A 54378-nucleotide genomic window follows, 5' to 3' on the forward strand; every position below is an offset into this window, starting at 1 on the left:
ACCATACGAATCGCCCGCTGACGGACTTCGGGGGAAAAACGAGTATTTTTAGTCATCCTGTTTACCTCTTTCTCAGGGAGTTTAGTCTCCAGGATTTCCGGGGCGGTTCACAATGACTGGCAGTTCTTCAAAGGTGCGCAGAAGCTGGGCGAACTGGGACAGCCGGTGCTGGTGCACTGCGAAAACGCGCTGATCTGTGACGAACTGGGCGAAGAAGCGAAACGTGAAGGTCGCGTAACCGCACATGACTATGTGGCTTCGCGTCCGGTATTTACCGAAGTGGAAGCGATTCGCCGCGTGCTGTATCTGGCGAAAGTTGCTGGTTGCCGTCTGCACGTTTGCCATATCAGCAGCCCGGAAGGCGTTGAGGAAGTGACTCGTGCACGTCAGGAAGGCCAGGATGTTACCTGTGAATCCTGCCCGCATTACTTTGTGCTGGATACCGATCAGTTCGAAGAAATTGGCACCCTGGCGAAGTGTTCACCGCCGATCCGCGATCTGGAAAACCAGAAAGGCATGTGGGAAAAACTGTTTAACGGTGAAATCGACTGCCTGGTTTCCGACCACTCTCCATGCCCGCCGGAAATGAAAGCCGGTAACATTATGAAAGCATGGGGCGGTATCGCCGGTCTGCAAAGCTGCATGGACGTGATGTTCGATGAAGCGGTACAGAAACGCGGTATGTCTCTGCCGATGTTCGGCAAATTAATGGCGACTAACGCAGCAGATATTTTCGGTCTGCAGCAAAAAGGCCGTATCGCCCCAGGAAAAGATGCCGACTTCGTCTTCATTCAGCCGAATAGCAGCTATGTTCTTACCAATGACGATCTGGAATATCGCCACAAAGTCAGCCCGTATGTTGGCCGTACCATTGGCGCGCGTATCACGAAAACCATCTTACGTGGAGATGTGATTTACGACATCGAACAGGGCTTCCCTGTTGCGCCGAAAGGTCAATTTATCCTTAAACATCAGCAGTAATCTGGCCCCTGCAATGCCCGTCCTTGCGGCGGGCATTCTCCGGTTAAGGTGTGTTTATGTTCAATTTTGCAGTCAGCCGCGAAAGCCTGTTATCAGGATTTCAGTGGTTTTTCTTTATTTTTTGCAACACTGTTGTGGTTCCTCCTACGCTACTTTCTGCTTTTCAGTTGCCGCAAAGTAGCCTGCTTACGCTCACCCAATATGCTTTTCTTGCTACCGCACTGGCCTGCTTCGCTCAGGCGTTCTGCGGTCATCGTCGCGCTATTATGGAAGGACCGGGTGGCCTGTGGTGGGGAACCATCCTTACTATCACCCTTGGCGAAGCATCGCGCGGGACACCGATCAACGATATCGCTACCAGCCTGGCGGTGGGAATTGCGCTCTCTGGCGTGCTGACGATGTTGATTGGTTTTAGCGGATTAGGTCATCGTCTGGCGCGGTTATTTACGCCGTCGGTGATGGTCTTGTTTATGTTGATGCTGGGCGCGCAGCTGACCACTATCTTTTTCAAAGGTATGCTCGGGCTGCCGTTTGGCATAGCCGACCCGAATTTTAAAATTCAGTTACCGCCGTTCGCGCTCTCGGTGGCGGTGATGTGCCTGGTACTGGCGATGATTATCTTTCTGCCGCAACGTTTTGCCCGTTATGGCCTGCTGGTCGGTACCATAACCGGCTGGTTGTTGTGGTACTTTTGCTTTCCTTCTTCGCATTCGCTCTCCGGTGAGTTGCACTGGCAGTGGTTCCCGCTCGGCAGTGGCGGTGCTTTGTCGCCGGGGATTATTCTGACGGCGGTGATTACAGGTCTGGTAAATATCAGCAATACCTACGGTGCGATTCGTGGCACGGATGTTTTTTATCCGCAGCAGGGCGCGGGGAATACACGTTATCGTCGCAGCTTTGTGGCGACCGGATTTATGACGCTGATAACCGTGCCGCTGGCGGTAATTCCATTTTCACCGTTTGTTTCATCCATTGGTTTATTAACCCAGACTGGCGATTACACGCGGCGTTCGTTTATTTATGGCAGCGTTATTTGCCTGCTGGTGGCGCTGGTTCCGGCACTCACACGACTGTTTTGCAGTATCCCTTTACCCGTGAGTAGCGCGGTCATGCTGGTTTCTTATCTGCCTTTACTCTTTTCCGCGCTGGTGTTTAGCCAGCAAATCACGTTTACCGCTCGCAATATTTATCGACTCGCATTGCCGTTATTTGTCGGCATATTTTTAATGGCATTACCGCCTGTGTATCTGCAAGACCTTCCATTAACGCTTCGTCCTCTGCTCAGTAACGGCTTACTGGTCGGAATTTTACTGGCTGTTCTTATGGATAATCTTATTCCGTGGGAACGCATCGAATAATTTGTTGAAAAAGGATTGATAATGAAGATTGTCATTGCGCCAGACTCTTTTAAAGAGAGCTTAAGTGCAGAAAAATGTTGTCAGGCAATTAAAGCCGGGTTTTCGACCCTCTTTCCCGATGCGCACTATATCTGTTTGCCGATAGCGGATGGCGGCGAAGGGACGGTGGATGCGATGGTCGCCGCGACGGGCGGCAACATCGTGACGCTTGAAGTCTGCGGGCCGATGGACGAAACAGTGAATGCTTTTTATGGCCTTACCGGCGACGGGAAAACGGCGGTGATTGAGATGGCTGCGGCAAGCGGCCTGATGCTGGTCGCGCCTGAAAAGCGTAATCCGTTGCTGGCCTCGAGTTTTGGTACGGGGGAGTTAATTCGTCATGCGCTGGATAACGGCATTCGCCATATTATTCTCGGCATTGGCGGCAGTGCGACGGTCGACGGCGGTATGGGCATGGCGCAGGCGCTTGGTGTGCGTTTCCTTGATGCCGACGGTCAGGTGCTGGCGGCTAACGGCGGCAATTTAGCACGCGTGGCAAGTATTGAGATGGATGAATGCGATCCGCGTCTGGCAAATTGTCATATCGAAGTGGCGTGTGATGTTGATAACCCGCTGGTGGGGCCACGCGGTGCGGCGGCGGTGTTTGGTCCGCAAAAAGGGGCAACGCCGGAAATGGTCGAAGAGCTGGAGCAGGGGCTGCAAAATTACGCCCGTGTTTTACAACAGCAAACTGAAATCAACGTCTGCCAGATGGCGGGCGGCGGCGCGGCGGGCGGGATGGGCATTGCGGCGGCGGTATTCCTCAATGCGGATATTAAACCGGGTATTGAGATTGTACTGCGGGCGGTCAACCTGGAGCAGGCGGTGCAGGGTGCAGCGCTGGTGATCACCGGGGAAGGGCGCATCGATTCGCAAACGGCAGGTGGTAAAGCACCGCTGGGCGTGGCGTCGGTGGCGAAGCAGTTTAATGTCCCGGTGATTGGGATTGCTGGCGTATTGGGTGATGGCGTGGAAGTGGTGCACCAGTACGGCATTGACGCGGTGTTCAGCATTTTGCCACGTCTGGCACCTTTAGCCGAAGTGCTCGCCAGCGGTGAAACCAATCTCTTCAACAGCGCACGAAATATTGCCTGCGCCATTAAAATAGGTCAGGGAATTAAAAACTGACTCTTGCCATTAGAGCGGATGCATTTTATCCCGCATCCGTTTTTTACCTGAATTTACCGCAAAAAAAGCCACGGTATAAACCGTGGCAAAATCCAACATAGCTAAAAATAATCAGGCGAGTGGTATGACTTAAATCTCAACGTCGCGGTTGCAATCTTTTGAGTAAATATAACTAAACGCTTCACCACGCCCTACGCCATAACCGGCCTGTAAGGAATAAGCGCCCATAAAGATGTAATCGCCTTTTTTCACCGGGATCCAGTTATTGTCGAGGTTATAAACCCCCTGACCGGAAAGAATATAGGCACCGTGTTCCTGGACGTGAGTTTCGATATAACCGTGGCTGGCACCTGGCGCAAAAGAGAGGATATGCATGTTCATATCAAAACCTAACTCTTTGGGCAGAAAATCCAGCAGAATAACATCGTCCATGCCTTCATAATGAATGCGTTCGAGTTCGCTGGCATTGCCAGAAACCAGCCACGGCGCATGACCTTCTACCGGAACATAGCGACGCTTATATAAAAAGATTTGGCTGTCTTCGGCCTGGGCGTTAACAAACGTCATTAAGGAGCCTGGTGGGCAATAAAGATAGCCACCTTCGCTTAAGGCAAATGTTTTACCTTCGGCTTTGGCAGTGATATTTCCAGAGATCACATACAGGAACGTTTCAATGCCTTCGCCCCCGAAGCCCTGTTGGTTGCCACCGTTTTGATGCAGTGTGACCAGATAATCAACAAAAGAGGCACCCAGCTTTGGCGTGGAGAGGATTGTCGCGTCACAATTTTCAAAGCCCGGAATAATATTTTTTACCAGACCGTCCGGGGTTAGCAGCGCGAAATTACCGTGTTTCACAATCGCACGGTTAGCCAGTAAATCATCGCGGTAACCGGTGACGTTATTTAAATATCCCATTTATAACTCCTTATTTCTGCCAGGCAAGTTGATAAAGCATGAGTGCCAACGTTTTGACCCCTTCGGCAAGGTCGGTAATATTGGTGCGTTCTGCCGGGTTATGGCTGATCCCGTTGATGCTGGGGATAAAAATCATGCAGGTCGGCACGCGCGGCGCGAAAATTTGTGCGTCGTGCCCGGCACCACTGTGCATCACCCGGTAATTCAGTTTTTCGCGTTCACACAATTCTGTCAGGGTGGCGACCAGTTCCTTGTTCATCGGCACGGGTTCTTCGTCCATCCATAAATCGATATCAATACCAATGTCCATTTCATCGCAAATCGCCCGCATGTCGTTTTCTAACTGTTGGGTGAAATCGCGCAGCACGGCAGCATCGGTATGGCGACAATCAATGGTGAACGTGGTTTTACCCGGCACCACATTCACCGTATTCGGGCGCGGCTCTACTTTGCCAAAGGTCAGAACCAGCGGATCGCCCATCTTTTTCGCTTTTTCGACAGACTGATGGCAAATGCGACTGAAAGCGTAAACCGTATCACGACGATAACCCATCGGCGTGGTGCCTGCATGGTTTGATTCGCCGTTCAGCGTCACCGTATAGCGACGCTGCCCGACAATTGCATTCACCACGCCAATTGACTGCCCATTGCTTTCCAGCACACAGCCCTGTTCAATATGCAGTTCAACAAAGGCTTTAATATCCTGACGCGGAGTTAGTGGGGCGTTCGGCAGAGTAAATCCGCAAGCCTTCATCGCATCGACAAAACTATTTCCTTTGGCATCACAGATATTCCGCACGTCGTCAGGATTCGCCAGCCCAAAGATATTTTTACTGCCCCAGAAGACATACGGGAAGCGGCTGCCTTCTTCTTCTGCCATCGCCACCACTTCGACCGTACGTAACGGCGCGCCGTATTGCGTTTTCAGCCAGTCAATTGCCAGCCACGCCGCCAGCGCGCCGAATTGCCCGTCGAGGTTACCGCCGTTAACCACGGTATCGATATGCGAACCGCTCAGAACCACTTCTTGTGGATATTCGGTGCCACTCAGGCGACCATATAAATTCCCCACTTCATCGAAACGTGTTTCCAGCCCGCTTGCTGCCATTCTTTTTTTAAATTGCTGCTGAGTTTCCAGCCATTCCGGCGAATAAAGTAAACGGGTCATCCCACCCGTTGGGTCAGCGCCAAAAGAGGAAAGCCAGGGCAGCGTTTCTTCTATGGCTTGACGGAAATGTGTAATCATAAGAAAGTCCTGTCTCAATAATTATTGCGCAAAGGGATTTTTCGTTTCGTATGACGTGTTATAAAGCGCGTCAGAAATTAAATACTGGTAAATATCATCAACAATTTCGATGCCTTCGACGGCGGCTTTGCGTTGTTTAATATCCTGATCCTGTCCGGGATAATAAACCTGGTTAAAACCGGGCGCGGGGGTTATGGCATTTAATTCGCGCATGGTCTGGCTAAGATGTTGACGGAATAGTTCGCTGGAGGAGAAAAAGTTCGGGTTAATAACGATATGTAATTGCCCCAAATTACGCCCGGCGTGTAAATCGTCATACATCGAACTAACCTGTCGCCCGAACGGTAAACCGAGTAAGACGCCTGAGAGGACGTCAATCATCATCATCAGGCCATACCCTTTCGGTCCGGCGGCAGGGAGCAGGGCGTTAACTGCAAATGGATCGGTTGTTGGTGCTCCGTTTTTATCGACCGCCCAGGTATCCGGGATAGACATATTACGCGAGCGGGCGTCGAGCACTTTTCCCCATGCCTGTACGGTAGTCGCCATATCAAAGGTAAGGATCTCGTCGCCTTCTCCCGGCGCGGCAAAGGCCAGTGGGTTAGTACCGTAGTAAATTTCCGCGCCGCCAAACGGCACCACCATTGGATCGGACTGGCACATCGAAATGCCAATTAACCCGGCGCGAGCTGCCTGCTGTACAAAATAAGAGATTGCGCCGCTGTGACCCATCCGGCTGATACCGACCACCGCAACGCCTTTTTGCTGGGCGGTTTTGATGGCATGTTCCATACCCATTTTCGCCGCGACCTGTCCGGCAGCATTGTCGGCATGTAAAATTGCCGAACACGGCCCGGTTTCCTCAAGACGAAACTCCGGTTCGCGGTTGGTGCCGCCTTTTGAAATGCGTTCCGCGTAGTATTCCACGCGCACCGCGCCATGAGAGTGGATCCCTCTGGCATCGGCGTAAACCAATACTTCAGCCACGGTTGCAGCGTGCTCACGTTTTAACCCAGCCTGGCAGAGTTTATTCTCGATTAGCTGGTGGAGTGTTTCCCGACTGATTTTCATCTGTCTTCCTTTTTAACGACGGTGTGAAGCATGACTGCAATTAACATACAGGGAAAATATCTGGATTATGTGATCCAGACAGGCAAAAAAATATAGTTAGAATTTATTTGATAATCCGCTCGCTTTTAACCTGGTTTTTAAAACAACCACGCTTATTAAAAAATAACACGTAATAGCCTGGCGGTTATTTGAATTCTTTTGTTAATAATCCCTATGTGATATTCATCACCTTATTTACTCGTTGTCATCGATACCGTAATCGCCACATTAACACTGCTCGTGCAATTGCCATGGGTGCAATTTTTAAGGAGTTGTTATGATCCACGCCTTTATTAAAAAAGGGTGTTTTCAGGATTCGGTCAGTTTAATGATTATTTCACGAAAACTCAGCGAATCAGAAAATGTTGATGATGTTTCCGTAATGATGGGTACGCCCGCCAATAAAGCGTTATTAGATACCACAGGTTTCTGGCATGACGATTTTAATAACGCCACGCCGAACGATATTTGCGTGGCAATTCGTAGCGAAGCGGCGGATGCGGGGATCGCGCAGGCGATTATGCAACAGCTTGAAGAGGCGCTAAAACAACTGGCGCAGGGTTCAGGCAGCAGCCAGGCGTTGACGCAGGTGCGTCGCTGGGACAGTGCCTGTCAGAAATTACCCGACGCCAGTCTGGCGCTGATTTCAGTGGCTGGCGAGTATGCGGCGGAGCTGGCGAATCAGGCGCTGGATCGCAACCTCAACGTGATGATGTTCTCTGATAACGTCACGCTGGAAGATGAAATCCAACTTAAAACCCGCGCGCGGGAAAAAGGCTTGCTGGTGATGGGGCCGGACTGCGGTACGTCGATGATTGCCGGCACGCCGCTGGCTTTTGCTAACGTGATGCCGGAAGGCAACATTGGCGTCATTGGCGCTTCCGGTACCGGGATTCAGGAGCTGTGCTCACAGATTGCGCTGGCAGGGGAGGGTATTACCCACGCGATTGGTCTTGGCGGGCGCGACCTCAGCCGTGAAGTGGGCGGCATCAGTGCGCTAACGGCGCTGGAAATGCTCAGCGCAGACGAGAAAAGCGAAGTGCTGGCATTTGTTTCAAAACCACCTGCCGAAGCTGTGCGTCTGAAAATTGTTAATGCCATGAAAGCAACTGGCAAACCGACGGTGGCGCTGTTTTTAGGTTATACCCCGGCGGTGGCCCGCGACGAGAATGTCTGGTTTGCCTCCTCGCTTGATGAGGCCGCACGCCTGGCTTGCCTGCTTTCACGCGTCACGGCGCGACGTAACGCAATAGCACCTGTCAGCAGCGGATTTATTTGCGGTTTGTATACCGGCGGTACGCTGGCTGCTGAAGCGGCGGGATTACTTGCCGGACACCTTGGCGTGGAAGCCGACGATACCCATCAACATGGCATGATGCTCGACGCCGACGGACATCAGATCCTCGACCTGGGCGATGATTTTTACACCGTCGGGCGTCCCCATCCGATGATCGACCCGACCTTACGCAACCTGTTAATTGCCGATCTCGGCGCTAAACCGCAAGTGCGCGTGTTGCTGCTTGATGTCGTGATTGGCTTCGGTGCGACTGCCGATCCTGCCGCCTCGCTGGTGAGCGCCTGGCAAAAAGCCTGTGCCGCGCGTCCAGACAATCAACCACTGTATGCCATTGCCACGGTGACAGGCACCGAACGTGACCCGCAATGCCGCTCGCAACAAATCGCCACGCTGGAAGATGCGGGGATCGCGGTCGTGAGTTCGCTGCCGGAAGCCACCTTGCTGGCGGCAGCGTTAATTCATCCGCTCTCGCCTGCCACACAGCAACACACACCGTCATTACTGGAAAACGTCGCCGTGATTAACATCGGATTACGCAGCTTTGCGCTGGCGCTACAAAGCGCCAGCAAACCGGTTGTGCATTACCAATGGTCGCCAGTCGCCGGCGGCAATAAAAAACTGGCTCGTTTATTAGAACGTTTGCAATAAGGGGTTCCCATGTTTACATCAGTGGCGCAAGCCAATGCTGCGGTTATCGAACAAATTCGTCGTGCTCGTCCACACTGGCTGGATGTGCAACCGGCTTCTTCACTTATCAGCGAACTAAACGAGGGCAAAACACTGCTTCACGCCGGGCCGCCAATGTGCTGGCAGGAGATGACCGGACCCATGAAAGGGGCATGTGTGGGCGCATGTCTGTTTGAAGGCTGGGCGAAAGATGAAGCGCAGGCGCTGGCAATGCTGGATCAGGGGGAAGTGAACTTCATTCCTTGTCACCATGTGAATGCCGTCGGGCCAATGGGCGGCATTACTTCTGCCAGTATGCCGATGCTGGTGGTCGAGAACGTGACCGACGGCAACCGGGCGTACTGCAACCTCAACGAAGGTATCGGCAAAGTGATGCGTTTTGGCGCTTACGGCGAAGATGTCCTGACTCGCCATCGCTGGATGCGCGATGTGTTAATGCCAGTATTAAGCGCGGCGCTGGGGCGCATGGAGCGCGGTATCGATCTCACCGCGATGATGGCGCAGGGCATTACCATGGGCGATGAGTTCCATCAACGCAATATTGCTTCCTCAGCACTGTTAATGCGTACGCTGGCCCCACAAATTGCTCGCCTCGATCATGATAAACAGCACATTGCGGAAGTGATGGATTTCCTCAGCGTGACCGATCAGTTCTTCCTCAACCTCGCGATGGCCTACTGCAAGGCGGCGATGGATGCTGGCGCGATGATCCGCTCAGGCAGCATCGTCACGGCTATGACCCGCAACGGCAATATGTTCGGGATTCGGGTCAGCGGGCTGGGCGAACGCTGGTTTACTGCGCCTGTAAACACTCCCCAAGGTCTGTTTTTCACCGGTTTCTCGCAGGAGCAGGCGAACCCGGATATGGGCGATAGCGCAATTACCGAAACCTTTGGTATTGGCGGAGCGGCGATGATCGCAGCGCCTGGCGTAACGCGCTTTGTCGGTGCGGGTGGCATGGAAGCGGCCAGAGCGGTATCTGAAGAGATGGCGGAAATCTTCCTTGAACGCAATATGCAGTTGCAGATCCCCGGCTGGGATTTTCAGGGCGCGTGCCTGGGGCTGGATATTCGTCGCGTGGTAGAAACCGGCATTACGCCACTCATCAATACCGGTATCGCCCATAAAGAGGCGGGGATCGGGCAGATTGGCGCAGGCACTGTGCGGGCACCGCTGGCGTGCTTTGAACAGGCGCTGGAAGCACTGGCTGAAAGCATGGGGATTGGTTGAGGAACGCACAATGACGATCATCCATCCTCTGCTTGCCAGCCGTAGTGCACCGAATTATCGCCAGTCCTGGCGGTTAGCGGGCGTGTGGCGGCGGGCGATTAACCTGATGACGGAAAGCGGTGAATTGTTAACACTGCATCGTCAGGGTAGTGGTTTCGGCCCCGGAGGATGGGTGCTTCGCCGCGCGCAATTCGATGCGTTATGCGGTGGATTATGCGGCAATGAACAACCGCAGGTTGTGGCACAAGGGATTCGCCTCGGACGTTTCACGGTTAAACAGCCACAGCGTTATTGTTTGCTGCGTATTACGCCGCCTGCGCATCCTCAACCGCTTGCAGCGGCATGGATGCAACGCGCGGAGGAAACCGGGCTTTTCGGGCCACTGGCGTTGGCGGCAGGCGATCCGCTTCCTGCTGAATTACGCCAGTTTCGCCACTGTTTTCAGGCCGCGCTCAATGGCGTGAAGACCGACTGGCGGCACTGGCTGGGCAAAGGTCCGGGATTAACGCCGAGTCATGATGACACGCTGAGCGGAATGCTGCTGGCGGCCTGGTATTATGGCGCTTTAGATACGCGCTCCGGTCGCCAGTTTTTTGCCTGTTCCGACAATCTTCAACTCGTTACCACAGCGGTGAGCGTCAGTTATTTACGTTATGCCGCGCAAGGATATTTCGCCTCGCCACTCCTGCACTTTGTCCATGCTCTGAGTTGCCCGAAACGTACCGCTGTTGCGATTGATTCGCTGCTGGCGCTGGGGCATACGTCAGGGGCAGATACGCTGCTGGGGTTCTGGCTTGGTCAACAATTATTACAAGGAAAACCATGAAAACACTGGTTGTGGCTCTTGGGGGCAACGCCTTACTCCAGCGCGGCGAAGCGCTGACGGCAGAAAATCAATATCGCAATATTGCCAGTGCTGTACCCGCGTTGACGCGCCTGGCCCGTTCTTATCGGCTGGCGATTGTTCACGGCAACGGGCCGCAGGTGGGGCTGCTGGCGTTACAGAATCTGGCGTGGAAAGAGGTAGAACCGTATCCGCTGGATGTGCTGGTAGCGGAAAGCCAGGGGATGATTGGCTATATGCTGGCGCAGAGCTTGAGCGCACAGCCGCAGATGCCGCCTGTCACGACGGTGCTGACGCGCATTGAGGTTTCGCCTGATGATCCGGCGTTTTTGCAGCCAGAGAAGTTTATCGGTCCGGTTTATCAGCCAGAAGAACAAGAGGCACTGGAAGCGGCTTATGGCTGGCAGATGAAACGTGATGGTAAATATTTGCGCCGGGTGGTGGCGTCTCCGCAACCGCGTAAAATTCTCGACAGCGAAGCCATTGAGTTGTTGCTCAAAGAGGGGCATGTGGTGATTTGCAGTGGCGGCGGCGGTGTGCCTGTGACGAAAGACGGGGCAGGGAGTGAAGCAGTGATTGATAAAGATCTCGCCGCTGCGTTGCTCGCTGCGCAGATTAACGCCGATGGGCTGGTGATCCTCACCGATGCTGACGCGGTTTATGAAAACTGGGGAACGCCGCAGCAACGCGCCATTCGCCGTGCCACACCGGATGAGTTAGCGCCATTTGCCAAAGCCGATGGTTCGATGGGGCCGAAGGTAACGGCGGTGAGTGGCTATGTCAGAAGCCGTGGCAAACCTGCGTGGATTGGGGCGTTATCGCGGATTGAAGAGACGCTGGCGGGCGAAGCGGGGACCTGTATTTCGCTGTAGTCGTAGGCATTAGACATTTGTGCCTGATGCGACGCTTGACGCGTCTTATCAGGCCTACAATGGGTACCGGAGCGTTAAGCCGGATAAGGCGTTCACGCCGAATCCGGTAAGAATATGTGCACCAGGTTAACTGAACTTACTCTGCGCCCAAATCACGCCACTGGCATACTCCGGCGGCAGCAGCGGGATTAAGGCTTCCAGCGTCGCGGTCAGACGCGATGTGTCGCTGTCGGTCAAATTCAGATGCCCCACTTTACGCCCCGGACGGACTTCTTTGTCGTACCAGTGCAGATGCACTAGCGGCAGTTTCAGCCAGTCATAATTCACATCGCTACCAATCAGGTTGATCATCACCGACGGGCTATTCACTACCGGTTGCGGTAACGGCAGATCGGTAATCGCCCGCAGATGCAGCTCAAACTGGCTGATGCTGGCACCGTTTTGCGTCCAGTGACCACTGTTATGCACACGCGGAGCTAGTTCGTTGATCAGCAGACCTTGCGGGGTGACAAAACACTCCATCGCCATCACGCCCACATAGCCCAGCTCCTGCATAATCGCCGACAGCATCTCTTCGGCCTGCGCCTGCTGCTGCGCGTTGGCCTGCGGGAAAGCGACGCTGGTGCGCAAAATACCGTCCTGATGCAGGTTATGCGTCAGCGGATAAAACACGGTGCTACCATCAAAGCCGCGCGCGCCAACCAGCGACACTTCGCCAGAGAAGTTTATGCCCTGCTCGACAATACATTCGCCGTAGCATTCAGCCGGTAACTGTTCGGTTTCATCGGCGCGTAAACGCCATTGACCGCGTCCGTCATAGCCACCAGTGCGACGCTTAACAATCGCCAGCTCACCTAAACGATCAAACACCGCAGGCCACTCGCTGCGATCGGCAAGTAACTGCCACGGTGCGGTCGGTAGGTGAAGCTTGTCGAAAAGCTGCTTCTGAGTCAGACGGTCAGCAATAATCGGGAATACATCGCGGTTCACAAAGGCCGGATGGCGCGCCAGCTCGCGGGTTAATGCGGTTTCCGGCCAGCGTTCGATCTCAGCGGTAATCACACTTTGTTGAAAAGGCACCGCCGCCGGTTCAGCGTCCAGCCCGACTGGCCAGACAGCAATGCCTAACGGTTCGCCTGCCTGACGCAGCATACGGCCTAACTGCCCGTTACCGAGGACGCAAACCTGTTTCATGCCGCACCTCGCGGGTCCGGGTTTTCCAGCACTTCGTCAGTCTGGGCTTTGCGCCAGTCATTCAGACGCTGGTGCAGTTCTTTATCATGAGTCGCAAGAATTTGTGCTGCCAGTAACGCCGCGTTTGCCGCGCCAGCTTTACCAATCGCCAGCGTACCCACCGGAATGCCGCGTGGCATTTGTACGATGGAGTAGAGGCTATCGACACCGCTCAGTGCGGCGCTCTGTACTGGCACGCCCAGCACCGGCACCAGCGTTTTGGCGGCAATCATACCTGGCAGGTGCGCTGCGCCGCCTGCGCCCGCAATAATCACCTGATAACCGTTCTCTTCGGCGCTTTCGGCGAAGCTGAACAGTTTATCGGGGGTGCGGTGAGCAGAAACCACTTCAACGTGGTGCGGGACATTCAGGATTTCGAAGATTTCGGCGGCGAACTGCATGGTAGCCCAGTCGCTTTTGGACCCCATCACGATGGCGACACGCGCCGGATTATTGCGGGAAGACATGCGTCTTAAAACTCCTGTGGTGCACAACTCTCGGCTTTAGAGGGTACAGAGAATAGCACGGAAAGAGAGCAAGGAAAACGGTTGCGTGGCTGTGAAATCAGCAAAGTTGCGGGTTTTTTAAAACGGAAAATGAATCAGCTCAACGTCATCCGCCGTGACTTTCACCATTGAACCTTCAGTATGCCAGGCTCCCAGCACGACGCGGAAAGCAGGTTGCTGATTGGCGATAAGTTCATGTACTGCCGGGCGATGGGTATGCCCGTGAATCAGCCATTGCACCTGATGTTTTTCCATCGCACTGACTACCGCGTTTTGGTTAACGTCCATGATCGCCAGCGATTTACTGCTGTTGGCTTCTTTGCTGTTCGCTCGCATTCGCGCGGCAATGCGTTTGCGCACAAACAACGGCAGGGCGAGGAATAGCGTTTGCAGCCAGGGTTTGTGGACTTTGGCGCGAAAAGCCTGATAACCGGCGTCATCGGTGCACAGCGTGTCGCCATGCATAATCAATACCCGGCGACCATACAGTTCGAGCACCTTTTCTTCCGGCAATAACGTCATGCCGCTTTCACGGGCAAAGCGTTTGCCGAGCAGAAAATCACGGTTGCCATGAATGAAATAACAGGGAACACCGGAATCGGACACCGCTTTGATCGCTGCCGCCATCTGGCGATGGAGTGGGTTGGGATCGTCGTCGCCAATCCACGCTTCAAACAGATCGCCAAGAATATACAGCGCGTCGGCCTTGCGGGCTTCTCCCGCTAAAAAACGCAGAAAACCGGCGGTGATCGCCGGTTCTTCCACGCAGAGATGAAGATCTGCAATAAAGAGTGTCGCCACGATTACTCGCTAACGGTCACGCTTTTAATGATGACATCTTCTTTTGGCACGTCCTGATGCATACCGCTACGACCGGTTGCGACACCTTTGATTTTGTCTACCACGTCCATGCCTTCAACCACTTCAGCAAACACGCAGTAGCCCCAACCTTGCAGGCTTTCGCCAGAGAAGTTCAGGAAGTCGTTATCAACCACGTTGATGAAGAACTGTGCAGTTGCAGAGTGCGGTGCCTGAGTACGGGCCATTGCCAGTGTACCACGGGTATTTTTCAGACCGTTGTTGGCTTCGTTTTTGATCGGTTCTTTGGTGGCTTTTTGTTTCATGCCCGGTTCAAAACCGCCGCCCTGAATCATAAAGCCGTTGATAACACGGTGGAAAATGGTGTTGTTGTAAAAACCTTCGCGGCAGTAGTCCAGGAAGTTTTTAACTGTTTCAGGTGCTTTATCGTCAAAAGTTTTGATGACAATATCGCCGTGATTGGTGTGGAAAGTAACCATTTTTGCATCCTGTTCCGTTTGATTGGTGCTTCAACCCGGTTCGGGTCATATATAGGGTGGTGTTATAGCATAACCGCACGATCGGATCATCTCGCAATGTATGCTGATTCGCGCGGGAAATATGGGTATTATACGCAACTCAATTACCCACACATGTCTAAACGGAATCTTCGATGCTAAAAATCTTCAATACTCTGACACGCCAAAAAGAGGAATTTAAGCCTATTCACGCCGGGGAAGTCGGCATGTACGTGTGTGGAATCACCGTTTACGATCTCTGTCATATCGGTCACGGGCGTACCTTTGTTGCCTTTGACGTGGTCGCGCGCTATCTGCGTTTCCTCGGCTATAAGCTGAAGTATGTGCGCAACATTACTGATATCGACGACAAAATCATCAAACGCGCCAATGAAAATGGCGAAAGCTTTGTGGCGCTGGTGGATCGCATGATCGCCGAAATGCACAAAGATTTTGATGCTTTGAACATTCTGCGCCCGGATATGGAGCCGCGTGCGACGCACCATATCGCCGAAATTATTGAACTCACTGAACAACTGATCGCCAAAGGTCACGCTTATGTGGCGGACAACGGCGACGTGATGTTCGACGTCCCGACCGATCCGACATATGGCGTGCTGTCGCGTCAGGATCTCGACCAGCTGCAGGCAGGCGCGCGCGTTGACGTGGTCGACGACAAACGCAACCCGATGGATTTCGTTCTGTGGAAGATGTCGAAAGAGGGCGAACCGAGCTGGCCGTCTCCGTGGGGCGCGGGCCGTCCTGGCTGGCACATTGAATGTTCGGCAATGAACTGCAAGCAGCTGGGTAACCACTTTGATATCCACGGCGGCGGTTCAGACCTGATGTTCCCGCACCACGAAAACGAAATCGCGCAGTCCACCTGTGCCCATGATGGTCAGTATGTGAATTACTGGATGCACTCCGGGATGGTGATGGTTGACCGCGAGAAGATGTCCAAATCGCTGGGTAACTTCTTTACCGTGCGCGATGTGCTGAAATACTACGATGCTGAAACCGTGCGTTACTTCCTGATGTCGGGCCACTATCGCAGCCAGCTGAACTACAGCGAAGAGAACCTGAAGCAGGCGCGTGCGGCGCTGGAGCGTCTCTACACTGCGCTGCGCGGCACCGATAAAACCGTTGCGCCTGCGGGTGGTGAAGCGTTTGAAGCGCGCTTTATTGAAGCGATGGACGACGATTTCAACACCCCGGAAGCCTATTCCGTACTGTTTGATATGGCGCGTGAAGTGAACCGTCTGAAAGCAGAAGATATGGCAGCGGCGAATGCAATGGCATCTCACCTGCGTAAACTTTCCGCTGTATTGGGCCTGCTGGAGCAAGAACCGGAAGCGTTCCTGCAAAGCGGCGCGCAGGCAGACGACAGCGAAGTGGCTGAGATTGAAGCGTTAATTCAACAGCGTCTGGATGCCCGTAAAGCGAAAGACTGGGCGGCGGCAGATGCGGCGCGTGACCGTCTGAATGAGATGGGGATCGTGCTGGAAGATGGCCCGCAAGGGACCACCTGGCGTCGTAAGTAATTGCGCTATTGCCGGATGCGAGTTTTCGCATCCGGTTATCGCCTGCGCCACCACAACATTCCCATCAGTAGCATCCCCGGCAACCACACCCACATTAATTCAGAAATAATCACCTGATGCCCGTACGGCGTGGTGTAACGAGACAATGCAAACGGCGCGACTTTAATCACCTGCCAGGGGGCGAAAAAGCGTTCATCTGACCACGGCCACAGCCAGCCAACCCCTTTACCACCAGTGGTTACAGAATCCAGCAAGCTGTGCGATAGCAACGAGACGGTTAAAAACACCCAGCAGCGAATCAGCCCAGCCCTGAACCATCGGCGTCCAATCAGCACACATAACAGCGGGACAACAAACGCAAACACCAGCGAATGGGTAAACCCGCGATGACCAAAAACATTGCCATAAGCAACGCCAAATTTAAACGACAACACGTCGGCATCGGGCAGCATCGCCAGGATGATTCCGGCAAATAACAGACGCGGAGGGATGACTTTCGAACCCAACCCTAAAGCAATGCAAAGGGGAACGGCGGCGTGCGTAACAACGGTTGGCATGATGGTCGCTTCGGCAAAATGTCGATGCTATCAGCATGGATGAACGGGGCGTAGAGGGCAAAAGTCTGAAAAGAGAACCGGCCTGTTGTTACAGGCCGGGAAAGGGATCAGGCAACAACCTGTATGCTGTGACCGGCAAAACTCACTGTCTGCCCGGCAACGATTTTGCAGCGTTTGCGCGTTTCAACCGCACCGTCGACTTTCACCTGGCCTTCGGCAATCGCGATTTTCGCCTGCGCGCCGCTTTCGCTCCAGCCTTCCAGTTTCAGCAAGTCGCACAGCTCAACGTGCGGATGTTTACCTAAAGAAAATGTCGCCATGTTACTCACCCTGTGGATCATGATATTCAACGCACGCCTGTAGCGTGTTTTCAATCAGCGTGGCAACCGTCATCGGGCCAACGCCGCCGGGAACAGGCGTAATGTATGAGGCGCGTTTAGCCGCGTCTTCAAACACGACGTCGCCCACAACTTTGCCATTTTCCAGACGGTTGATGCCGACATCAATCACAATTGCGCCTTCTTTGATCCAGTCACCGGGAATAAAGCCTGGCTTACCGACGGCAACGATCAATAGATCGGCATTTTCTACGTGGTGACGCAGATTTTTAGTGAAACGGTGAGTCACGGTAGTGGTGCAACCTGCCAGTAGCAGTTCCATGCTCATCGGGCGGCCAACGATATTCGATGCGCCAATCACCACGGCGTTGAGGCCGAAGGTATCAATGTTGTAACGCTCAAGCAGCGTGACAATACCGCGCGGGGTGCAGGGACGCAGACGCGGCGCGCGCTGGCACAGGCGACCGACGTTATAAGGATGGAAACCGTCTACGTCTTTGTCCGGGTGTATACGTTCCAGCACTTTGACGTTATCAATACCCGCCGGTAACGGCAGTTGAACCAGAATGCCATCGATGGTGTTGTCGGCATTCAGCGTATCGATAAGCTCCAGCAGCTCCGCTTCGCTGGTGGTTTCCGGGAGGTCGTAAGAGCGGGAGACGAACCCGACTTCTTCACAAGCCTTGCGTTTGCTTGCGACATAAATTTGCGATGCAGGGTTACTACCCACCAGCACAACGGCCAGTCCTGGTGCCCGCAGTCCGGCTGCAATACGCGCCTGAACTTTTTGAGCAACTTCAGAGCGCACCTGCTGCGCAATCGTTTTACCGTCAATAATCTTTGCTGCCATCAGAGAGAGGATTCCATCTGTTACGTAGGTCGAAGGGGATGCGCCTATTTTGTCAGAAGCGGGGCGCGCTGTCAGGTTTCGTTTCAGATTTATCGTGTGAAGCGACCTCGTTCGAAGGTGAGGCGCACTGTCGCTGAGATTGAAAGCTTCATTTTTCGTCCATGATGGCGTTGTAAATCTGGAACTGACTTATTTCCTTGTCAAAGGATTAAGATAATTTAAGAAATACCTGACAATATAAAAAGAATTTTCAGCCTGGTAATTTACCGCTTCAGGTCTATATTTGTGTTGAATATATTTTGCGCGGAAGTATTCATCTAACGGGGCTCTCTATTTTTTAGAATAGAGTGCATATTTTCAATTAAGACATTCTTAGAGGATAAAAAGGAATTTACTACTATCAGTGTCTTAAATAAAGTAATCGGTTATATACGGATGTGGAGTCGATAAATGAGATTGAAGGAATATATATGAAATTAAGATTTATTTCGTCTGCGCTGGCCGCCGCACTATTCGCCGCTACGGGTAGTTATGCTGCCGTTGTAGATGGCGGTACAATTCACTTTGAAGGCGAACTGGTGAATGCTGCCTGTTCAGTGAATACTGACTCGGCAGACCAGGTTGTCACACTCGGTCAATATCGTACCGATATTTTCAATGCTGTTGGTAATACCTCTGCATTAATTCCATTCACTATACAGTTGAACGACTGCGATCCTGTCGTTGCCGCTAATGCTGCCGTTGCATTTTCTGGTCAGGCGGATGCAATCAATGATAATTTATTGGCCATTGCATCCAGTACTAATACAACAACAGCAACGGGTGTCGGTATTGAAATACTTGATAATACATCCGCAATTCTCAAACCTGATGGGAATAGCTTCTCAACCAACCAGAACTTGATCCCCGGGACCAACGTTCTTCATTTTTCTGCACGTTATAAAGGCACCGGTACAAGTGCATCAGCAGGGCAAGCAAATGCTGACGCGACTTTTATTATGAGATACGAATAATCAAAACCACGTTGTTTTGAATTATATATCACGTCTTATAACAAAGTAATGTACCGGTTGTCTGAAGCGGTATGGTGGCAATGTAAATCGAAATCATGTTCACTTTGTATCATGCCGCTTTATTAAATGAAAAGGGAATGATGTGTTGTAAGAAACCAAAGCAATCATTTCTTTATACTCCTTATTTTTGCCGTCAGGAATACACAAGGCGTATTAACTATGATGACTAAAATAAAGTTATTGATGCTCATTATATTTTATTTAATCATTTCGGCCAGCGCCCATGCTGCCGGAGGGATCGCATTAGGTGCCACGCGTATTATTTATCCCGCTGATGCTAAACAGACTGCGGTATGGATTAGAAATAGCCATACCAATGAGCGCTTTCTGGTCAATTCGTGGATTGAAAACAGCAGCGGTGTAAAAGAAAAGTCATTCATCATTACACCGCCACTGTTTGTTAGTGAACCCAAAAGCGAAAATACCTTGCGTATTATTTACACCGGTCCACCGCTGGCGGCAGATCGTGAGTCTCTGTTCTGGATGAATGTTAAGACGATCCCTTCGGTAGATAAAAATGCATTGAACGGCAGGAATGTTTTGCAACTGGCGATTTTATCGCGCATGAAGTTATTTCTCCGTCCAATTCAATTACAAGAATTACCCGCAGAAGCGCCGGACACACTCAAGTTTTCGCGATCCGGTAACTATATCAATGTTCATAATCCATCACCTTTTTATGTCACCCTGGTTAACTTGCAAGTGGGCAGCCAAAAACTGGGGAATGCTATGGCTGCACCCAGAGTTAATTCACAAATTCCCTTACCCTCAGGAGTGCAGGGAAAGCTGAAATTTCAGACCGTTAATGATTATGGTTCAGTAACCCCGGTCAGAGAAGTGAACTTAAACTAACCGAATCATCTGACAATATCAGAGCTAATTATGAAAATACCCACTACTACGGATATTCCGCAGAGGTATAGCTGGTGTCTGGCCGGAATTTGTTATTCATCTCTTGCCATTTTACCCTCCTTTTTAAGCTATGCGGAAAGTTATTTCAACCCGGCATTTTTATTAGAGAATGGCACATCCGTTGCTGATTTATCGCGCTTTGAGAGAGGTAATCATCAACCTGCGGGCGTGTATCGGGTGGATCTCTGGCGTAATGATGAGTTCATTGGTTCATAGGATATCGTATTTGAATCGACGACAGTAAATACAGGTGATAAATCAGGTGGGTTAATGCCTTGTTTTAATCAGGCACTCCTTGAACGAATTGGCCTTAATAGCAGTGCATTCCCCGAGTTAGCCCAGCAGCAAAATAATAAATGCATTAATTTACTGAAAGCTGTACCTGATGCCACAATTAACTTTGATTTTGCAGCGATGCGCCTGAACATCACTATTCCTCAGATAGCGTTGTTGAGTAGCGCTCACGGTTACATTCCGCCTGAAGAGTGGGATGAAGGTATTCCTGCTTTACTCCTGAATTATAATTTCACCGGTAACAGAGGTAATGGTAACGATAGCTATTTTTTTAGTGAACTCAGCGGGATTAATATTGGCCCGTGGCGTTTACGCAACAATGGTTCCTGGAACTATTTTCGCGGAAATGGATATCATTCAGAACAGTGGAATAATATTGGCACCTGGGTACAGCGCGCCATTATTCCGCTGAAAAGTGAACTGGTAATGGGAGACGGTAATACAGGGAGTGATATTTTCGATGGCGTCGGATTTCGAGGTGTACGGCTTTATTCTTCCGATAATATGTATCCTGATAGCCAGCAAGGGTTTGCCCCAACGGTACGTGGGATTGCCCGTACGGCGGCCCAGCTAACGATTCGGCAAAATGGTTTTATTATCTATCAAAGCTATGTTTCCCCCGGCGCTTTTGAAATTACAGATTTACACCCGACATCTTCAAATGGCGATCTGGACGTCACCATCGACGAGCGCGATGGTAATCAGCAGAATTACACTATTCCGTATTCGACAGTGCCAATTTTACAACGCGAAGGGCGTTTCAAATTTGACCTGACGGCGGGTGATTTTCGTAGCGGTAATAGTCAGCAATCGTCGCCTTTCTTTTTTCAGGGCACGGCACTCGGCGGTTTACCACAGGAATTTACTGCCTACGGCGGGACGCAATTATCTGCAAATTACACCGCCTTTTTGTTAGGGTTGGGGCGCAACCTCGGGAACTGGGGCGCAGTGTCGCTGGATGTAACGCATGCGCGCAGTCAGTTAGCCGACGACAGTCGTCATGAGGGGGATTCCATTCGCTTCCTCTATGCGAAATCAATGAACACTTTCGGCACCAATTTTCAGTTAATGGGTTACCGCTATTCGACACAAGGTTTTTATACCCTTGATGATGTTGCGTATCGTCGAATGGAGGGGTACGAATATGATTACGATTATGACGGTGAGCATCGCGATGAACCGATAATCGTGAATTACCACAATTTACGCTTTAGCCGTAAAGACCGTTTGCAGTTAAATATTTCACAATCACTTAATGACTTTGGCTCGCTTTATATCTCTGGTACCCATCAAAAATACTGGAATACTTCGGATTCAGATACCTGGTATCAGGTGGGGTATACCAGCAGCTGGGTTGGCATCAGTTATTCACTCTCATTTTCGTGGAATGAATCTGTAGGGATCCCCGATAACGAACGTATTGTCGGACTTAATGTTTCAGTGCCTTTCAATGTTCTGACCAAACGTCGCTACACCCGGGAAAATGCGCTCGACCGCGCTTATGCCTCCTTTAACGCCAACCGTAACAGCAACGGGCAAAATAGCTGGCTGGCAGGCGTTGGTGGGACCTTACTGGAAGGCCACAACCTGAGTTATCACGTAAGCCAAGGCGATACCTCGAATAATGGGTATACGGGCAGCGCCACGGCAAACTGGCAGGCCGCTTACGGTACGCTGGGGGTCGGGTATAACTACGACCGCGATCAACATGACGTTAACTGGCAGCTGTCTGGCGGTGTGGTCGGGCATGAAAATGGTATAACGCTGAGCCAGCCTTTAGGGGATACCAATGTTTTGATTAAAGCGCCAGGCGCAGGCGGTGTACGCATTGAAAATCAAACTGGAATTTTAACCGACTGGCGCGGCTATGCGGTGATGCCGTATGCCACGGTTTATCGGTATAACCGTATCGCGCTTGATACCAATACGATAGGGAATTCCATCGATGTTGAAAAAAATATTAGCAGCGTTGTGCCGACGCAAGGCGCGTTGGTTCGTGCCAATTTTGATACCCGCATAGGCGTGCGGGCGCTCATTACCGTTACCCAGGGCGGAAAACCGGTGCCGTTTGGATCACTGGTACGGGAAAACAGTACCGGAATAACCAGTATGGTGGGTGATGACGGGCAAGTTTATTTAAGTGGTGCGCCATTGTCTGGTGAATTACTGGTTCAGTGGGGAGACGGCGCGAACTCACGCTGCATTGCGCACTATGTATTGCCGAAGCAAAGCTTACAGCAAGCCGTCACTGTTATTTCGGCAGTTTGCACACATCCTGGCTCATAAAGGAAATTATCAATGAAGATAATCTGCAGATTATTATTGGCGATGGCATGTTTGTGGTTAACAAACATATCCTGGGCTACTGTTTGTGCAAATAGTACTGGCGTAGCAGAAGATGAACACTATGATCTCTCAAATGTCTTTAATAGCACCAATAACCAGCCAGGCCAGATTGTTGTTTTACCGGAAAAATCCGGCTGGGTAGGTGTGTCAGCAATTTGTCCACCCGGCACGCTGGTGAATTATACATACCGTAGTTATGTCACCAACTTTATTGTTCAGGAAACTATCGATAATTATAAATATATGAAATTAAATGATTATCTATTAGGTGCGATGAGTCTGGTTGATAGCGTGATGGATATTCAGTTTCCCCCGCAAAATTATATCCGTATGGGAACAGATCCTAACGTTTCGCAAAACCTTCCGTTCGGGGTGATGGATTCTCGTTTGATATTTCGTTTAAAGGTTATTCGTCCCTTTATTAACATGGTGGAGATCCCCAGACAGGTGATGTTTACCGTGTATGTGACATCAACGCCTAACGATCCGTTGGTTACACCTGTTTATACCATTAGTTTTGGTGGCCGGGTTGAAGTACCGCAAAACTGCGAATTAAATGCCGGGCAAATTGTTGAATTTGATTTTGGTGATATCGGCGCATCGTTATTTAGTGCGGCAGGGCCGGGGAATCGACCAGCTGGTGTCATGCCGCAAACCAAGAGCATTGCGATCAAATGTACGAATGTTGCTGCGCAGGCTTATTTAACAATGCGTCTGGAAGCCAGTGCCGTTTCTGGTCAGGCGATGGTGTCGGACAATCAGGATTTAGGTTTTATTGTGGCCGATCAGAACGATACGCCGATCACGCCTAACGATCTCAATAGCGTTATTCCTTTCCGTCTGGATGCAGCTGCGGCAGCCAATGTCACACTTCGCGCCTGGCCTATCAGTATTACCGGTCAAAAACCGACCGAAGGGCCGTTTAGCGCGCTGGGGTATTTACGCGTCGATTATCAATGAGGTACGGAGAATGAGAAGAGTACTCTTTAGCTGTTTCTGCGGGCTACTGTGAAGTTCCAGTGGATGGGCAGTTGACCCTTTAGGAACGATTAATATCAATTTGCACGGTAACGTTGTTGATTTCTCCTGTACCGTAAACACAGCGGATAAGGATAAGACGGTAGATTTAGGCAGATGGCCTACGACACAATTACTGAGCGCTGGCGATACCACGGCACTCGTCCCTTTTAGCCTGCGGCTGGAGGGATGTCCTCCGGGTTCAGTTGCGATTTTATTTACGGGAACGCCGGCATCTGATGCCAACCTGCTGGCTCTGGATGATCCCGCAATGGCACAAACCGTCGCCATCGAATTACGTAATAGCGATCGCTCCCGGCTCGCACTGGGGGAGGCGAGCCCGACTGAGGAAGTAGATGCAAATGGCAATGTCACACTAAACTTTTTTGCCAATTATCGAGCGTTAGCCAGCGGTGTTCAGCCAGGTGTGGCGAAAGCGGATGCGATATTTATGATCAATTATAATTAATATTATATTAATTCATATAATTTGGCATAGTCGATAAGCTCTACAATTGAATGCAAACCTAGCTTGCCATAAATATTAGATTTATGCGCACTAACTGTTTTATTGCTAAGTAATAACTTATCGGCAATTTCTTTATTGGATAATCCGCTAACCAGATAACGTAATATGGTCACTTCACGATTAGATAGCACCGTGACCGTTGAACTATTCGTACTGCATTTATTGCTTTTTATATAGTTGAGCGTTTCGCTGGGGAAAAAAGTGTATCCGGAGAGGATCATCTGAACGGCGTGAAAAATATCATTTTGATCATTGCATTTACTGACAAAACCGTTAGCACCAGCTTGTATCGCTCTGCCAGCATAAAAGCATTCTGATTTCGATGATAAAAATAATACTTTCACTGTGCTCTGGATTTGTTTGATCCTTTTCAGGAAGGAAAAACCGTCTGTTCCGGGCAAGTCTATATCCATAATGATTAAATCAACAGGACGGGTTCGGAGATAATCGATGGTTATGCGATAATCATCCGTTTTCAGGACAATTTGCAATTCATTGTTTTTTTGCAACAGAACTTCAATAGACATTCTGATGATAGGATGAGTATCCATAATGATCACCGACGTTGGTTTCATAGTTACCAGTCTCATTGGATCGGACAATTTTCCGTTAGGGCGGGAAATTGTACTTTGATACATGAAAATACGGGTTTTCTTGATTCAGACGCGCAGCGATGTGCGTTTGTTTGCCGCTATAGCGAAATAAATCAGAAAATCAGACGCGGTCGTTCACTTGTTCAGCAACCAGATCAAAAGCCATTGACTCAGCAAGGGTTGACCGTATAATTCACGCGATTACACCGCATTGCGGTATCAACGCGCCCTTAGCTCAGTTGGATAGAGCAACGACCTTCTAAGTCGTGGGCCGCAGGTTCGAATCCTGCAGGGCGCGCCATTACAATTCAATCAGTTACGCCTTCTTTATATCCTCCATAATTCCAGAGTGGGACATATTTGGGACATTATCACCAAAAATGTCGTCTATTTTCCTCGCATGCTCTGTCAAATGATTAGGCGCAAGGTGAGCATACCTACGAACCATTTCTATGGACTCCCATCCGCCCATTTCCTGAAGCACTGATAATGGGACGCCTGACTGAATCAACCAGCTTGCCCAGGTGTGTCTGAGGTCATGGAAACGGAAATCTTCAATTCCTGCACGACGACAAGCTGATAGCCATGATGTCTTGCTGTCGATGCGCATCTTCCTGACCGCAGGCGTTGATGTTCCATCTGCTCGCTTAGCCGCCTTGGTATGTACAAACACCCATTTGTGATGCTTGCCTATTTGATCACGCAACACTTTACAGGCGGTATCGTTCAGCGCCACACCAATGGCGCGGTTTGATTTGCTCTCTTCTGGATTCACCCAGGCAACTCGTCGCTGCATGTCGATTTGTTGCCATTCCAGATTTATGATGTTCGACTTTCTCAGACCAGTTGCCAGCGCAAACTTGACGACAGATTTCAGTGGTTCGGGGCACTCATCAATAAGGCGTTTTGCTTCCTCCTTTTCCAGCCATCTGACTCGCTTGTTTCTGACCGCTGGTATCTTGATGACAGGCGCTTTTTCCAGCCACTTCCAGTCGCGTTCTGCAGCACGGAGAATGGCCTTTATCATGGCAAGATGCTTTGCCTTTGTCTGAGTTGATACTGGCTTTGGTTCATAAACAGGCAGTTCTTTACCTTTCCTGATGGCGGCCTGAACTTTCTGTTTCCATATTTCTTTCGTCTTTCTGTTATGCATTCTGCTTACAGCAGAGTAAATCTTTGCCTCCGAGATATCTTTAAGCCTTATACCCTCAAAATGTTCAAGCCAGAACTCAATCCGGCTTTTATCTGAATCGAGAGATTTTTTATCAGCTTTTTCCTCAAGCCATCTTAGGCAGGCCTCTTCAAAAGTGACATCAGGTAAATCCCCTAGCTTTTCTACTCGCCAGAGTTCTGCTTTTCGCTTGTCGTGCAACTCCTGAGCTTGCCGCTTGTCCTTTGTGCCAAGAGATTCCTTAATTCGTTTCCCGCCCGGGAGCGAATACGAGGCATACCATATTTCATTTCTGCGGAAGAGTGACATTTTCTTTCCTCTGTTATGCCATCACCCGCGCTCACCTGGACAGTATGCAGCGGAGACTGAAGCGCCGCAATGCAGGCTTGCCGTGTTGTGAGGTAAGGAGATTTTGGCTTGGTTGGATCTTTACGTGTTGCCTGTAGGCGGCCTGTTCGTATCCAGTTGGTGGCGGTTGGTCTGGATATCTTAAGAAACTGACAGGCCTCATCGAGTGTGAGGCTGTATGATTCCATGGTTACCTCTGCTTTTTGAACGCATGTCACGTAACTTCTTAATGTGTTCTGCCGTTTCGATCTCTTCTGCTATCCGATCTGCATCAGCTTTATTCACAGGTTCAAAGTCATGATTAAAGCGGAACATGCTGGCGATACATGTTCTGCCTTTTCGGATGTAGTGAACTTTGTTGTGGGTAGAACGCAGGATTTTGCAGGGAGTGCCGTGGTGGTCGACGTACCAGGTGTTAGGAAAAATGATTCTGAACATTTTTACACCTCAGTTGGACGATGTTGAAATTTGCTGCTTTGAGGCCATCACAGTCCCCATTGTTTGTTCTTAAGTTCGATCTCCTCCTGGCAACTTGCACAAGTCCGACAACCCTGAACAGCCAGGCGTCTTCGCTCATCTATCGGATCGCCACACTCACAACAATGAGTTGCGGATACAGTCTGGTAGTTCTGACGACGCATTTTTATTGCTGTATTGCGCTGTAATTCTTCGATTTCTGATGCTGAATCAATGATGTCTGCCATCTTCCATTAATCCCTGAATTGTTGGTTAATACGCTTGAGGATGAATGCGAACAATAAAAAAGGAGCCTGTAGCTCCCTGATGATTTTGCTTTTCATGTTCACCGTTCCTTAAAGACGCCGTTTAACATGCCGATCGCCAGGCTTAAATGAGTCGGTGTGAATCCCATCAGCGTTACCGTTTCGCGGTGCTTCTTAAGTACGCTACGGCAAATGTCATCGACGTTTTTATCCGGAAACTGCTGTCTGGCTTTTTTGATTTCAGAATTAGCCTGACGGGCAATGCTGCGAAGGGCGTTTTCCTGCTGAGGTGTCATTGAACAAGTCCCATATCGGCAAGCATAAGCACACAGAATATGAAGCCCGCTGCCAGAAAAATGCATTCCGTGGTTGTCATGCAGCCTCCCGACGGGCAAGAATCCTTGAGCCGAACGCCATCAACTCTCCACGATCAACGGTCGTAAAGTGGCAGTGTGTACGGGGGTATGGGTGCCAGATAATGAGCATCGAGCCTTTATTATTTCCACTGACGGGTTTCTCAGTGAGTGGGTTAATAAATGCCAGTCGTCCTGCCGTGATGAATCTGACCTCACTGGCGGTTTGTATCGCTTCATGAAACCATCCGACAGATGTGTCAGCAGGCAATAACATTACACATCCCACACTACTGAATTTGTTTTCAGTGGCTGCCTTTTTCACAAAAGGGGAAATATTGCTGTATGGTGGATTCAACCAGACATAACCAGAGGCATATCCCATTGCTTCAGGCCATGAAGTGGTTAATGTGTTCTGCTCCTGTGAGATAAAAAGCCGACATAGTCGGTTTTTTTCGCTGGCGGCAGCATCAAGTTGAAAAACGAACTCTGCATTAAGCGCAGCAAAAATCTCTGGTGGTGTGCGCCAGCTGTCGCGATGTTCGGCAGGAGTATTGCTTCCGGTGAAATCAGTCATACAGCCCCCGTTTATTATTTATCGCCTCAGCCAGCCGCTGTGCTTTCAGTGGATTTCTGATAACAGAAAGGCCGGGAAATACCCAGCCTCGCTTTGTAACGGAGTAGATGAAAGTGATCGCGCCTACCCGGATATTATCGTGAGGATGCTTCATCGCCATTGCTCCCCAAATACAAAACCAATTTCAGCCAGTGCCACGTCCATTTTTTCGATGAACTCCGGCACCATCTCGTCAAAATTCGCCATGTACTTTTCATTCCGCTCAATCACGACATAATGCAGGCCTTCACGCTTCATACGCGGGTCATAGTTGGCAAAGTACCAGGCATCTTTTCGCGTCACCCACATGCTGTACTGCACCTGGGCCATGTAAGCCGATTTTATGGCCTCGAAACCACCGAGCCGGAACTTCATGAAATCCCGGGAGGTAAACGGGCATTTCAGTTCAAGGCCGTTGCCGTCACTGCATAAACCATCGGGAGAGCAGGCGGTGCGCATACTTTCGTCGCGATAGATGATCGGGGATTCAGTAACATTCACGCCGGAAGTGAATTCAAACAGGGTTCTGGCGTCGTTCTCGTACTGTTTTCCCCAGGCCAGCGCCTTAGCATTAACTTCCGGAGCCACACCGGTGCAAACCTCAGCCAGCAGGGTGTGGAAGTAGGACATTTTCATGTCAGGCCACTTCTTTCCTGAGCGGGGCTTTGCTATCACGTTGTGAACTTCTGAAGCGGTGATGACGCCGAGCCGTAATTTGTGCCATGCATCATCCCCCTGTTCGACAGCTCTCACGTCGATCCCGGTACGCTGCAGGATAATGTCCGGTGTCATGCTGCCACCTTCTGCTCAGTGGCTTTCTGTTTCAGGAATCCAAGAGCTTTCACTGCTTCGGCCTGTGTCAGTTCTGACGATGCGCGAATGTCGCGGCGAAATATCTGGGAACAGAGCGGCAATAAGTCGTCATCCCATGTTTTATCCAGGGCGATCAGCAGAGTGTTAATCTCCTGCATGGTTTCATCGTTAACCGGAGTGATGTCGCGTTCTGGCTGACGTTCTGCAGTGTATGCAGTATTTTCGACAATGCGCTCGGCTTCATCCTTGTCATAGATACCAGCAAATCCGAAGGCCAGACGGGCACACTGAATCATGGCTTTATGCCGTAACATCCGTTTGGGATGCGACTGCCACGGCCCCGTGATTTCTCTGCCTTCGCGAGTTTTGAATGGTTCGCGGCGGCATTCATCCATCCATTCGGTAACGCAGATCGGATGATTACGGTCCTTGCGGTAAATCCGGCATGTACAGGATTCATTGTCCTGCTCAAAGTCCATGCCATCAAACTGCTGGTTTTCATTGATGATGCGGGACCAGCCATCAACGCCCACCACCGGAACGATGCCGTTCTGCTTATCAGGGAAGGCGTAAATTTCTTTCGTCCACGGATTAAGGCCGTACTGGTTGGCGACGATCAACAATGCGATGAACTGCGCATCGCTGGCATCACCTTTAAATGCCGTCTGGCGAAGAGTGGTGATCAGTTCCTGTGGGTCGACAGAATCCATGCCGACACGTTCAGCCAGCTTCCCTGCCAGCGTTGCGAGTGCTGTACTCATCCGTTTTATACCTCTGAATCAATATCAACCTGGTGGTGAGCAATGGTTTCAACCATGTACTGGATGTGTTCTGCCATGCGCTCCTGAAACTCAACATCGTCATCAAACGCACGGGTAATGGCTTTTTTGCTGGCCCCGTGGCGTTGCAAATGATCGATGCATAGCGATTCAAACAGGTGCTGGGGCAGGCCTTTTTCCATGTCGTCTGCCAGTTCTGCCTCTTTCTCTTCACGGGCGATCTGCTGGTAGTGACGCGCCCAGCTCTGAGCCTCAAGACGATCCTGAATGTAATAAGCGTTCATGGCTGACCTCCTGAAAATGGCTGTGAAAATATCGCCCGCGAAATGCCAGGCTGATTAGGAAAACAGGAAAGGGGATTAGTGATTCAGGCCGTTACCGCGTCCGTCGAGAAAAACTTCCACGAGCAAATCACGGGTATAAGTGCGCTCGATGCCGCGATGCAGATAAAGCCGTCCGCGTAAATTAGCTGATGCAGTCCAGGTACCATCTTTGTGTTTGACCAGCATTCCTGGCATGACCGCACCTCGATTAACGGTCTGCGTTCCATAATGTTGATGAACCATAAAAACTCCTGCCCGTAAGCTGGGCTGCTGAACATATAGAGACTTCTGCGCGTATTCAGGCGGTGGATGGCCGCCGGTTGTCATAACTAAGCCGCCTCGTTGAAGCGACTAAGGTATGAAATGTTGAGTTAATTTCAGCTGGTCACACCGACGTTCACGCGTCCGTTTCACCCCTCGCACTCCCCGAAGCCTGCTGAAATTCAAACTGCGGATCTAAGCGGTCATCGCAACGGTGAATCAGGTAGTTGCCGTATCGTTGTGTTGTTGCGATGAACTTATTTAAAACTATAGTTGTTTTATCGTCAACAACAAAAGTTGTTTTATTGGTTGCTTTAGATATAACTGGTTGTATTTAGGATGGATTTATTTTGTGACTTGAATCGCATAGCGATAACTGAAGCGAGGTTATGGTGGTTTTTTTAACGGTGTGTGTGATGAGGGGAGGCAAAAGAAAACCCGGCACGACGGCCGGGGAAATCATTTCGCATCTACAATAAATAACCTGTTTATCTGGCCTTTTTTAACAGTAGCCTTTGCGGTTATAGTGAATACTGCAGATGGATCACCTTTGGTTGATATATATGCACTAAGAGCTCTAATATACGGGTTATTCTTCTTTTCTGCAGCTGGATCGCTAATTTCAGCAGTGATTCTCTTTTTTGAGTCATCACCATCTAAAATTATTTTAGCTGTCATATTTTGTGCATCAAATTCTGTAAGAAAAGCACGATACTCACGAAGACCGAGAACTTCATCATCATCAAGCCTATCAATTTCAGCTTTATCTCTCTCGTTAACTTTTAGAAGGCAGCCGTCAACATTTGTTGCAACACTTATCTGATCGCAAGTATTACCAATAGGTGATACTGCCTGCCTTACAGAGGGGCGAAGCTCTACAGCCATTCGGTCAATCAAAGAGATCAACTTATCAATGGTTCCAGCATCCTTGTTTCCTAGTGCCTCTATGGCCTTTTCAAGTGACTGCTGCAAAGCTTTCATTTCATCTTTCTTGTTAGAATTTCTCGCAAAAATATATTGTAGTATTGCGCCAAGTATAGTTGCGGCGATCCCCGAGAACAACTGGTTCTGAGTGGCGAAGTTAAGAACTGCTTCAAGAGTAAAGCAGTTAGCTTTTGCTTCGCGTGCGTAAACCTTAACTTCCTGATAATTAATGTATTTACTATATTTTTGTGTAACAGAGAAAGAAGCTGCTGTTGAGAGAACTTTAGAAAAACCCTTTAGGGATTCTCCTAGGCAGTTCAAATCTATTTCATGATTTAAAGCATCTTTTCCGTCATACCTAAGAGAGATTTTTATATCCTGTAAAGCGTCACAATCCATAAATCGCTCTCGTCTAATTCTAATTAAATTTACTATCCCCTAAACGACTCATCAGCACAGTACTGATTATCCATGTTTCCTGTACGTCTGGGGCATGCTCCCAATAACCTTACCGAAGATGAACACCCGGTTCATCTCGTCTTTCTCGATCGGGTCCCACGGTGAGTAGCTCTTGTTATCAGAGATAACCAGCAGCTTATCCTTCATCATTTGCAGGCGCTTTACATGGGCGGTGTCGTCGTACAGAAACGCATAGATGCCATCACCGTCGAAAGATTTAACCGTGATATCAACGAACAGCAGATCACCTGGTTCGATCGTTCCTGACATGCTGTCACCACGCACGTTAATGATGCGGATATTTTCTGCCTTCCTACCATCGAACATGTGACGAGCATCGTCAAACGAGTACTCAACCGAGCGTAGAACTTCTACAAACTCACGGTTGATGACTCCCGGCCCAGCACTGACTTCTATATCAAGAACGTCAATCTTGAAGTATTTGGAATGGCTGACAGTTGATTGTATTGGTTGCACTGTACTGTCTGACATATTTCCAACGCCAGAAGATAACCATTCTGCGCGCACACCCAAAGCGTTCGCGATCTCCACGATTTTAGTTGTTTGATTAGCTTTCCCTGTTTCGATTTTCTGAATAGCAGCCTGGCTAACCCCGACCAAATCCCCAAGCGCCTTTTGTGTAAGGCCTCGCGCTAATCTGGCTTCTTTAAGTCTTTCTGAGAGTGTTGTTTTCATAGTCCAAATGTACAACCAAGGTTTTATTCCATCAAACGAAAATGGTTGTTGACTAAAAACAACCATAGTTTTAATCTTGATTCAAATTAACCACGGAGGTTGTTATGAACCCAGCTATCAAAACAGCGATCAATATCGTTGGTTCACAAAAGAAACTGGGCGCTGCTTGCGAAGTTTCACAGCAGGCCGTCTATAAGTGGCTTCACAACAAAGCAAAGGTATCCCCTGAACATGTCGGCAGCATTGTTACGGCTACTGGTGGAGTAGTGAAGGCATACCAGATTCGCCCGGATCTTCCGAAGTTGTTTCCACACACCGAAAAGAACGCAGCTTAAATTTCCATTTCACGCTCTTTAACAATAAGCAATCAACTTAACAGTCAATTCAAACTAAAGGAGCAATTATGCAACCACTTACATACCAACAGACTAGCGGATTTAGCCCGACTGCGGTGATAAATCGTTCTCAAACAAAACAGGTGCCAGGCCACGAAAAAATCCGTGATGCCGTCCGCGCCTGGTCGGCTGTAGATAATCAGGATGTCGTTGCCACACTCATTGTGAATGAGTATCGGGAGCAGGGCGGCGGCACCATCGATTTCCCTGATGATGTCAGCCGTGCACGCCAGAAGCTGTTCCGCTTCCTCGATAACAAATTCGATTCTGAAAAATACCGAAATAACGTGCGTGAACTGACCCCGGCAATTCTGGCGGTACTACCGCTGGAATATCGCGGTTACCTGGTTGAGCAGGATAGCTTCATGGCTAGGTTGGCTGAAATGGAAAAGGAACTCAGTGAGGCAAAACAGGCTGTCATTCTCAACGCACCACGCCACCAGAAACTGAAGGAAATTAGTGAAGGTATTGTGTCGATGTTTCGTGTGGACCCAGATCTGGCTGGTCCATTGATGGCGATGGTTACTACCATGCTGGGGGCGATATGACAGGTTCAGAAATGGCGAAAGCCGGTCTGCTGGAACAGAACCGACTTTCAGGTGCAAATCGTAACACACTCATTGCGGGAGGAATTATGGCAAACACTGCTGAGATATTCAATTTTCCAGTGCCGGATGCGGCACAAAAGGAGCCGCGCGTGGCAGATCTCGATGATGGTTATACGCGCATTGCAAATGAGTTGCTGGAAGCTGTGATGCTGGCCGGATTAACACAGCACCAGCTTCTGGTCTTTCTGGCTGTCATGCGCAAAACATATGGCTTTAATAAAAAACTGGATTGGGTTAGCAACGAGCAACTTTCCGAATTAACCGGGATATTGCCGCACAAGTGTTCTGCTGCAAAAAGTGTTCTGGTAAAGCGTGGGATTTTTATTCAGAGCGGGCGGAATACCGGCATTAATAATGTGGTCAGTGAATGGTCAACATTACCCGAATCAGGTAAGAAAAATAAAGTTTACCTGAAAGAGGTAAATTTACCTGAATCAGGTAAAAAAAGTTTACCCAAATCAGGTAAAGGCGTTTACCCGAATCAGGTAAACACAAAAGACAAACTAACAAAAGACAATATAAAACCTTTTTCGTCCGAGAATTCTGGCGAATCCTCTGACCAACCAGAAAACGATCTTCCTGTGGTGAAACCGGATGCTGCAATTCAGAGCGGCAGCAAGTGGGGGACAGCAGAAGACCTGACCGCCGCAGAGTGGATGTTTGACATGGTGAAGACCATCGCGCCATCAGCCAGAAAACCGAATTTTGCAGGGTGGGCTAACGATATCCGCCTGATGCGTGAACGTGACGGACGTAACCACCGCGACATGTGCGTGCTGTTCCGCTGGGCATGCCAGGACAACTTCTGGTCCGGTAACGTGCTAAGTCCGGCCAAACTCCGCGACAAGTGGACCCAGCTCGAAATCAACCGAAACAAGCAACAGGCTGGCGTGACAGCCGGCAAACCAAAACTCGACCTGACGAACACTGACTGGATTTACGGGGTGGAGCTATGAAAAACATCGCCGCACAGATGGTTAACTTTGACTGTGAGCAGATGCGCCGGATCGCCAACAACATGCCGGAACAGTACGACGAAAAGCCACAGGTACAGCAGGTAGCGCAGATCATCAACGGTGTGTTAAGCCAGTTACTGGCAACTTTCCCGGCGAGCCTGGCTAACCGTGACCAGAATGAACTGAACGAAATCCGCCGCCAGTGGGTTCTGGCTTTCCGGGAAAACGGGATCACCACAATGGAACAGGTTAACGCTGGAATGCGCGTAGCCCGTCGGCAGAATCGACCATTCCTGCCATCACCCGGGCAGTTTGTCGCCTGGTGCCGGGAAGAAGCATCCGTTACCGCCGGGCTGCCAAACGCCAGCGAGCTGGTTGATATGGTTTACGAGTATTGCCGGAAGCGCGGGCTGTATCCGGATGCAGAGTCTTATCCGTGGAAATCAAACGCGCACTACTGGCTGGTTACCAACCTGTATCAGAACATGCGGGCCAATGCGTTGACTGACGCGGAATTACGGCGCAAGGCTGCCGATGAACTGTCCTGTATGACCGCACGAATTAACCGTGGTGAGGCTATACCTGAACCAGTAAAACAACTTCCTGTCATGGGCGGTAGACCTCTAAATCGTGCACAGACTCTGGCGAAGATCGCAGAAATCAAAGCTAAGTTTGGGCTGAAAGGAGCAAGGGTATGACGGGCAAAGAGGCAATTATTCATTACCTGGGGACTCATAAGAACTTCTGTGCGCAGGACGTTGCCGCGGTAACAGGCGCAACCGTAACCAGCATAAATCAGGCTGCGGCTAAAATGGCGCGGGCAGGAATCCTGGTCGTTGATGGTAAGGTCTGGCGAACGGTGTATTACCGGTTCGCTACCAGAGAAGAACGGGAAGGAAAGGTGAGCACGAATCTGATTTTTAAGGAGTGTCGCCAGAGTGCCGCGATGAAACGGGTATTGAGGGTATATAAAAGAACATCAATGGGTACACAATGATGAAACAGGTGAGTTGAGTTCAAACTGTAGTACAATTCTCTCCAGTTTGAACAGGAAAGAATATGCTATGAACCCTTATATTTATCTTGGTGGTGCAATACTTGCAGAGGTCATTGGTACAACCTTAATGAAGTTTTCAGAAGGTTTTACACGGTTATGGCCATCTGTTGGTACAATTATTTGTTATTGTGCATCATTCTGGTTATTAGCTCAGACGCTGGCTTATATTCCTACAGGGATTGCTTATGCTATCTGGTCAGGAGTCGGTATTGTCCTGATTAGCTTACTGTCATGGGGACTTTTCGGCCAACGGCTGGACCTGCCAGCCATTATAGGCATGATGTTGATTTGTGCCGGTGTGTTGGTTATTAATCTATTGTCACGAAGCACACCACATTAAAAATAATTTGTTTCTAAACTACTAAAATATGGAGGCTCTTATATTTATATGAGCCTCGTTTTATGCTTTTTGTTAATGTCTTTATTTTTTTATGTATTCTTTTGTGCTTTCAAGATTATGGCGTAAGAAAATTGCAATACGATTATTGTTGTATATTCAAGATAATGTGACCTTAATTGTCTTTTTAAATAAAAATTAAACAAAAATTATATCCCACCACTAATGTTTATAAAAGCATACGTTAGCAGGTGTCACCATGAAAAAAGCCATAGCATATATGCGATTTTCATCACCAGGTCAGATGTCTGGCGACTCATTAAACCGACAGAGAAGACTTATTGCTGAATGGTTAAAGGTAAATAGTGATTATTATCTTGATACCATAACATATGAAGATTTAGGATTAAGTGCATTCAAAGGAAAGCATGCACAATCAGGAGCTTTTTCGGAATTTTTAGATGCTATAGAGCATGGTTATATATTGCCAGGAACTACATTGTTAGTTGAAAGTCTGGACAGACTTTCAAGAGAAAAAGTCGGTGAAGCGATTGAACGTCTGAAATTGATTTTGAATCACGGTATTGATGTTATAACTCTTTGCGACAATACAGTCTATAATATTGACTCTTTGAATGAGCCATATTCATTAATAAAAGCCATACTTATAGCACAAAGGGCAAATGAAGAAAGCGAGATAAAGTCAAGTCGGGTTAAATTATCATGGAAGAAAAAACGGCAGGATGCACTGGAATCAGGTACGATTATGACGGCGTCTTGTCCGAGATGGCTCTCCTTAGATGACAAAAGAACGGCTTTTGTTCCAGACCCCGACAGGGTGAAAACTATTGAGCTAATTTTTAAACTCAGGATGGAAAGGCGCTCATTGAATGCAATAGCCAAGTATTTAAATGATCATGCTGTAAAGAATTTCTCAGGAAAAGAAAGTGCATGGGGACCTTCTGTAATTGAAAAATTATTAGCGAATAAAGCTCTGATAGGTATATGCGTACCTTCATATCGTGCAAGAGGGAAAGGAATAAGTGAAATCGCGGGCTATTATCCCAGAGTCATATCAGATGATTTTTTTTACGCTGTACAGGAAATTCGGTTGGCACCTTTTGGTATTAGCAATAGTAGCAAGAATCCTATGCTAATAAATCTACTTCGAACAGTTATGAAGTGTGAGGCTTGTGGTAATACCATGATTGTTCATGCGGTATCTGGAAGTTTGCATGGCTATTATGTTTGTCCGATGAGAAGATTACATCGATGTGACAGGCCATCAATAAAAAGAGATTTGGTTGATTATAATATCATTAATGAATTGCTTTTTAATTGTAGCAAAATTCAACCAGTTGAAAACAAGAAAGATGCTAATGAAACTTTAGAGTTAAAAATTATTGAGCTTCAGATGAAAATTAATAATTTAATCGTTGCATTGTCTGTCGCGCCTGAAGTTACCGCTATAGCAGAGAAAATAAGACTATTAGATAAGGAATTACGAAGGGCTTCGGTATCATTGAAAACTTTGAAGAGTAAAGGTGTAAATTCATTCAGTGATTTTTATGCTATTGACTTAACCAGTAAAAATGGACGAGAGTTATGCCGTACACTTGCCTATAAAACATTCGAAAAAATCATAATTAATACGGATAATAAAACCTGTGATATCTATTTTATGAATGGCATTGTTTTTAAACACTATCCTTTAATGAAAGTAATATCCGCCCAGCAGGCGATAAGTGCTCTCAAATATATGGTTGATGGTGAGATTTATTTCTAAATAATGATCTTGGATTTTAAGTTATGCTATGATGATAAAGTGCAAGACAGAATTAATTATCTTTAACGAAACTTAATGGGTAATTACTTTGTTTGCTCCCACAAGCGAGTTTTGTACGGCTGTATTGGGGTAGTAAATGAGCTATACAATCTTAATCATTTGTTAGGTGAGAACTCTTGGTCGCAGATTCAAATACTGAAAATACGTGACAAATTATTATGAGCAAAATGGTGTATGTCACGTATTTTGAATGGTAGGTTAAAAAATAACACCGACTTTCGTAGGTGTTACTAATAATAAAGCAGAGTTTTTAATAGTATCAATGTGCTTTGTGTATATTGTGGCAAATAATTGGGTTGGGGGTACAATTGTGATTGCTTTTGCATGAACATTGCGCCTTTATGCATAATGAGATAAAGGAATATCAAATAAAATAACGATAGGTCATAACAAAGAGGTTTTTATGAAAACACTTATCGTTTCAACTGTATTGGCATTCATAACATTTTCTGCGCAGGCTGCAGCATTTCAGGTCACTAGTAATGAAATAAAAACAGGAGAGCAACTTACAACGTCTCATGTCTTTTCTGGATTTGGGTGTGAAGGTGGTAATACATCGCCCTCATTAACCTGGTCTGGTGTTCCTGAAGGTACCAAAAGCTTTGCCGTAACTGTATATGATCCAGATGCACCTACAGGCAGTGGTTGGTGGCATTGGACTGTTGTTAATATTCCAGCAACAGTAACATATTTGCCCGTTGATGCAGGAAGACGTGATGGAACAAAACTGCCGACTGGTGCTGTTCAAGGCCGAAATGATTTTGGCTATGCTGGGTTTGGTGGCGCATGTCCTCCTAAAGGAGATAAACCACATCATTACCAGTTTAAAGTATGGGCTCTAAAAACTGAAAAGATTCCTGTAGATTCTAACTCCAGCGGAGCGTTAGTTGGTTATATGCTTAATGCTAATAAAATCGCAACCGCTGAGATAACACCAGTTTATGAGATAAAGTAGGGTGAGAGTATGCTGGCAAGAGGTAAGACTAACTTAAAGATCGAAGAAATACGGATGCATAAACATCATGAGATTCATAGGGTTAAGCCTCTTATGCCAGCTTTGTGTCGTATCCGTCAGGGAAAGAAAGTTATCAATTGGGAGACGCATACTTTAACTGTTGATAATAATCAAATAATATTATTTCCTTGTAGTTATGAATTTTATATTGAGAATTATCCTGAAGCAGGGCTTTATCTTGCAGAAATGCTTTACTTACCCATTGATTTAATTGAGAGGTTCCAAAAACTTTATACGGTAACTGATCAAATACGTAACAAAACAAGTTTCTTTTTACCTCAGAATCCTGAGTTAATATATTGTTGGGAGCAACTAAAAACATCTGTTTCCCGAGGTTTCTCAACTAAAATTCAGGAGCACTTAGCAATGGGCGTTCTACTTTCGTTAGGAGTGAATCATGTTAATCATTTACTTTTATCATATAGTAAACAATCATTGATAAGTCGTTGTTATAACCTGCTGCTATCCGAACCCGGCACAAAATGGACAGCAAACAAGGTTGCACGATATCTCTACATTTCTGTTTCTACATTACATCGCCGTCTAGCAAGCGAGGGGGTAAGTTTCCAAAGTATACTGGACGATGTGAGGTTAAATAATGCGTTGTCTGCTATACAAACGACGGTAAAACCTATAAGCGAGATTGCCAGAGAAAATGGTTATAAGTGTCCTTCTCGTTTTACTGAAAGATTTCATAATCGTTTTAATATAACACCAAGAGAGATAAGAAAAGCTTCCAGAGAGTAAAAGTGTTTTAAGAAGGAGCAATTCTATCGATTTTGATTTTGGGAAATCAACACGGCATAATTATGTCACCGGAGCCTGAACAACTCCGGTGACTTCTGCGCTAAACGGGGACGTTTATGCGCACATACAATCCAACCTCTCTTCTCCATTCACAGATGCAGAAATGCACCTGCGATATTTTGCATCCAGCGTTTGATCTCTGCGGAGGTGAAGCGTGAACCTCCCACAAGATGGTATCAAATTGCATCGCGGTAACTTCACCGCTATCGGTCGGCAGATCCAGCCTTGTCTGGAGAACGGCAAATGCTTTCGCATGGTGCTTAAACCGTGGCGCGAGAGACGCAGTCTTTCCCAGAATGCACTCAGCCACATGTGGTACAGCGAAATCAGTGAATACCTCATCAGCAAGGGTAAAACGTTCGCCACTCCAGCTTGGGTAAAAGATGCTCTCAAACACACATATCTCGGTTATGAAACCAAAGACCTGGTTGATGTCGTAACCGGTGATATCACCACTATCCAGTCGTTACGCCATACCTCCGATCTTGATACCGGAGAGATGTATGTCTTCCTGTGTAAGGTTGAAGCCTGGGCGATGAATATTGGTTGCCATCTGACTATTCCGCAGAGCTGCGAGTTCCAGCAGCTCCGTGACAAGCAGGAGGCGTAATGGCTACACCGCTTATTCGTGTCATGAACGGACACATCTACAGAGTACCAAATCGTCGTAAGCGTAAACCGGAGCTGAAGCCTTCCGAAATACCAACACTGCTCGGATATACCGCCAGCCTGGTTGATAAAAAATGGTTGCGACTGGCAGCAAGGAGGAATCATGGCTGATTTGAGAAAAGCAGCGCGTAGTCGGGAATGCCAGGTAAGAATCCCTGGCGTATGTAATGGCAATCCTGAAACGTCAGTACTGGCACATATCCGGCTGGCTGGATTGTGCGGCACCGGTATTAAACCGCCAGACCTTATTGCCACCATTGCCTGTTCTGCCTGTCACGACGAAATCGACCGCCGCACACATTTTGTCGATGCTGCATATGCAAAAGAATGCGCGCTGGAAGGTATGGCGAGAACACAGGTTATCTGGCTGAAAGAGGGGGTTATTAAGGCGTGAATACCTACAGTATCACATTACCCTGGCCTCCGAGCAATAATCGCTATTACCGCCATAATCGCGGGCGCACGCACGTCAGCGCAGAGGGGCAGGCATACCGCGATAACGTCGCCCGAATCATTAAAAACGCAATGCTGGATATCGGCCTGGCTATGCCTGTGAAAATCCGCATTGAGTGCCACATGCCGGATCGCCGTCGCCGTGACCTGGATAATCTGCAAAAAGCCGCTTTTGACGCACTCACTAAAGCAGGTTTCTGGCTGGATGATGCTCAGGTCGTTGATTACCGCGTTGTGAAGATGCCTGTTACCAAAGGTGGGAGGCTGGAACTGACCATCACCGAAATGGGGAATGAATGATGTTTGAGTTTAATATGGCAGAACTTCTTCGCCACCGCTGGGGGCGTCTGCGCTTATATCGTTTCCCCGGTTCTGTTTTGACCGATTACCGAATACTGAAGAATTACGCCAAAACCCTGACAGGAGCAGGAGTATGAAGTCAGAGATAACAATCAACTAATACTGTTTTGTTGATTTTTGCTTGTAATTGGCGTTCTGGTCTGATTTTTGTGGAGTAAGTTGATGCGTGATATTCAGATGGTTCTTGAGCGTTGGGGAGCGTGGGCGGCTAATAATCATGAAGATGTGACCTGGTCGTCCATTGCCGCCGGTTTTAAGGGATTAATTCCTTCAAAAGTAAAATCTCGCCCGCAATGTTGTGACGATGACGCGATGATCATTTGCGGGTGCATGGCCCGTCTGAAAAAGAACAACAGCGATTTGCACGATTTATTAGTAGATTATTATGTAGTCGGTATGACATTCATGTCACTGGCAGGTAAGCATTGCTGCTCTGATGGTTATATCGGGAAAAGGTTACAGAAGGCTGAGGGCATAATTGAAGGGATGTTAATGGCATTAGATATCCGGTTAGAGATGGATATCGTTGTTAATAACTCTAATTAATATGCCAATTGTTTACTAAAAATTATTAAAAATGGGGCGTTGCAACGCCCCCAAAAATAAAGGGTAATATATAACAGAAGGTTTATATAGTTAGAAGCAAGGTTGTGCTCCTAAAGGAAGTGGCTTGAGGGAGCCACTTATATGTTGGGGAGGCAAAGCCTCCCGCAACATATCTTTTTCGTAATCAGATTAGAACTGGTAAACCAGACCTACAGCAACGATGTCATCAGTGCTTACACCGAGTGCTTTAGTGAAGTCATTTTTGTCAAGCAGGTTGATTTTGTAATCAACGAAAGTAGACATATTTTTGTTGAAGTAATAGGTTGCACCTACATCAACATATTTGACTAAGTCCTGATCGCCCCATACTCCAAGATCCTTACCTTTAGATTGCAGGTAAGCAACGGACGGACGCAGACCGAAATCGAACTGATATTGTGCAACAGCTTCGAAGTTTTGAGCTTTATTAGCAACGAAGTGATCAGCAAATACAGTCATATTCTGGGTTTCAGAATAGGTAGTGGCCAGGTAAATGTTGTTAGCGTCATATTTCAGACCTGCGGCCCAAACTTCTGCATTTTTACCGGAAGCAAATACTTCAGGAAGAACTTTCCCTGCATTAACTTGAGTGTCGGTACGATCAGATTTCGCATAAGTTGCACCGATACCGAACCCTTCGTATTCATAGGTAGCAGAGAAACCGAAGCCATCACCGTTACCTTCGGTGTAGTTATCGAAATCGCTACGATCGTTTTTGCCTTGGTACTGAGCAGCAAAGTTCAGACCATCAACCAGACCAAAGAAGTCGTTGTTACGATAGGTTGCAACACCAGTGGTGCGACCAGTCATGAACACATCTGTTTGGGTCCAGGTATCGCCACCGAATTCTGGCAGAACGTCAGTCCACGCACCGATGTCGTATGCTACACCGTAGTTACGGCCGTAATCGATTGAGCCGTAGTCACCGAATTTCAGGCCTGCAAATGCAAGACGGGTTTTGTCTTTGGAGGAACCTTGAGATTCAGCGCGGTTGCCTTTGAATTCATATTCCCACTGACCGAAACCAGTCAGCTGATCGTTGATTTGGGTTTCGCCTTTGAAGCCCAGACGAACATAAGTAGTATCACCATCATCTGCATCGTTAGAGGAAAAGTAGTGCTTGGCATTAACTTTTCCGTACAGATCCAGCTTGTTACTGTCTTTATTATAAATTTCAGCTGCCTGAGCAGACATCGCCATCAGTACTGATGCAGCTACAGCAGAAATTGCCACTGTTAATTTTTTCATCGTGAGCCCTTTTTTTTGAACTATTATTAAAAAATGATGTCACTGCGCGATAAATATTCATCTAATCAATGTGATTATTTCAAGATGTAAGTTTTAGTTTCTCATTTAATTTGTGAAGTAGATCTCTATTTTTATCTGAACTTTTTCTATCGAAACCTATTTATGGCTCTTATTTGAACAAAAATAAACCTATTAGCTAATTTATATTAATGGCTGTTATTTATGGGGGGGGTATAATTCGGTGGTTTAATTTAAATTAACTAAAAATAACGCCGGAAATTATTTATTGGTTATTTGTTGAGGTTTTCTTATGTATTTGTGGTGGTGTTTTGAACACTCGGTAGCATTCTCATAAATATCATTCAGTGGTTTACGTACGTAAAAAATTGGTTATGCTGTTAAGAGTGGTTACTTCGTCACACAGCTTAAACCCGCCGTCGAGCTGGTTTTTCCATTTTTTGAGTCTCGATGTTAGCTGATAACTCAATACCTGAGTTATTCACTGACTCCGAGTCTGTTACGTTTCTGCTTTTTTGCGATACGTTGTATTCCCTCAATTTACACCCGCTTTGTCTGCGAGGTGGGGTTATGAAATCCATGGATAAGTTAACAACGGGTGTCGCCTATGGCACCTCAGCAGGTAGTGCCGGTTACTGGTTTTTACAGCTGCTCGATAAAGTCACGCCCTCACAGTGGGCAGCAATAGGTGTGCTGGGTAGCCTGGTATTTGGCCTGCTGACGTACCTGACAAACCTTTATTTCAAGATTAAAGAAGATAAGCGCAAGGCTGCGAGAGGTGAATAATGCCTCCATCATTACGAAAAGCCGTTGCTGCTGCTATTGGTGGCGGAGCAATTGCTATAGCATCAGTGTTAATCACTGGCCCAAGTGGTAACGATGGTCTGGAAGGTGTCAGCTACATACCATACAAAGATATTGTTGGTGTATGGACTGTATGTCACGGGCATACAGGAAAAGACATCATGCTCGGTAAAACGTATACCAAAGCAGAATGCAAAGCCCTCCTGAATAAAGACCTTGCCACGGTCGCCAGACAAATTAACCCGTACATCAAAGTCGATATACCGGAAACAATGCGCGGCGCTCTTTACTCATTCGTTTACAACGTGGGTGCTGGCAATTTCAGAACATCGACGCTTCTTCGCAAAATAAACCAGGGCGATATCAAAGGCGCATGTGATCAGCTACGTCGCTGGACATATGCTGGCGGTAAGCAATGGAAAGGTCTCATGACTCGTCGTGAGATTGAGCGTGAAATCTGTTTGTGGGGTCAGCAATGAACAGAGTAACCGCGATTATCTCCGCTCTGGTTATCTGCATCATCGTCTGCCTGTCATGGGCTGTTAATCATTACCGTGATAACGCCATTACCTACAAAGCCCAGCGCGACAAAAATGCCAGAGAACTGAAGCTGGCGAACGCGGCAATTACTGACATGCAGATGCGTCAGCGTGATGTTGCTGCGCTCGATGCAAAATACACGAAGGAGTTAGCTGATGCGAAAGCTGAAAATGATGCTCTGCGTGATGATGTTGCCGCTGGTCGTCGTCGGTTGCACATCAAAGCAGTCTGTCAGTCAGTGCGTGAAGCCACCACCGCCTCCGGCGTGGATAATGCAGCCTCCCCCCGACTGGCAGACACCGCTGAACGGGATTATTTCACCCTCAGAGAGAGGCTGATCACTATGCAAAAACAACTGGAAGGAACCCAGAAGTATATTAATGAGCAGTGCAGATAGAGCTGCCCATATCGATGGGCAACTCATGCAATTATTGTGAGCAATACACACGCGCTTCCAGCGGAGTATAAATGCCTAAAGTAATAAAACCGAGAAATCCATTTACGAATGTTTGCTGGGTTTCTGTTTTAACAACATTTTCTGCGCCGCCACAAATTTTGGCTGCATCAACAGTTTTCTCCTGTCCAATTCCCGAAACGAAGAAATGATGGGTGATGGTTTCCTTTGGTGTTACTGCTGTCGGTTTGTTTCCAACAGTAAACGTCTGTTGAGCACATCCTGTAATAAGCATTGCCAGAGCGGCAGAAAACAACATTTTTTTCATCTTATTATCCTGCATTGTTAAAAACGGCAGAATCCTATGTGACAACAATTAAACGATAGTTAAATGGATTGATGAAAATTAAAACTATATAGGTGGATGCTCAGCCTATTGGAGGAGGGGGGCACTCAGAATCCTGTGGAATGAAATAAACCGCTCTATCTGTCCATTACCCTTTTAGCTGCGCTGTATCGTCGCCGTATTCCCGCATTAACCATGACCGTAGCCCGACGGGGAATTCCTTCTGCGTGAGTGTGCGGGAATAATCAAAAACGATGCACACCGGGTTTTACTGTGCTGACAGACGCAGGGTTACCCTCATAGTCGCTTTTCCGGTGCGATGGTGGAAGAAACCGGGATGTTCATCCATCATCACTTTGGATTGATGTATATGCTCTCTTTTCTGACGTTAGTCTCCGACGGCAGGCTTCAATGACCCAGGCTGAGAAATTCCCAGACCCTTTTTGCTCAAGAGCGATGTTAATTTGTTCAATCATTTGGTTAGGAAAGCGGATGTTGCGGGTTGTTGTTCTGCGGGTTCTGTTCTTCGTTGACATGAGGTTGCCCCGTATTCAGTGTCGCTGATTTGTATTGTCTGAAGTTGTTTTTACGTTAAGTTGATGCAGATCAATTAATACGATACCTGCGTCATAATTGATTATTTGACGTGGTTTGATGGCGTAGATGCACGTTGTGACATGTAGATGATAATTATTATCATTTTGCGGGTCCTTTCCGGCGATCCGACAGGTTACGGGGCGGCGACCTCGCGGGTTTTCGCTATTTATGAAAATTTTCCGGTTTAAGGCGTTTCCGTTCTTCTTCGTCATAACTTAATGTTTTTATTTAAAATACCCTCTGAAAAGAAAGGAAACGACAGGTGCTGAAAGCGAGCTTTTTGGCCTCTGTCGTTTCCTTTCTCTGTTTTTGTCCGTGGAATGAACAATGGAAGTCAACAAAAAGCAGCTGGCTGACATTTTCGGTGCGAGTATCCGTACCATTCAGAACTGGCAGGAACAGGGAATGCCCGTTCTGCGAGGCGGTGGCAAGGGTAATGAGGTGCTTTATGACTCTGCCGCCGTCATAAAATGGTATGCCGAAAGGGATGCTGAAATTGAGAACGAAAAGCTGCGCCGGGAAGTTGAAGAACTGCGGCAGGCCAGCGAGACAGATCTCCAGCCAGGGACTATTGAGTACGAACGCCATCGACTTACGCGTGCGCAGGCCGACGCACAGGAGCTGAAAAATGCCAGAGACTCCGCTGAAGTGGTGGAAACCGCATTCTGTACTTTCGTGCTGTCGCGGATCGCAGGTGAAATTGCCAGTATTCTCGACGGGATCCCCCTGTCGGTGCAGCGGCGTTTTCCGGAACTGGAAAACCGACATGTTGATTTCCTGAAACGGGATATCATCAAAGCCATGAACAAAGCAGCCGCGCTGGATGAACTGATACCGGGGTTGCTGAGTGAATATATCGAACAGTCAGGTTAACAGGCTGCGGCATTTTGTCCGCGCCGGGCTTCGCTCACTGTTCAGGCCGGAGCCACAGACCGCCGTTGAATGGGCGGATGCCAATTACTATCTCCCAAAAGAATCCGCATACCAGGAAGGGCGCTGGGAAACACTGCCCTTTCAGCGGGCCATCATGAATGCGATGGGCAGCGACTACATCCGTGAGGTGAATGTGGTGAAGTCTGCCCGTGTCGGTTATTCCAAAATGCTGCTGGGTGTTTATGCCTACTTTATAGAGCATAAGCAGCGCAACACCCTTATCTGGTTGCCGACGGATGGTGATGCCGAGAACTTTATGAAAACCCACGTTGAGCCGACCATCCGCGATATTCCGTCGCTGCTGGCGCTGGCTCCGTGGTATGGCAAAAAGCACCGGGATAACACGCTCACTATGAAGCGTTTTTCCAATGGTCGTGGCTTCTGGTGCCTGGGCGGTAAAGCGGCAAAAAACTACCGTGAAAAGTCGGTGGATGTGGCGGGTTATGATGAACTTGCTGCCTTTGATGAGGATATTGAACAGGAAGGCTCTCCGACGTTCCTTGGCGACAAACGTATTGAAGGCTCGGTCTGGCCAAAGTCCATCCGTGGCTCCACGCCCAAAGTGAGAGGCACCTGCCAGATTGAGCGTGCAGCCAGTGAATCCCCGCATTTTATGCGTTTTCATGTTGCCTGCCCGCACTGCGGGGAGGAGCAGTATCTTAAATTTGGCGACAAAGAGACGCCGTTTGGCCTCAAATGGACGCCGGATGACCCCTCCAGCGTGTTTTATCTCTGCGAGCATAATGCCTGCGTCATCCGCCAGCAGGAGCTGGACTTTACTGATGCCCGTTATATCTGCGAAAAGACCGGGATCTGGACCCGTGATGGCATTCTCTGGTTTTCGTCATCCGGTGAAGAGATTGAGCCGCCGGACAGTGTGACCTTTCACATCTGGACGGCGTACAGCCCGTTCACCACCTGGGTGCAGATTGTCAAAGACTGGATGAAAACGAAAGGGGATACGGGAAAACGTAAAACCTTCGTGAACACCACGCTCGGTGAGACATGGGAAGCGAAAATTGGCGAACGTCCGGATGCTGAGGTGATGGCGGAGCGGAAAGAGCATTATTCAGCGCCCGTTCCTGACCGTGTGGCTTACCTGACCGCCGGTATCGACTCCCAGCTGGACCGCTACGAAATGCGCGTATGGGGATGGGGGCCGGGTGAGGAAAGCTGGCTGATTGACCGGCAGATTATTATGGGCCGCCACGACGATGAACAGACGCTGCTGCGTGTGGATGAGGCCATCAATAAAACCTATACCCGCCGGAATGGTGCAGAAATGTCGGTATCCCGTATCTGCTGGGATACTGGCGGGATTGACCCGACCATTGTGTATGAACGCTCGAAAAAGCATGGGCTGTTCCGGGTGATCCCCATTAAAGGGGCATCCGTCTACGGAAAGCCAGTGGCCAGCATGCCACGTAAGCGAAACAAAAACGGGGTTTACCTTACCGAAATCGGTACGGATACCGCGAAAGAGCAGATTTATAACCGCTTCACACTGACGCCGGAAGGGGATGAACCGCTTCCCGGTGCCGTTCACTTCCCGAATAACCCAGATATTTTTGATCTGACCGAAGCGCAGCAGCTGACTGCTGAAGAGCAGGTCGAAAAATGGGTGGATGGCAGGAAAAAAATACTGTGGGACAGCAAAAAGCGACGCAATGAGGCGCTCGACTGCTTCGTTTATGCGCTGGCGGCGCTGCGCATCAGTATTTCCCGCTGGCAGCTGGATCTCAGTGCACTGCTGGCGAGCCTGCAGGAAGAGGATGGTGCAGCAACCAACAAGAAAACACTGGCAGATTACGCCCGTGCCTTATCCGGAGAGGATGAATGACGCGACAGGAAGAACTTGCCGCTGCCCGTGCGGCACTGCATGACCTGATGACAGGAAAACGGGTGGCAACGGTACAGAAAGACGGACGGAGAGTGGAGTTTACGGCCACTTCCGTGTCTGACCTGAAAAAATACATTGCGGAGCTGGAAGTGCAGACCGGCATGACACAGCGACGCAGGGGACCTGCAGGATTTTATGTATGAAAACGTCCACCATTCCCACCCTTCTGGGGCCGGACGGAATGACATCGCTGCGTGAATATGCCGGTTATCACGGCGGTGGCAGCGGATTTGGTGGGCAGTTGCGGGCGTGGAACCCACCGAGTGAAAGTGTGGATGCAGCCCTGCTGCCCAACTTTACCCGTGGCAATGCCCGCGCAGACGATCTGGTACGCAATAACGGCTATGCCGCCAACGCCATCCAGCTGCATCAGGATCATATCGTCGGGTCTTTTTTCCGACTCAGTCATCGCCCAAGCTGGCGCTATCTGGGCATCGGGGAGGAAGAAGCCCGTGCCTTTTCCCGCGAGGTTGAAGCGGCATGGAAAGAGTTTGCCGAGGATGACTGCTGCTGCATTGACGTTGAGCGAAAACGCACGTTTACCATGATGATTCGGGAAGGTGTGGCAATGCACGCCTTTAACGGTGAGCTGTTCGTTCAGGCCACCTGGGATACCAGTTCGTCGCGGCTTTTCCGGACACAGTTCCGGATGGTCAGCCCGAAGCGCATCAGCAACCCGAACAATACCGGAGACAGCCGGAACTGCCGTGCCGGTGTGCAGATTAATGACAGCGGTGCGGCGCTGGGATATTACGTCAGCGAGGACGGGTATCCTGGCTGGATGCCGCAGAAATGGACATGGATACCCCGTGAGTTACCCGGCGGGCGCGCCTCGTTCATTCACGTTTTTGAACCCGTGGAGGACGGGCAGACTCGCGGTGCAAATGTGTTTTACAGCGTGATGGAGCAGATGAAGATGCTCGACACGCTGCAGAACACGCAGCTGCAGAGCGCCATTGTGAAGGCGATGTATGCCGCCACCATTGAGAGTGAGCTGGATACGCAGTCAGCGATGGATTTTATTCTGGGCGCGAACAGTCAGGAGCAGCGGGACAAGCTGACCGGCTGGATTGGTGAAATTGCCGCGTATTACGCCGCAGCACCGGTCCGGCTGGGAGGCGCAAAAGTGCCGCACCTGATGCCGGGTGACTCACTGAACCTGCAGACGGCTCAGGATACGGATAACGGCTACTCCGTGTTTGAGCAGTCACTGTTGCGGTATATCGCTGCCGGGCTGGGTGTCTCGTATGAGCAGCTTTCCCGGAATTACGCCCAGATGAGCTACTCCACGGCACGGGCCAGTGCGAACGAGTCGTGGGCGTACTTTATGGGGCGGCGAAAATTCGTCGCATCCCGTCAGGCGAGCCAGATGTTTCTGTGCTGGCTGGAAGAGGCCATCGTTCGCCGCGTGGTGACGTTACCTTCAAAAGCGCGTTTCAGCTTTCAGGAAGCCCGCAGCGCCTGGGGGAACTGTGACTGGATAGGCTCCGGTCGTATGGCCATCGATGGTCTGAAAGAAGTACAGGAAGCGGTGATGCTGATAGAAGCCGGACTGAGTACCTACGAGAAAGAGTGCGCAAAACGCGGTGACGACTATCAGGAAATTTTTGCCCAGCAGGTCCGTGAAACGATGGAGCGCCGTGCAGCCGGTCTTAAACCGCCCGCCTGGGCGGCTGCGGCATTTGAATCCGGGCTGCGACAATCAACAGAGGAGGAGAAGAGTGACAGCAGAGCTGCGTAATCTCCCGCATATTGCCAGCATGGCTTTTAATGAGCCGCTGATGCTTGAACCCGCCTATGCGCGGGTTTTCTTTTGTGCGCTTGCAGGCCAGCTTGGGATCAGCCGCCTGACGGATGCAGTATCCGGCGACAGCCTGACTGCCGGAGAGGCACCCGCGGCGCTGGCGTTATCCGGTGATGATGACGGACCACGACAGGCCCGCAGTTATCAGGTCATGAACGGCATCGCCGTGCTGCCGGTGTCCGGTACGCTGGTCAGTCGGACGCGGGCGCTGCAGCCGTATTCGGGAATGACCGGTTACAACGGCATTATCGCCCGTCTGCAACAGGCTGCCAGCGACCCGATGGTGGACGGCATTCTGCTCGATATGGACACGCCCGGCGGAATGGTGGCAGGGGCATTTGACTGCGCTGACATCATCGCCCGTGTGCGTGACATAAAGCCGGTATGGGCGCTGGCCAATGACATGAACTGCAGTGCAGGGCAGCTGCTTGCCAGCGCCGCCTCCCGGCGTCTGGTCACGCAGACCGCCCGGACAGGCTCCATCGGCGTCATGATGGCTCACAGTAATTACGGTGCTGCGCTGGAGAAACAGGGCGTGGAAATCACGCTGATTTACAGCGGCAGCCATAAGGTGGATGGCAACCCCTACAGCCATCTTCCGGATGACGTCCGGGAGACACTGCAGTCCCGGATGGATGCAACCCGCCAGATGTTTGCGCAGAAGGTGTCGGCATATACCGGCCTGTCCGTGCAGGCTGTGCTGGATACCGAGGCTGCAGTGTACAGCGGTCAGGAGGCCATTGATGCCGGACTGGCTGATGAACTTGTCAACAGCACCGATGCGATCACCGTCATGCGTGATGCACTGGATGCACGTAAATCCCGTCTCTCAGGAGGGCGAATGACCAAAGAGACTCAATCAACAACTGTTTCAGCCACTGCTTCGCAGGCTGACGTTACTGACGTGGTGCCAGCGACGGAGGGCGAAAACGCCAGCGCGGCGCAGCCGGACGTGAACGCGCAGATCACCGCTGCGGTTGCGGCAGAAAACAGCCGCATTATGGGGATCCTCAACTGTGAGGAGGCTCACGGACGCGAAGAACAGGCCCGCGTGCTGGCAGAAACCCCCGGTATGACCGTGGAAACGGCCCGCCGCATTCTGGCCGCAGCACCACAGAGTGCACAGGCGCGCAGTGACACTGCGCTGGATCGTCTGATGCAGGGGGCACCGGCACCGCTGGCTGCAGGTAACCCGGCATCTGATGCCGTTAACAATTTGCTGAACACACCAGTGTAAGGGATGTTTATGACGAGCAAAGAAACCTTTACCCATTACCAGCCGCTGGGCAACAGTGACCCGGCTCATACCGCAACCGCGCCCGGCGGATTGAGTGCGAAAGCGCCTGCAATGACCCCGCTGATGCTGGACACCTCCACCCGTAAGCTGGTTGCTTGGGATGGCACCACCGACGGTGCTGCCGTTGGCATTCTGGCGGTTGCTGCTGACCAGACCAGCACCACACTGACGTTCTACAAGTCCGGCACGTTCCGTTATGAGGATGTGCTCTGGCCGGAGGCTGCCAGCGACGAGACGAAAAAACGGACCGCGTTTGCCGGAACGGCAATCAGCATCGTTTAACCTGACCCTTCATCACTAAAGGCCGCCTGTGCGGCTTTTTTTACGGGATTTTTTTATGTCGATGTACACAACCGCCCAACTGCTGGCGGCAAATGAGCAGAAATTTAAGTTTGATCCGCTGTTTCTGCGTCTCTTTTTCCGTGAGAGCTATCCCTTCACTACGGAGAAAGTCTATCTCTCACAAATTCCGGGACTGGTAAACATGGCGCTGTACGTTTCGCCGATTGTTTCCGGTGAGGTTATCCGTTCCCGTGGCGGCTCCACCTCTGAATTTACGCCGGGATATGTCAAGCCGAAGCATGAAGTGAATCCGCAGATGACCCTGCGTCGCCTGCCGGATGAAGATCCGCAGAATCTGGCGGACCCGGCTTACCGCCGCCGTCGCATCATCATGCAGAACATGCGTGACGAAGAGCTGGCCATTGCTCAGGTCGAAGAGATGCAGGCAGTTTCTGCCGTGCTTAAGGGCAAATACACCATGACCGGTGAAGCCTTCGATCCGGTTGAGGTGGATATGGGCCGCAGTGAGGAGAATAACATCACGCAGTCCGGCGGCACGGAGTGGAGCAAGCGTGACAAGTCCACGTATGACCCGACCGACGATATCGAAGCCTACGCGCTGAACGCCAGCGGTGTGGTGAATATCATCGTGTTCGATCCGAAAGGCTGGGCGCTGTTCCGTTCCTTCAAAGCCGTCAAGGAGAAGCTGGATACCCGTCGTGGCTCTAATTCCGAGCTGGAGACAGCGGTGAAAGACCTAGGTAAAGCGGTGTCCTATAAGGGGATGTATGGCGATGTGGCCATCGTCGTGTATTCCGGACAGTACGTGGAAAACGGCGTCAAAAAGAACTTCCTGCCGGACAACACGATGGTGCTGGGGAACACTCAGGCACGCGGTCTGCGCACCTATGGCTGCATTCAGGATGCGGACGCACAGCGCGAAGGCATTAACGCCTCTGCCCGTTACCCGAAAAACTGGGTGACCACCGGCGATCCGGCGCGTGAGTTCACCATGATTCAGTCAGCACCGCTGATGCTGCTGGCTGACCCTGATGAGTTCGTGTCCGTACAACTGGCGTAATCATGGCCCTTCGGGGCCATTGTTTCTCTGTGGAGGAGTCCATGACGAAAGATGAACTGATTGCCCGTCTCCGCTCGCTTGGTGAACAACTGAACCGTGATGTCAGCCTGACGGGGACGAAAGAAGAACTGGCGCTCCGTGTGGCAGAGCTGGAAGAGGAGCTTGATGACACGGATGAAACTGCCGGTCAGGACACCCCTCTCAGCCGGGAAAATGTGCTGACCGGACATGAAAATGAGGTGGGATCAGCGCAGCCGGATACCGTGATTCTGGATACGTCTGAACTGGTCACGGTCGTGGCACTGGTGAAGCTGCATACTGATGCACTTCACGCCACGCGGGATGAACCTGTGGCATTTGTGCTGCCGGGAACGGCGTTTCGTGTCTCTGCCGGTGTGGCAGCCGAAATGACAGAGCGCGGCCTGGCCAGAATGCAATAACGGGAGGCGCTGTGGCTGATTTCGATAACCTGTTCGATGCTGCCATTGCCCGCGCCGATGAAACGATACGCGGGTACATGGGAACGTCAGCCACCATTACATCCGGTGAGCAGTCAGGTGCGGTGATACGTGGTGTTTTTGATGACCCTGAAAATATCAGCTATGCCGGACAGGGCGTGCGCGTTGAAGGCTCCAGCCCGTCCCTGTTTGTCCGGACTGATGAGGTGCGGCAGCTGCGGCGTGGAGACACGCTGACCATCGGTGAGGAAAATTTCTGGGTAGATCGGGTTTCGCCGGATGATGGCGGAAGTTGTCATCTCTGGCTTGGACGGGGCGTACCGCCTGCCGTTAACCGTCGCCGCTGAAAGGGGGATGTATGGCCATAAAAGGTCTTGAGCAGGCCGTTGAAAACCTCAGCCGTATCAGCAAAACGGCGGTGTCTGGTGCCGCCGCAATGGCCATTAACCGCGTTGCTTCATCCGCGATATCGCAGTCTGCGTCACAGGTTGCCCGTGAGACAAAGGTACGTCGAAAACTGGTAAAGGAAAGGGCCAGGCTGAAAAGGGCCACGGTCAAAAATCCGCAGGCCAGAATCAAAGTTAACCGGGGGGATTTGCCCGTAATCAAGCTGGGTAATGCGCGGGTTGTCCTGTCCCGCCGCAGGCGTCGTAAAAAGGGGCAGCGTTCATCCCTGAAAGGTGGCGGCAGCGTGCTTGTGGTGGGTAACCGTCGTATTCCCGGCGCGTTTATTCAGCAACTGAAAAATGGCCGGTGGCATGTTATGCAGCGTGTGGCCGGGAAAAACCGTTACCCCATTGATGTGGTGAAAATCCCGATGGCGGTGCCGCTTACCACGGCGTTTAAACAGAATATTGAACGGATACGGCGTGAACGTCTTCCGAAAGAGCTGGGCTATGCGCTGCAGCATCAACTGAGAATGGTAATAAAGCGATGAAACATACTGAACTCCGTGCAGCCGTACTGGATGCACTGGAGAAGCATGACACCGGGGCGACGCTTTTTGATGGTCGCCCCGCTGTTTTTGATGAGGAAGATTTTCCGGCAATTGCCGTTTATCTCACCGGCGCTGAATACACGGGCGAAGAGCTGGACAGCGATACCTGGCAGGCGGAGCTGCATATTGAAGTTTTCCTGCCTGCTCAGGTGCCGGATTCAGAGCTGGATTCGTGGATGGAGTCCCGGATTTATCCGGTGATGAGCGATATCCCGGCACTGTCAGATTTGATCACCAGTATGGTGGCCAGTGGCTATGACTACCGGCGCGACGATGATGCGGGCCTGTGGAGTTCAGCCGATCTGACTTATGTC

The 54378-nt window shown here is 49.6% G+C and carries 67 protein-coding genes, 1 tRNA gene and 4 pseudogenes (1 of these 72 only partly in view); 45 read left to right on the forward strand and 27 right to left on the reverse strand.

All coding sequences use genetic code 11. The features are described from left to right. Nucleotides 1-111: 111 nt before the first annotated feature. The 3 genes and pseudogenes from allB to glxK all read left to right on the forward strand — a co-directional run. Nucleotides 112-981 (forward strand): annotated as a pseudogene (allB, locus tag ACJHYR_RS23080) (allantoinase AllB); the annotation flags it as partial. A gap of 56 nt (nt 982-1037) precedes the next feature. Continuing rightward, the gene (locus ACJHYR_RS23085; RefSeq protein WP_001302767.1) at nt 1038-2339 is read left to right on the forward strand and encodes a uracil/xanthine transporter; all 1302 of its coding nucleotides are present in this window, start codon (nt 1038-1040) and stop codon (nt 2337-2339) included. A 21-nt stretch (nt 2340-2360) separates the two neighbouring features. Then, complete coding sequence (glxK, locus tag ACJHYR_RS23090) at nt 2361-3506, forward strand: glycerate 3-kinase (protein ID WP_001586750.1); 1146 nt, start codon at nt 2361-2363, stop codon at nt 3504-3506. Between the two features lie 129 nt (nt 3507-3635). Here glxK and allE read toward each other — a convergent pair whose 3' ends face one another. The 3 genes from allE to allD are packed head-to-tail and all read right to left on the reverse strand — an operon-like array spanning nt 3636 to nt 6738. Further along, nucleotides 3636-4421 carry a (S)-ureidoglycine aminohydrolase gene (allE, locus tag ACJHYR_RS23095; protein ID WP_000540946.1) on the reverse strand — a complete coding sequence of 262 codons (786 nt, stop codon included), beginning with the start codon at nt 4419-4421 and terminating at the stop codon, nt 3636-3638. A gap of 10 nt (nt 4422-4431) precedes the next feature. Further along, nucleotides 4432-5667: an allantoate deiminase gene (allC, locus tag ACJHYR_RS23100; RefSeq protein ID WP_001305525.1), complete on the reverse strand. Its 1236-nt coding sequence runs from the start codon at nt 5665-5667 to the stop codon at nt 4432-4434. A gap of 21 nt (nt 5668-5688) precedes the next feature. Continuing rightward, complete coding sequence (gene allD, locus ACJHYR_RS23105; protein WP_000703886.1) at nt 5689-6738, reverse strand: ureidoglycolate dehydrogenase; 1050 nt, start codon at nt 6736-6738, stop codon at nt 5689-5691. A gap of 316 nt (nt 6739-7054) precedes the next feature. Between allD and ACJHYR_RS23110 the strand changes: the two genes are divergently transcribed. The 4 genes from ACJHYR_RS23110 to ACJHYR_RS23125 are packed head-to-tail and all read left to right on the forward strand — an operon-like array spanning nt 7055 to nt 11707. Next, on the forward strand, nt 7055-8722 hold the full coding sequence (locus ACJHYR_RS23110) for an acyl-CoA synthetase FdrA (protein WP_000580844.1): 1668 nt from the start codon (nt 7055-7057) through the stop codon (nt 8720-8722). A gap of 9 nt (nt 8723-8731) precedes the next feature. Further along, nucleotides 8732-9991 carry a DUF1116 domain-containing protein gene (locus ACJHYR_RS23115; RefSeq protein ID WP_000495356.1) on the forward strand — a complete coding sequence of 420 codons (1260 nt, stop codon included), beginning with the start codon at nt 8732-8734 and terminating at the stop codon, nt 9989-9991. 10 nt (nt 9992-10001) lie between these two features. Continuing rightward, a complete protein-coding gene (locus ACJHYR_RS23120; RefSeq protein ID WP_001305526.1) occupies nt 10002-10817 on the forward strand; it encodes a DUF2877 domain-containing protein in 816 nt (271 codons plus the stop codon). Then, the gene (locus ACJHYR_RS23125; protein WP_000855403.1) at nt 10814-11707 is read left to right on the forward strand and encodes a carbamate kinase; all 894 of its coding nucleotides are present in this window, start codon (nt 10814-10816) and stop codon (nt 11705-11707) included. The genes ACJHYR_RS23120 and ACJHYR_RS23125 overlap by 4 nt, the downstream gene beginning before the upstream one ends. Nucleotides 11708-11833: 126 nt before the next feature. Here ACJHYR_RS23125 and purK read toward each other — a convergent pair whose 3' ends face one another. The 4 genes from purK to ppiB form a co-directional block, all read right to left on the reverse strand. Further along, nucleotides 11834-12901 carry a 5-(carboxyamino)imidazole ribonucleotide synthase gene (gene purK, locus ACJHYR_RS23130; protein WP_000815527.1) on the reverse strand — a complete coding sequence of 356 codons (1068 nt, stop codon included), beginning with the start codon at nt 12899-12901 and terminating at the stop codon, nt 11834-11836. Continuing rightward, entirely contained in the window at nt 12898-13407 is a 510-nt protein-coding gene (purE, locus tag ACJHYR_RS23135) for a 5-(carboxyamino)imidazole ribonucleotide mutase (RefSeq protein ID WP_001295318.1), read from the reverse strand. Before purE ends, purK begins: the two co-directional genes overlap by 4 nt. 117 nt (nt 13408-13524) lie before the next feature. Continuing rightward, nucleotides 13525-14247, reverse strand: coding sequence for a UDP-2,3-diacylglucosamine diphosphatase (gene lpxH, locus ACJHYR_RS23140; RefSeq protein WP_000212253.1), 723 nt, complete (start codon nt 14245-14247; stop codon nt 13525-13527). A gap of 2 nt (nt 14248-14249) precedes the next feature. Then, the gene (gene ppiB, locus ACJHYR_RS23145; protein ID WP_001586751.1) at nt 14250-14744 is read right to left on the reverse strand and encodes a peptidylprolyl isomerase B; all 495 of its coding nucleotides are present in this window, start codon (nt 14742-14744) and stop codon (nt 14250-14252) included. Between the two features lie 173 nt (nt 14745-14917). Between ppiB and cysS the strand changes: the two genes are divergently transcribed. Then, nucleotides 14918-16303 (forward strand): cysteine--tRNA ligase, encoded by a 1386-nt coding sequence (gene cysS / locus ACJHYR_RS23150; protein WP_000912345.1) that lies wholly within the window; start codon nt 14918-14920, stop codon nt 16301-16303. Between the two features lie 35 nt (nt 16304-16338). Here cysS and ACJHYR_RS23155 read toward each other — a convergent pair whose 3' ends face one another. The 3 genes from ACJHYR_RS23155 to folD all read right to left on the reverse strand — a co-directional run bounded on the left by ACJHYR_RS23155 (nt 16339) and on the right by folD (nt 18048). Further along, a complete protein-coding gene (locus ACJHYR_RS23155) occupies nt 16339-16860 on the reverse strand; it encodes a metal-dependent hydrolase (protein ID WP_001586752.1) in 522 nt (173 codons plus the stop codon). A gap of 107 nt (nt 16861-16967) precedes the next feature. Next, entirely contained in the window at nt 16968-17180 is a 213-nt protein-coding gene (ybcJ, locus tag ACJHYR_RS23160) for a ribosome-associated protein YbcJ (RefSeq protein WP_000190285.1), read from the reverse strand. 1 nt (nt 17181) lies between these two features. Further along, nucleotides 17182-18048: a bifunctional methylenetetrahydrofolate dehydrogenase/methenyltetrahydrofolate cyclohydrolase FolD gene (gene folD, locus ACJHYR_RS23165; protein ID WP_000729161.1), complete on the reverse strand. Its 867-nt coding sequence runs from the start codon at nt 18046-18048 to the stop codon at nt 17182-17184. A gap of 470 nt (nt 18049-18518) precedes the next feature. Here folD and fimA point away from each other — a divergent pair, with 470 nt between their 5' ends. From fimA to sfmF, 5 genes and pseudogenes are all read left to right on the forward strand, one after another. Further along, nucleotides 18519-19061 (forward strand): type 1 fimbrial major subunit FimA, encoded by a 543-nt coding sequence (gene fimA / locus ACJHYR_RS23170; protein WP_000776555.1) that lies wholly within the window; start codon nt 18519-18521, stop codon nt 19059-19061. Between the two features lie 219 nt (nt 19062-19280). Continuing rightward, a complete protein-coding gene (gene fimC / locus ACJHYR_RS23175) occupies nt 19281-19973 on the forward strand; it encodes a type 1 fimbria chaperone FimC (protein ID WP_000988364.1) in 693 nt (230 codons plus the stop codon). Nucleotides 19974-20003: 30 nt separating this feature from the next. Beyond that, nucleotides 20004-22613 (forward strand): annotated as a pseudogene (locus tag ACJHYR_RS23180) (fimbrial biogenesis usher protein). 12 nt (nt 22614-22625) lie between these two features. Then, on the forward strand, nt 22626-23633 hold the full coding sequence (fimH, locus tag ACJHYR_RS23185) for a type 1 fimbria D-mannose specific adhesin FimH (protein WP_001550766.1): 1008 nt from the start codon (nt 22626-22628) through the stop codon (nt 23631-23633). Nucleotides 23634-23721: 88 nt separating this feature from the next. Beyond that, complete coding sequence (gene sfmF / locus ACJHYR_RS23190) at nt 23722-24159, forward strand: fimbria assembly protein (RefSeq protein ID WP_249530109.1); 438 nt, start codon at nt 23722-23724, stop codon at nt 24157-24159. A gap of 2 nt (nt 24160-24161) precedes the next feature. On the opposite strand, the gene fimZ is transcribed toward sfmF, so the two are convergent. Beyond that, a complete protein-coding gene (fimZ, locus tag ACJHYR_RS23195) occupies nt 24162-24794 on the reverse strand; it encodes a fimbria biosynthesis transcriptional regulator FimZ (protein ID WP_410233154.1) in 633 nt (210 codons plus the stop codon). Nucleotides 24795-25036: 242 nt separating this feature from the next. Between fimZ and ACJHYR_RS23200 the strand changes: the two genes are divergently transcribed. Continuing rightward, nucleotides 25037-25113 (forward strand) — tRNA-Arg (locus ACJHYR_RS23200). A gap of 15 nt (nt 25114-25128) precedes the next feature. On the opposite strand, the gene ACJHYR_RS23205 is transcribed toward ACJHYR_RS23200, so the two are convergent. The 13 genes and pseudogenes from ACJHYR_RS23205 to ACJHYR_RS23265 all read right to left on the reverse strand — a co-directional run bounded on the left by ACJHYR_RS23205 (nt 25129) and on the right by ACJHYR_RS23265 (nt 32277). Then, nucleotides 25129-26292, reverse strand: coding sequence for an integrase (locus ACJHYR_RS23205; protein ID WP_001299447.1), 1164 nt, complete (start codon nt 26290-26292; stop codon nt 25129-25131). A gap of 161 nt (nt 26293-26453) precedes the next feature. After that, a pseudogene (locus ACJHYR_RS23210) lies at nt 26454-26519 on the reverse strand (helix-turn-helix domain-containing protein); the annotation flags it as partial. Beyond that, nucleotides 26491-26769 (reverse strand): DUF4222 domain-containing protein, encoded by a 279-nt coding sequence (locus ACJHYR_RS23215; protein ID WP_000488407.1) that lies wholly within the window; start codon nt 26767-26769, stop codon nt 26491-26493. The gene ACJHYR_RS23215 and the pseudogene ACJHYR_RS23210, both read right to left, overlap by 29 nt. Before the next feature lie 47 nt (nt 26770-26816). Further along, nucleotides 26817-27035, reverse strand: a complete 219-nt coding sequence (locus tag ACJHYR_RS23220) for a TraR/DksA family transcriptional regulator (RefSeq protein WP_000763390.1) — start codon at nt 27033-27035, stop codon at nt 26817-26819. A gap of 98 nt (nt 27036-27133) precedes the next feature. Then, nucleotides 27134-27349 (reverse strand): hypothetical protein, encoded by a 216-nt coding sequence (locus ACJHYR_RS23225; RefSeq protein ID WP_000188870.1) that lies wholly within the window; start codon nt 27347-27349, stop codon nt 27134-27136. 76 nt (nt 27350-27425) lie between these two features. Then, complete coding sequence (locus ACJHYR_RS23230; RefSeq protein WP_000129285.1) at nt 27426-27983, reverse strand: phage N-6-adenine-methyltransferase; 558 nt, start codon at nt 27981-27983, stop codon at nt 27426-27428. Next, a complete protein-coding gene (locus ACJHYR_RS23235) occupies nt 27976-28137 on the reverse strand; it encodes a DUF1317 family protein (protein ID WP_000682294.1) in 162 nt (53 codons plus the stop codon). The genes ACJHYR_RS23230 and ACJHYR_RS23235 overlap by 8 nt, the downstream gene beginning before the upstream one ends. Then, complete coding sequence (locus ACJHYR_RS23240) at nt 28134-28814, reverse strand: lambda exonuclease family protein (RefSeq protein WP_000186833.1); 681 nt, start codon at nt 28812-28814, stop codon at nt 28134-28136. Before ACJHYR_RS23240 ends, ACJHYR_RS23235 begins: the two co-directional genes overlap by 4 nt. After that, a complete protein-coding gene (gene bet, locus ACJHYR_RS23245; protein WP_000100847.1) occupies nt 28811-29596 on the reverse strand; it encodes a phage recombination protein Bet in 786 nt (261 codons plus the stop codon). Before bet ends, ACJHYR_RS23240 begins: the two co-directional genes overlap by 4 nt. A 5-nt stretch (nt 29597-29601) precedes the next feature. Further along, nucleotides 29602-29898, reverse strand: coding sequence for a host-nuclease inhibitor Gam family protein (locus ACJHYR_RS23250; RefSeq protein ID WP_000995433.1), 297 nt, complete (start codon nt 29896-29898; stop codon nt 29602-29604). Nucleotides 29899-29973: 75 nt separating this feature from the next. Further along, entirely contained in the window at nt 29974-30180 is a 207-nt protein-coding gene (locus ACJHYR_RS23255) for a phage encoded cell division inhibitor protein (RefSeq protein WP_000233576.1), read from the reverse strand. Nucleotides 30181-30657: 477 nt separating this feature from the next. Beyond that, nucleotides 30658-31521 carry a hypothetical protein gene (locus tag ACJHYR_RS23260; RefSeq protein WP_059327837.1) on the reverse strand — a complete coding sequence of 288 codons (864 nt, stop codon included), beginning with the start codon at nt 31519-31521 and terminating at the stop codon, nt 30658-30660. A 66-nt stretch (nt 31522-31587) separates the two neighbouring features. Beyond that, nucleotides 31588-32277 carry a helix-turn-helix transcriptional regulator gene (locus tag ACJHYR_RS23265; protein WP_000858975.1) on the reverse strand — a complete coding sequence of 230 codons (690 nt, stop codon included), beginning with the start codon at nt 32275-32277 and terminating at the stop codon, nt 31588-31590. 104 nt (nt 32278-32381) lie between these two features. Between ACJHYR_RS23265 and ACJHYR_RS23270 the strand changes: the two genes are divergently transcribed. The 17 genes and pseudogenes from ACJHYR_RS23270 (at nt 32382) to quuD (ending at nt 41326) form a co-directional block, all read left to right on the forward strand. Then, the gene (locus ACJHYR_RS23270; protein WP_001067458.1) at nt 32382-32612 is read left to right on the forward strand and encodes a transcriptional regulator; all 231 of its coding nucleotides are present in this window, start codon (nt 32382-32384) and stop codon (nt 32610-32612) included. Nucleotides 32613-32680: 68 nt separating this feature from the next. Then, nucleotides 32681-33220 (forward strand): toxin YdaT domain-containing protein, encoded by a 540-nt coding sequence (locus ACJHYR_RS23275; RefSeq protein WP_001182903.1) that lies wholly within the window; start codon nt 32681-32683, stop codon nt 33218-33220. Then, nucleotides 33217-34236 (forward strand): replication protein, encoded by a 1020-nt coding sequence (locus ACJHYR_RS23280; protein ID WP_000147893.1) that lies wholly within the window; start codon nt 33217-33219, stop codon nt 34234-34236. The genes ACJHYR_RS23275 and ACJHYR_RS23280 overlap by 4 nt, the downstream gene beginning before the upstream one ends. Next, nucleotides 34233-34934 (forward strand): replication protein P, encoded by a 702-nt coding sequence (locus ACJHYR_RS23285; protein WP_059327838.1) that lies wholly within the window; start codon nt 34233-34235, stop codon nt 34932-34934. Before ACJHYR_RS23280 ends, ACJHYR_RS23285 begins: the two co-directional genes overlap by 4 nt. After that, complete coding sequence (locus ACJHYR_RS23290; protein WP_000145904.1) at nt 34931-35233, forward strand: hypothetical protein; 303 nt, start codon at nt 34931-34933, stop codon at nt 35231-35233. Before ACJHYR_RS23285 ends, ACJHYR_RS23290 begins: the two co-directional genes overlap by 4 nt. A 67-nt stretch (nt 35234-35300) precedes the next feature. Then, nucleotides 35301-35633 (forward strand): multidrug efflux SMR transporter EmrE, encoded by a 333-nt coding sequence (gene emrE, locus ACJHYR_RS23295; protein ID WP_001070451.1) that lies wholly within the window; start codon nt 35301-35303, stop codon nt 35631-35633. A gap of 48 nt (nt 35634-35681) precedes the next feature. After that, a pseudogene (gene ylcJ / locus ACJHYR_RS23300) lies at nt 35682-35832 on the forward strand (protein YlcJ). A gap of 57 nt (nt 35833-35889) precedes the next feature. After that, entirely contained in the window at nt 35890-37416 is a 1527-nt protein-coding gene (locus ACJHYR_RS23305; RefSeq protein ID WP_059327839.1) for a recombinase family protein, read from the forward strand. A 463-nt stretch (nt 37417-37879) separates the two neighbouring features. Further along, nucleotides 37880-38431, forward strand: coding sequence for a Raf kinase inhibitor-like protein YbcL (ybcL, locus tag ACJHYR_RS23310; protein WP_001306955.1), 552 nt, complete (start codon nt 37880-37882; stop codon nt 38429-38431). 9 nt (nt 38432-38440) lie between these two features. Further along, nucleotides 38441-39238, forward strand: coding sequence for a helix-turn-helix transcriptional regulator (locus ACJHYR_RS23315; RefSeq protein WP_000881076.1), 798 nt, complete (start codon nt 38441-38443; stop codon nt 39236-39238). 116 nt (nt 39239-39354) lie between these two features. Then, on the forward strand, nt 39355-39456 hold the full coding sequence (locus ACJHYR_RS23320) for a hypothetical protein (protein WP_072097297.1): 102 nt from the start codon (nt 39355-39357) through the stop codon (nt 39454-39456). Beyond that, on the forward strand, nt 39453-39908 hold the full coding sequence (gene ybcN / locus ACJHYR_RS23325) for a DNA base-flipping protein YbcN (protein WP_059327840.1): 456 nt from the start codon (nt 39453-39455) through the stop codon (nt 39906-39908). The genes ACJHYR_RS23320 and ybcN overlap by 4 nt, the downstream gene beginning before the upstream one ends. Next, entirely contained in the window at nt 39908-40078 is a 171-nt protein-coding gene (locus tag ACJHYR_RS23330) for a NinE family protein (RefSeq protein WP_000224914.1), read from the forward strand. The genes ybcN and ACJHYR_RS23330 overlap by 1 nt, the downstream gene beginning before the upstream one ends. After that, nucleotides 40071-40361: a DUF1364 domain-containing protein gene (locus ACJHYR_RS23335; RefSeq protein ID WP_000774500.1), complete on the forward strand. Its 291-nt coding sequence runs from the start codon at nt 40071-40073 to the stop codon at nt 40359-40361. The genes ACJHYR_RS23330 and ACJHYR_RS23335 overlap by 8 nt, the downstream gene beginning before the upstream one ends. Further along, nucleotides 40358-40720, forward strand: a complete 363-nt coding sequence (gene rusA / locus ACJHYR_RS23340; protein ID WP_001099712.1) for a crossover junction endodeoxyribonuclease RusA — start codon at nt 40358-40360, stop codon at nt 40718-40720. Before ACJHYR_RS23335 ends, rusA begins: the two co-directional genes overlap by 4 nt. Next, a complete protein-coding gene (locus tag ACJHYR_RS23345) occupies nt 40717-40857 on the forward strand; it encodes a YlcG family protein (protein ID WP_000971055.1) in 141 nt (46 codons plus the stop codon). The genes rusA and ACJHYR_RS23345 overlap by 4 nt, the downstream gene beginning before the upstream one ends. 85 nt (nt 40858-40942) lie before the next feature. Continuing rightward, nucleotides 40943-41326 (forward strand): antitermination protein QuuD, encoded by a 384-nt coding sequence (gene quuD / locus ACJHYR_RS23350; protein WP_001204780.1) that lies wholly within the window; start codon nt 40943-40945, stop codon nt 41324-41326. Nucleotides 41327-41515: 189 nt separating this feature from the next. On the opposite strand, the gene ACJHYR_RS23355 is transcribed toward quuD, so the two are convergent. Beyond that, nucleotides 41516-42613, reverse strand: a complete 1098-nt coding sequence (locus ACJHYR_RS23355; protein WP_000737283.1) for a porin — start codon at nt 42611-42613, stop codon at nt 41516-41518. Between the two features lie 588 nt (nt 42614-43201). Between ACJHYR_RS23355 and essD the strand changes: the two genes are divergently transcribed. From essD to rzpD, 3 genes are read left to right on the forward strand one after another with little or no spacing between them, the layout of a single operon-like run. Beyond that, nucleotides 43202-43417, forward strand: a complete 216-nt coding sequence (essD, locus tag ACJHYR_RS23360) for a phage lysis protein EssD (RefSeq protein WP_000839596.1) — start codon at nt 43202-43204, stop codon at nt 43415-43417. Next, nucleotides 43417-43914 (forward strand): lysozyme RrrD, encoded by a 498-nt coding sequence (rrrD, locus tag ACJHYR_RS23365; RefSeq protein WP_001135277.1) that lies wholly within the window; start codon nt 43417-43419, stop codon nt 43912-43914. Before essD ends, rrrD begins: the two co-directional genes overlap by 1 nt. Further along, nucleotides 43911-44372, forward strand: a complete 462-nt coding sequence (gene rzpD, locus ACJHYR_RS23370; protein WP_001082739.1) for a prophage endopeptidase RzpD — start codon at nt 43911-43913, stop codon at nt 44370-44372. The genes rrrD and rzpD overlap by 4 nt, the downstream gene beginning before the upstream one ends. A gap of 31 nt (nt 44373-44403) precedes the next feature. Here the strand turns inward: rzpD and iss are convergent, their stop codons facing one another. Both iss and ACJHYR_RS23380 read right to left on the reverse strand, forming a co-directional pair. After that, entirely contained in the window at nt 44404-44697 is a 294-nt protein-coding gene (gene iss, locus ACJHYR_RS23375) for an increased serum survival lipoprotein Iss (RefSeq protein WP_000738421.1), read from the reverse strand. Between the two features lie 359 nt (nt 44698-45056). Beyond that, nucleotides 45057-45251 carry a YlcI/YnfO family protein gene (locus tag ACJHYR_RS23380; RefSeq protein ID WP_001307652.1) on the reverse strand — a complete coding sequence of 65 codons (195 nt, stop codon included), beginning with the start codon at nt 45249-45251 and terminating at the stop codon, nt 45057-45059. 388 nt (nt 45252-45639) lie between these two features. Here ACJHYR_RS23380 and ACJHYR_RS23385 point away from each other — a divergent pair, with 388 nt between their 5' ends. The 11 genes in view from ACJHYR_RS23385 to ACJHYR_RS23435 are tightly spaced (at most 55 nt apart) and all read left to right on the forward strand, a layout consistent with a single transcriptional unit that may run on beyond the window. After that, nucleotides 45640-46185 carry a DNA-packaging protein gene (locus tag ACJHYR_RS23385; protein WP_000453587.1) on the forward strand — a complete coding sequence of 182 codons (546 nt, stop codon included), beginning with the start codon at nt 45640-45642 and terminating at the stop codon, nt 46183-46185. After that, entirely contained in the window at nt 46160-48085 is a 1926-nt protein-coding gene (locus tag ACJHYR_RS23390) for a phage terminase large subunit family protein (RefSeq protein WP_001027269.1), read from the forward strand. The genes ACJHYR_RS23385 and ACJHYR_RS23390 overlap by 26 nt, the downstream gene beginning before the upstream one ends. After that, entirely contained in the window at nt 48082-48288 is a 207-nt protein-coding gene (locus ACJHYR_RS23395) for a phage head-tail joining protein (protein ID WP_000198149.1), read from the forward strand. Before ACJHYR_RS23390 ends, ACJHYR_RS23395 begins: the two co-directional genes overlap by 4 nt. Beyond that, nucleotides 48285-49886, forward strand: a complete 1602-nt coding sequence (locus ACJHYR_RS23400) for a phage portal protein (protein WP_001307653.1) — start codon at nt 48285-48287, stop codon at nt 49884-49886. Before ACJHYR_RS23395 ends, ACJHYR_RS23400 begins: the two co-directional genes overlap by 4 nt. After that, complete coding sequence (locus tag ACJHYR_RS23405) at nt 49867-51186, forward strand: S49 family peptidase (protein ID WP_000123233.1); 1320 nt, start codon at nt 49867-49869, stop codon at nt 51184-51186. The genes ACJHYR_RS23400 and ACJHYR_RS23405 overlap by 20 nt, the downstream gene beginning before the upstream one ends. A gap of 9 nt (nt 51187-51195) precedes the next feature. Further along, a complete protein-coding gene (locus ACJHYR_RS23410; RefSeq protein WP_001299443.1) occupies nt 51196-51528 on the forward strand; it encodes a head decoration protein in 333 nt (110 codons plus the stop codon). Nucleotides 51529-51583: 55 nt separating this feature from the next. Next, nucleotides 51584-52609: a major capsid protein gene (locus tag ACJHYR_RS23415; RefSeq protein WP_000063280.1), complete on the forward strand. Its 1026-nt coding sequence runs from the start codon at nt 51584-51586 to the stop codon at nt 52607-52609. Nucleotides 52610-52650: 41 nt separating this feature from the next. Further along, on the forward strand, nt 52651-53049 hold the full coding sequence (locus tag ACJHYR_RS23420; RefSeq protein ID WP_000158905.1) for a DNA-packaging protein FI: 399 nt from the start codon (nt 52651-52653) through the stop codon (nt 53047-53049). Nucleotides 53050-53060: 11 nt separating this feature from the next. After that, a complete protein-coding gene (locus ACJHYR_RS23425) occupies nt 53061-53414 on the forward strand; it encodes a head-tail joining protein (protein WP_000752979.1) in 354 nt (117 codons plus the stop codon). 11 nt (nt 53415-53425) lie between these two features. Then, nucleotides 53426-54004, forward strand: coding sequence for a phage tail protein (locus ACJHYR_RS23430; protein WP_000975107.1), 579 nt, complete (start codon nt 53426-53428; stop codon nt 54002-54004). Continuing rightward, nucleotides 54001-54378: the 5' portion of a phage minor tail U family protein gene (locus ACJHYR_RS23435; RefSeq protein ID WP_000683145.1), read on the forward strand. It continues 18 nt past the right edge of the window; only the first 378 of its 396 coding nucleotides appear in the window; its start codon is at nt 54001-54003; the stop codon falls past the right edge of the window. The genes ACJHYR_RS23430 and ACJHYR_RS23435 overlap by 4 nt, the downstream gene beginning before the upstream one ends.

The organism is Escherichia sp. WS1450 (assembly GCF_046487395.1).
GTDB lineage: Bacteria > Pseudomonadota > Gammaproteobacteria > Enterobacterales > Enterobacteriaceae > Escherichia > Escherichia coli.

Bases quoted from the DNA above. Each gene is read 5' to 3' on its own strand.
- allD (WP_000703886.1), bottom strand. From the start codon at position 6,738: ATGAAAATCAGTCGGGAAACACTCCACCAGCTAATCGAGAATAAACTC.
- ACJHYR_RS23270 (WP_001067458.1), top strand. From the start codon at position 32,382: ATGAACCCAGCTATCAAAACAGCGATCAATATCGTTGGTTCACAAAAG.
- ACJHYR_RS23395 (WP_000198149.1), top strand. From the start codon at position 48,082: ATGACGCGACAGGAAGAACTTGCCGCTGCCCGTGCGGCACTGCATGAC.
- fimZ (WP_410233154.1), bottom strand. From the start codon at position 24,794: ATGAAACCAACGTCGGTGATCATTATGGATACTCATCCTATCATCAGA.
- allE (WP_000540946.1), bottom strand. From the start codon at position 4,421: ATGGGATATTTAAATAACGTCACCGGTTACCGCGATGATTTACTGGCT.
- ACJHYR_RS23415 (WP_000063280.1), top strand. From the start codon at position 51,584: ATGTCGATGTACACAACCGCCCAACTGCTGGCGGCAAATGAGCAGAAA.
- ACJHYR_RS23205 (WP_001299447.1), bottom strand. From the start codon at position 26,292: ATGTCACTCTTCCGCAGAAATGAAATATGGTATGCCTCGTATTCGCTC.
- ACJHYR_RS23265 (WP_000858975.1), bottom strand. From the start codon at position 32,277: ATGAAAACAACACTCTCAGAAAGACTTAAAGAAGCCAGATTAGCGCGA.
- ACJHYR_RS23355 (WP_000737283.1), bottom strand. From the start codon at position 42,613: ATGAAAAAATTAACAGTGGCAATTTCTGCTGTAGCTGCATCAGTACTG.
- ybcL (WP_001306955.1), top strand. From the start codon at position 37,880: ATGAAAACACTTATCGTTTCAACTGTATTGGCATTCATAACATTTTCT.
- rrrD (WP_001135277.1), top strand. From the start codon at position 43,417: ATGCCTCCATCATTACGAAAAGCCGTTGCTGCTGCTATTGGTGGCGGA.
- ACJHYR_RS23345 (WP_000971055.1), top strand. From the start codon at position 40,717: ATGATGTTTGAGTTTAATATGGCAGAACTTCTTCGCCACCGCTGGGGG.
- ACJHYR_RS23290 (WP_000145904.1), top strand. From the start codon at position 34,931: ATGACGGGCAAAGAGGCAATTATTCATTACCTGGGGACTCATAAGAAC.
- glxK (WP_001586750.1), top strand. From the start codon at position 2,361: ATGAAGATTGTCATTGCGCCAGACTCTTTTAAAGAGAGCTTAAGTGCA.
- ACJHYR_RS23285 (WP_059327838.1), top strand. From the start codon at position 34,233: ATGAAAAACATCGCCGCACAGATGGTTAACTTTGACTGTGAGCAGATG.
- ACJHYR_RS23400 (WP_001307653.1), top strand. From the start codon at position 48,285: ATGAAAACGTCCACCATTCCCACCCTTCTGGGGCCGGACGGAATGACA.
- ACJHYR_RS23430 (WP_000975107.1), top strand. From the start codon at position 53,426: ATGGCCATAAAAGGTCTTGAGCAGGCCGTTGAAAACCTCAGCCGTATC.
- ACJHYR_RS23420 (WP_000158905.1), top strand. From the start codon at position 52,651: ATGACGAAAGATGAACTGATTGCCCGTCTCCGCTCGCTTGGTGAACAA.
- ACJHYR_RS23240 (WP_000186833.1), bottom strand. From the start codon at position 28,814: ATGACACCGGACATTATCCTGCAGCGTACCGGGATCGACGTGAGAGCT.
- ACJHYR_RS23280 (WP_000147893.1), top strand. From the start codon at position 33,217: ATGACAGGTTCAGAAATGGCGAAAGCCGGTCTGCTGGAACAGAACCGA.
- ACJHYR_RS23115 (WP_000495356.1), top strand. From the start codon at position 8,732: ATGTTTACATCAGTGGCGCAAGCCAATGCTGCGGTTATCGAACAAATT.
- fimC (WP_000988364.1), top strand. From the start codon at position 19,281: ATGATGACTAAAATAAAGTTATTGATGCTCATTATATTTTATTTAATC.
- bet (WP_000100847.1), bottom strand. From the start codon at position 29,596: ATGAGTACAGCACTCGCAACGCTGGCAGGGAAGCTGGCTGAACGTGTC.
- ACJHYR_RS23385 (WP_000453587.1), top strand. From the start codon at position 45,640: ATGGAAGTCAACAAAAAGCAGCTGGCTGACATTTTCGGTGCGAGTATC.
- ACJHYR_RS23320 (WP_072097297.1), top strand. From the start codon at position 39,355: ATGCGCACATACAATCCAACCTCTCTTCTCCATTCACAGATGCAGAAA.
- ACJHYR_RS23255 (WP_000233576.1), bottom strand. From the start codon at position 30,180: ATGGTTCATCAACATTATGGAACGCAGACCGTTAATCGAGGTGCGGTC.
- purE (WP_001295318.1), bottom strand. From the start codon at position 13,407: ATGTCTTCCCGCAATAATCCGGCGCGTGTCGCCATCGTGATGGGGTCC.
- ACJHYR_RS23315 (WP_000881076.1), top strand. From the start codon at position 38,441: ATGCTGGCAAGAGGTAAGACTAACTTAAAGATCGAAGAAATACGGATG.
- fimA (WP_000776555.1), top strand. From the start codon at position 18,519: ATGAAATTAAGATTTATTTCGTCTGCGCTGGCCGCCGCACTATTCGCC.
- ACJHYR_RS23120 (WP_001305526.1), top strand. From the start codon at position 10,002: ATGACGATCATCCATCCTCTGCTTGCCAGCCGTAGTGCACCGAATTAT.
- ACJHYR_RS23260 (WP_059327837.1), bottom strand. From the start codon at position 31,521: ATGGATTGTGACGCTTTACAGGATATAAAAATCTCTCTTAGGTATGAC.
- ACJHYR_RS23225 (WP_000188870.1), bottom strand. From the start codon at position 27,349: ATGACACCTCAGCAGGAAAACGCCCTTCGCAGCATTGCCCGTCAGGCT.
- iss (WP_000738421.1), bottom strand. From the start codon at position 44,697: ATGAAAAAAATGTTGTTTTCTGCCGCTCTGGCAATGCTTATTACAGGA.
- ACJHYR_RS23380 (WP_001307652.1), bottom strand. From the start codon at position 45,251: ATGTCAACGAAGAACAGAACCCGCAGAACAACAACCCGCAACATCCGC.
- ACJHYR_RS23275 (WP_001182903.1), top strand. From the start codon at position 32,681: ATGCAACCACTTACATACCAACAGACTAGCGGATTTAGCCCGACTGCG.
- ACJHYR_RS23235 (WP_000682294.1), bottom strand. From the start codon at position 28,137: ATGAAGCATCCTCACGATAATATCCGGGTAGGCGCGATCACTTTCATC.
- allC (WP_001305525.1), bottom strand. From the start codon at position 5,667: ATGATTACACATTTCCGTCAAGCCATAGAAGAAACGCTGCCCTGGCTT.
- fimH (WP_001550766.1), top strand. From the start codon at position 22,626: ATGAAGATAATCTGCAGATTATTATTGGCGATGGCATGTTTGTGGTTA.
- ACJHYR_RS23220 (WP_000763390.1), bottom strand. From the start codon at position 27,035: ATGGCAGACATCATTGATTCAGCATCAGAAATCGAAGAATTACAGCGC.
- ybcJ (WP_000190285.1), bottom strand. From the start codon at position 17,180: ATGGCGACATTTTCTTTAGGTAAACATCCGCACGTTGAGCTGTGCGAC.
- folD (WP_000729161.1), bottom strand. From the start codon at position 18,048: ATGGCAGCAAAGATTATTGACGGTAAAACGATTGCGCAGCAGGTGCGC.
- ACJHYR_RS23215 (WP_000488407.1), bottom strand. From the start codon at position 26,769: ATGTTCAGAATCATTTTTCCTAACACCTGGTACGTCGACCACCACGGC.
- purK (WP_000815527.1), bottom strand. From the start codon at position 12,901: ATGAAACAGGTTTGCGTCCTCGGTAACGGGCAGTTAGGCCGTATGCTG.
- ppiB (WP_001586751.1), bottom strand. From the start codon at position 14,744: ATGGTTACTTTCCACACCAATCACGGCGATATTGTCATCAAAACTTTT.
- ACJHYR_RS23085 (WP_001302767.1), top strand. From the start codon at position 1,038: ATGTTCAATTTTGCAGTCAGCCGCGAAAGCCTGTTATCAGGATTTCAG.
- essD (WP_000839596.1), top strand. From the start codon at position 43,202: ATGAAATCCATGGATAAGTTAACAACGGGTGTCGCCTATGGCACCTCA.
- ACJHYR_RS23155 (WP_001586752.1), bottom strand. From the start codon at position 16,860: ATGCCAACCGTTGTTACGCACGCCGCCGTTCCCCTTTGCATTGCTTTA.
- ACJHYR_RS23410 (WP_001299443.1), top strand. From the start codon at position 51,196: ATGACGAGCAAAGAAACCTTTACCCATTACCAGCCGCTGGGCAACAGT.
- ACJHYR_RS23110 (WP_000580844.1), top strand. From the start codon at position 7,055: ATGATCCACGCCTTTATTAAAAAAGGGTGTTTTCAGGATTCGGTCAGT.
- ACJHYR_RS23230 (WP_000129285.1), bottom strand. From the start codon at position 27,983: ATGACTGATTTCACCGGAAGCAATACTCCTGCCGAACATCGCGACAGC.
- rzpD (WP_001082739.1), top strand. From the start codon at position 43,911: ATGAACAGAGTAACCGCGATTATCTCCGCTCTGGTTATCTGCATCATC.
- ACJHYR_RS23305 (WP_059327839.1), top strand. From the start codon at position 35,890: ATGAAAAAAGCCATAGCATATATGCGATTTTCATCACCAGGTCAGATG.
- ACJHYR_RS23125 (WP_000855403.1), top strand. From the start codon at position 10,814: ATGAAAACACTGGTTGTGGCTCTTGGGGGCAACGCCTTACTCCAGCGC.
- emrE (WP_001070451.1), top strand. From the start codon at position 35,301: ATGAACCCTTATATTTATCTTGGTGGTGCAATACTTGCAGAGGTCATT.
- ACJHYR_RS23250 (WP_000995433.1), bottom strand. From the start codon at position 29,898: ATGAACGCTTATTACATTCAGGATCGTCTTGAGGCTCAGAGCTGGGCG.
- quuD (WP_001204780.1), top strand. From the start codon at position 40,943: ATGCGTGATATTCAGATGGTTCTTGAGCGTTGGGGAGCGTGGGCGGCT.
- cysS (WP_000912345.1), top strand. From the start codon at position 14,918: ATGCTAAAAATCTTCAATACTCTGACACGCCAAAAAGAGGAATTTAAG.
- ACJHYR_RS23335 (WP_000774500.1), top strand. From the start codon at position 40,071: ATGGCTGATTTGAGAAAAGCAGCGCGTAGTCGGGAATGCCAGGTAAGA.
- ACJHYR_RS23330 (WP_000224914.1), top strand. From the start codon at position 39,908: ATGGCTACACCGCTTATTCGTGTCATGAACGGACACATCTACAGAGTA.